General features: G+C 62.7%; 51 protein-coding genes (1 of these 51 running past the window's edge). 25 read left to right on the forward strand and 26 right to left on the reverse strand.

Going from position 1 to position 56,786, the window contains the following annotated elements; translation table 11 throughout:
- Positions 1 to 308: 308 nt before the first annotated feature.
- Positions 309 to 3,656 carry a type I-F CRISPR-associated helicase Cas3f gene (cas3f, locus tag R3F72_RS10760; protein WP_332779619.1) on the reverse strand — a complete coding sequence of 1,116 codons (3,348 nt, stop codon included), beginning with the start codon at positions 3,654 to 3,656 and terminating at the stop codon, positions 309 to 311.
- Positions 3,653 to 4,633 (reverse strand): type I-F CRISPR-associated endonuclease Cas1f, encoded by a 981-nt coding sequence (gene cas1f, locus R3F72_RS10765; protein WP_332779620.1) that lies wholly within the window; start codon positions 4,631 to 4,633, stop codon positions 3,653 to 3,655. Before cas1f ends, cas3f begins: the two co-directional genes overlap by 4 nt.
- A 171-nt stretch (positions 4,634 to 4,804) precedes the next feature.
- On the opposite strand from cas1f, the gene R3F72_RS10770 reads away from it, so the two are divergent.
- The 9 genes from R3F72_RS10770 to R3F72_RS10810 all read left to right on the forward strand — a co-directional run bounded on the left by R3F72_RS10770 (position 4,805) and on the right by R3F72_RS10810 (position 13,438).
- On the forward strand, positions 4,805 to 4,951 hold the full coding sequence (locus R3F72_RS10770) for a hypothetical protein (protein WP_332779621.1): 147 nt from the start codon (positions 4,805 to 4,807) through the stop codon (positions 4,949 to 4,951).
- A gap of 11 nt (positions 4,952 to 4,962) precedes the next feature.
- Positions 4,963 to 5,661 carry a metal ABC transporter ATP-binding protein gene (locus tag R3F72_RS10775; RefSeq protein WP_303856866.1) on the forward strand — a complete coding sequence of 233 codons (699 nt, stop codon included), beginning with the start codon at positions 4,963 to 4,965 and terminating at the stop codon, positions 5,659 to 5,661.
- Positions 5,658 to 6,542, forward strand: a complete 885-nt coding sequence (locus R3F72_RS10780) for a metal ABC transporter permease (protein ID WP_332779622.1) — start codon at positions 5,658 to 5,660, stop codon at positions 6,540 to 6,542. Before R3F72_RS10775 ends, R3F72_RS10780 begins: the two co-directional genes overlap by 4 nt.
- Before the next feature lie 34 nt (positions 6,543 to 6,576).
- Positions 6,577 to 7,566: a metal ABC transporter solute-binding protein, Zn/Mn family gene (locus R3F72_RS10785; protein ID WP_087718527.1), complete on the forward strand. Its 990-nt coding sequence runs from the start codon at positions 6,577 to 6,579 to the stop codon at positions 7,564 to 7,566.
- A gap of 206 nt (positions 7,567 to 7,772) precedes the next feature.
- Positions 7,773 to 9,029: a winged helix-turn-helix domain-containing protein gene (locus R3F72_RS10790; protein WP_087718528.1), complete on the forward strand. Its 1,257-nt coding sequence runs from the start codon at positions 7,773 to 7,775 to the stop codon at positions 9,027 to 9,029.
- 204 nt (positions 9,030 to 9,233) lie between these two features.
- The gene (locus R3F72_RS10795) at positions 9,234 to 9,866 is read left to right on the forward strand and encodes an OmpW/AlkL family protein (RefSeq protein WP_087718529.1); all 633 of its coding nucleotides are present in this window, start codon (positions 9,234 to 9,236) and stop codon (positions 9,864 to 9,866) included.
- A gap of 327 nt (positions 9,867 to 10,193) precedes the next feature.
- The gene (locus tag R3F72_RS10800) at positions 10,194 to 12,275 is read left to right on the forward strand and encodes an FUSC family protein (RefSeq protein WP_332779623.1); all 2,082 of its coding nucleotides are present in this window, start codon (positions 10,194 to 10,196) and stop codon (positions 12,273 to 12,275) included.
- On the forward strand, positions 12,265 to 12,480 hold the full coding sequence (locus R3F72_RS10805; RefSeq protein ID WP_179208858.1) for a DUF1656 domain-containing protein: 216 nt from the start codon (positions 12,265 to 12,267) through the stop codon (positions 12,478 to 12,480). The genes R3F72_RS10800 and R3F72_RS10805 overlap by 11 nt, the downstream gene beginning before the upstream one ends.
- 13 nt (positions 12,481 to 12,493) lie before the next feature.
- Positions 12,494 to 13,438, forward strand: coding sequence for an efflux RND transporter periplasmic adaptor subunit (locus R3F72_RS10810; protein ID WP_087718532.1), 945 nt, complete (start codon positions 12,494 to 12,496; stop codon positions 13,436 to 13,438).
- A gap of 133 nt (positions 13,439 to 13,571) precedes the next feature.
- Here the strand turns inward: R3F72_RS10810 and R3F72_RS10815 are convergent, their stop codons facing one another.
- Both R3F72_RS10815 and R3F72_RS10820 read right to left on the reverse strand, forming a co-directional pair.
- The gene (locus R3F72_RS10815; protein ID WP_332779624.1) at positions 13,572 to 14,708 is read right to left on the reverse strand and encodes a M42 family metallopeptidase; all 1,137 of its coding nucleotides are present in this window, start codon (positions 14,706 to 14,708) and stop codon (positions 13,572 to 13,574) included.
- A gap of 155 nt (positions 14,709 to 14,863) precedes the next feature.
- Complete coding sequence (locus R3F72_RS10820; RefSeq protein ID WP_332779625.1) at positions 14,864 to 16,222, reverse strand: Na+/H+ antiporter family protein; 1,359 nt, start codon at positions 16,220 to 16,222, stop codon at positions 14,864 to 14,866.
- 352 nt (positions 16,223 to 16,574) lie between these two features.
- Between R3F72_RS10820 and R3F72_RS10825 the strand changes: the two genes are divergently transcribed.
- The 3 genes from R3F72_RS10825 (at position 16,575) to R3F72_RS10835 (ending at position 19,122) form a co-directional block, all read left to right on the forward strand.
- Positions 16,575 to 16,967 (forward strand): hypothetical protein, encoded by a 393-nt coding sequence (locus R3F72_RS10825; RefSeq protein ID WP_208625364.1) that lies wholly within the window; start codon positions 16,575 to 16,577, stop codon positions 16,965 to 16,967.
- 221 nt (positions 16,968 to 17,188) lie between these two features.
- Positions 17,189 to 17,917 carry a hypothetical protein gene (locus R3F72_RS10830; RefSeq protein WP_332779626.1) on the forward strand — a complete coding sequence of 243 codons (729 nt, stop codon included), beginning with the start codon at positions 17,189 to 17,191 and terminating at the stop codon, positions 17,915 to 17,917.
- Positions 17,914 to 19,122 carry a sulfotransferase family protein gene (locus R3F72_RS10835; protein ID WP_332779627.1) on the forward strand — a complete coding sequence of 403 codons (1,209 nt, stop codon included), beginning with the start codon at positions 17,914 to 17,916 and terminating at the stop codon, positions 19,120 to 19,122. The genes R3F72_RS10830 and R3F72_RS10835 overlap by 4 nt, the downstream gene beginning before the upstream one ends.
- A gap of 310 nt (positions 19,123 to 19,432) precedes the next feature.
- On the opposite strand, the gene R3F72_RS10840 is transcribed toward R3F72_RS10835, so the two are convergent.
- The gene (locus tag R3F72_RS10840; protein ID WP_303856713.1) at positions 19,433 to 21,082 is read right to left on the reverse strand and encodes a glucan biosynthesis protein; all 1,650 of its coding nucleotides are present in this window, start codon (positions 21,080 to 21,082) and stop codon (positions 19,433 to 19,435) included.
- Positions 21,083 to 21,387: 305 nt separating this feature from the next.
- On the opposite strand from R3F72_RS10840, the gene R3F72_RS10845 reads away from it, so the two are divergent.
- Positions 21,388 to 22,581: an alpha-hydroxy acid oxidase gene (locus tag R3F72_RS10845; protein WP_332779628.1), complete on the forward strand. Its 1,194-nt coding sequence runs from the start codon at positions 21,388 to 21,390 to the stop codon at positions 22,579 to 22,581.
- 58 nt (positions 22,582 to 22,639) lie between these two features.
- Here the strand turns inward: R3F72_RS10845 and R3F72_RS10850 are convergent, their stop codons facing one another.
- Genes R3F72_RS10850 through R3F72_RS10865 form a run of 4 tightly spaced genes read right to left on the reverse strand, consistent with a single transcriptional unit; the run spans position 22,640 to position 26,724 of the window.
- Positions 22,640 to 24,022, reverse strand: a complete 1,383-nt coding sequence (locus R3F72_RS10850) for a tripartite tricarboxylate transporter permease (RefSeq protein WP_332779629.1) — start codon at positions 24,020 to 24,022, stop codon at positions 22,640 to 22,642.
- Complete coding sequence (locus tag R3F72_RS10855) at positions 24,019 to 24,492, reverse strand: hypothetical protein (RefSeq protein WP_332779630.1); 474 nt, start codon at positions 24,490 to 24,492, stop codon at positions 24,019 to 24,021. Before R3F72_RS10855 ends, R3F72_RS10850 begins: the two co-directional genes overlap by 4 nt.
- Before the next feature lie 19 nt (positions 24,493 to 24,511).
- Positions 24,512 to 25,438, reverse strand: coding sequence for a hydroxymethylglutaryl-CoA lyase (locus R3F72_RS10860; RefSeq protein ID WP_332779631.1), 927 nt, complete (start codon positions 25,436 to 25,438; stop codon positions 24,512 to 24,514).
- Positions 25,435 to 26,724 carry a hydroxymethylglutaryl-CoA reductase, degradative gene (locus R3F72_RS10865; RefSeq protein WP_332779632.1) on the reverse strand — a complete coding sequence of 430 codons (1,290 nt, stop codon included), beginning with the start codon at positions 26,722 to 26,724 and terminating at the stop codon, positions 25,435 to 25,437. Before R3F72_RS10865 ends, R3F72_RS10860 begins: the two co-directional genes overlap by 4 nt.
- 178 nt (positions 26,725 to 26,902) lie before the next feature.
- Here R3F72_RS10865 and R3F72_RS10870 point away from each other — a divergent pair, with 178 nt between their 5' ends.
- Complete coding sequence (locus tag R3F72_RS10870; protein WP_332779675.1) at positions 26,903 to 28,303, forward strand: aminotransferase-like domain-containing protein; 1,401 nt, start codon at positions 26,903 to 26,905, stop codon at positions 28,301 to 28,303.
- Between the two features lie 126 nt (positions 28,304 to 28,429).
- Here the strand turns inward: R3F72_RS10870 and gloA are convergent, their stop codons facing one another.
- Entirely contained in the window at positions 28,430 to 28,966 is a 537-nt protein-coding gene (gloA, locus tag R3F72_RS10875; protein WP_332779633.1) for a lactoylglutathione lyase, read from the reverse strand.
- A 200-nt stretch (positions 28,967 to 29,166) separates the two neighbouring features.
- On the opposite strand from gloA, the gene R3F72_RS10880 reads away from it, so the two are divergent.
- A complete protein-coding gene (locus R3F72_RS10880) occupies positions 29,167 to 29,730 on the forward strand; it encodes a C40 family peptidase (RefSeq protein ID WP_332779634.1) in 564 nt (187 codons plus the stop codon).
- Between the two features lie 147 nt (positions 29,731 to 29,877).
- The gene (locus tag R3F72_RS10885) at positions 29,878 to 30,573 is read left to right on the forward strand and encodes a peroxiredoxin (RefSeq protein ID WP_277354956.1); all 696 of its coding nucleotides are present in this window, start codon (positions 29,878 to 29,880) and stop codon (positions 30,571 to 30,573) included.
- A 144-nt stretch (positions 30,574 to 30,717) separates the two neighbouring features.
- Here the strand turns inward: R3F72_RS10885 and R3F72_RS10890 are convergent, their stop codons facing one another.
- Together R3F72_RS10890 and R3F72_RS10895 are read right to left on the reverse strand one after the other, a co-directional pair.
- Positions 30,718 to 31,578, reverse strand: coding sequence for a glycine betaine ABC transporter substrate-binding protein (locus tag R3F72_RS10890; RefSeq protein ID WP_332779635.1), 861 nt, complete (start codon positions 31,576 to 31,578; stop codon positions 30,718 to 30,720).
- 200 nt (positions 31,579 to 31,778) lie between these two features.
- Entirely contained in the window at positions 31,779 to 31,985 is a 207-nt protein-coding gene (locus R3F72_RS10895; protein ID WP_087718545.1) for a hypothetical protein, read from the reverse strand.
- 211 nt (positions 31,986 to 32,196) lie between these two features.
- On the opposite strand from R3F72_RS10895, the gene R3F72_RS10900 reads away from it, so the two are divergent.
- Positions 32,197 to 32,751, forward strand: coding sequence for a flavin reductase family protein (locus tag R3F72_RS10900; RefSeq protein ID WP_303853720.1), 555 nt, complete (start codon positions 32,197 to 32,199; stop codon positions 32,749 to 32,751).
- Here the strand turns inward: R3F72_RS10900 and R3F72_RS10905 are convergent.
- The 8 genes from R3F72_RS10905 to R3F72_RS10940 form a co-directional block, all read right to left on the reverse strand.
- On the reverse strand, positions 32,748 to 34,031 hold the full coding sequence (locus tag R3F72_RS10905) for an ArgE/DapE family deacylase (RefSeq protein ID WP_303853722.1): 1,284 nt from the start codon (positions 34,029 to 34,031) through the stop codon (positions 32,748 to 32,750). The genes R3F72_RS10900 and R3F72_RS10905 overlap by 4 nt on opposite strands.
- 83 nt (positions 34,032 to 34,114) lie before the next feature.
- Positions 34,115 to 35,134, reverse strand: a complete 1,020-nt coding sequence (locus R3F72_RS10910) for a histone deacetylase family protein (RefSeq protein ID WP_087718550.1) — start codon at positions 35,132 to 35,134, stop codon at positions 34,115 to 34,117.
- Positions 35,135 to 35,343: 209 nt separating this feature from the next.
- Positions 35,344 to 36,357, reverse strand: a complete 1,014-nt coding sequence (locus R3F72_RS10915) for a 2-hydroxyacid dehydrogenase (RefSeq protein ID WP_332779636.1) — start codon at positions 36,355 to 36,357, stop codon at positions 35,344 to 35,346.
- 67 nt (positions 36,358 to 36,424) lie between these two features.
- Positions 36,425 to 38,056, reverse strand: a complete 1,632-nt coding sequence (locus tag R3F72_RS10920) for an ABC transporter ATP-binding protein (protein ID WP_087718551.1) — start codon at positions 38,054 to 38,056, stop codon at positions 36,425 to 36,427.
- Between the two features lie 140 nt (positions 38,057 to 38,196).
- Entirely contained in the window at positions 38,197 to 39,030 is an 834-nt protein-coding gene (locus R3F72_RS10925) for an ABC transporter permease (RefSeq protein WP_087718552.1), read from the reverse strand.
- Positions 39,027 to 40,004, reverse strand: coding sequence for an ABC transporter permease (locus R3F72_RS10930; protein ID WP_087718553.1), 978 nt, complete (start codon positions 40,002 to 40,004; stop codon positions 39,027 to 39,029). Before R3F72_RS10930 ends, R3F72_RS10925 begins: the two co-directional genes overlap by 4 nt.
- A 211-nt stretch (positions 40,005 to 40,215) precedes the next feature.
- Positions 40,216 to 41,802 carry an ABC transporter substrate-binding protein gene (locus tag R3F72_RS10935; RefSeq protein WP_332779637.1) on the reverse strand — a complete coding sequence of 529 codons (1,587 nt, stop codon included), beginning with the start codon at positions 41,800 to 41,802 and terminating at the stop codon, positions 40,216 to 40,218.
- Between the two features lie 177 nt (positions 41,803 to 41,979).
- Positions 41,980 to 42,789 carry a class II aldolase/adducin family protein gene (locus R3F72_RS10940; protein ID WP_442978345.1) on the reverse strand — a complete coding sequence of 270 codons (810 nt, stop codon included), beginning with the start codon at positions 42,787 to 42,789 and terminating at the stop codon, positions 41,980 to 41,982.
- A gap of 250 nt (positions 42,790 to 43,039) precedes the next feature.
- Here R3F72_RS10940 and R3F72_RS10945 point away from each other — a divergent pair, with 250 nt between their 5' ends.
- The 6 genes from R3F72_RS10945 to R3F72_RS10970 all read left to right on the forward strand — a co-directional run bounded on the left by R3F72_RS10945 (position 43,040) and on the right by R3F72_RS10970 (position 48,420).
- Entirely contained in the window at positions 43,040 to 43,723 is a 684-nt protein-coding gene (locus R3F72_RS10945; RefSeq protein WP_332779638.1) for a GntR family transcriptional regulator, read from the forward strand.
- A 90-nt stretch (positions 43,724 to 43,813) separates the two neighbouring features.
- Positions 43,814 to 44,410 (forward strand): HAD family hydrolase, encoded by a 597-nt coding sequence (locus R3F72_RS10950; protein WP_332779639.1) that lies wholly within the window; start codon positions 43,814 to 43,816, stop codon positions 44,408 to 44,410.
- Positions 44,411 to 44,742: 332 nt separating this feature from the next.
- A complete protein-coding gene (locus R3F72_RS10955; protein WP_303853727.1) occupies positions 44,743 to 45,678 on the forward strand; it encodes a metal ABC transporter substrate-binding protein in 936 nt (311 codons plus the stop codon).
- Complete coding sequence (locus tag R3F72_RS10960) at positions 45,675 to 46,613, forward strand: manganese/iron ABC transporter ATP-binding protein (protein ID WP_332779640.1); 939 nt, start codon at positions 45,675 to 45,677, stop codon at positions 46,611 to 46,613. The genes R3F72_RS10955 and R3F72_RS10960 overlap by 4 nt, the downstream gene beginning before the upstream one ends.
- Entirely contained in the window at positions 46,613 to 47,572 is a 960-nt protein-coding gene (locus R3F72_RS10965; RefSeq protein WP_332779641.1) for a metal ABC transporter permease, read from the forward strand. Before R3F72_RS10960 ends, R3F72_RS10965 begins: the two co-directional genes overlap by 1 nt.
- The gene (locus tag R3F72_RS10970) at positions 47,569 to 48,420 is read left to right on the forward strand and encodes a metal ABC transporter permease (RefSeq protein ID WP_087718558.1); all 852 of its coding nucleotides are present in this window, start codon (positions 47,569 to 47,571) and stop codon (positions 48,418 to 48,420) included. Before R3F72_RS10965 ends, R3F72_RS10970 begins: the two co-directional genes overlap by 4 nt.
- A 140-nt stretch (positions 48,421 to 48,560) precedes the next feature.
- On the opposite strand, the gene R3F72_RS10975 is transcribed toward R3F72_RS10970, so the two are convergent.
- Positions 48,561 to 49,010, reverse strand: coding sequence for a tautomerase family protein (locus R3F72_RS10975; RefSeq protein WP_256961159.1), 450 nt, complete (start codon positions 49,008 to 49,010; stop codon positions 48,561 to 48,563).
- A 5-nt stretch (positions 49,011 to 49,015) separates the two neighbouring features.
- A complete protein-coding gene (locus R3F72_RS10980) occupies positions 49,016 to 49,936 on the reverse strand; it encodes a LysR family transcriptional regulator (RefSeq protein ID WP_332779642.1) in 921 nt (306 codons plus the stop codon).
- A gap of 79 nt (positions 49,937 to 50,015) precedes the next feature.
- Between R3F72_RS10980 and R3F72_RS10985 the strand changes: the two genes are divergently transcribed.
- Positions 50,016 to 50,942 carry an SDR family NAD(P)-dependent oxidoreductase gene (locus tag R3F72_RS10985; RefSeq protein ID WP_332779643.1) on the forward strand — a complete coding sequence of 309 codons (927 nt, stop codon included), beginning with the start codon at positions 50,016 to 50,018 and terminating at the stop codon, positions 50,940 to 50,942.
- Positions 50,943 to 51,095: 153 nt separating this feature from the next.
- On the opposite strand, the gene R3F72_RS10990 is transcribed toward R3F72_RS10985, so the two are convergent.
- The 4 genes from R3F72_RS10990 to R3F72_RS11005 form a co-directional block, all read right to left on the reverse strand.
- Entirely contained in the window at positions 51,096 to 52,196 is a 1,101-nt protein-coding gene (locus R3F72_RS10990; RefSeq protein ID WP_087718561.1) for an NADH:flavin oxidoreductase/NADH oxidase, read from the reverse strand.
- Positions 52,197 to 52,356: 160 nt separating this feature from the next.
- Positions 52,357 to 53,691 (reverse strand): methyl-accepting chemotaxis protein, encoded by a 1,335-nt coding sequence (locus tag R3F72_RS10995; RefSeq protein ID WP_332779644.1) that lies wholly within the window; start codon positions 53,689 to 53,691, stop codon positions 52,357 to 52,359.
- 394 nt (positions 53,692 to 54,085) lie between these two features.
- Complete coding sequence (locus tag R3F72_RS11000; protein ID WP_087718563.1) at positions 54,086 to 55,123, reverse strand: CNNM domain-containing protein; 1,038 nt, start codon at positions 55,121 to 55,123, stop codon at positions 54,086 to 54,088.
- A 114-nt stretch (positions 55,124 to 55,237) separates the two neighbouring features.
- Positions 55,238 to 55,726 (reverse strand): pyridoxamine 5'-phosphate oxidase family protein, encoded by a 489-nt coding sequence (locus R3F72_RS11005; RefSeq protein ID WP_087718564.1) that lies wholly within the window; start codon positions 55,724 to 55,726, stop codon positions 55,238 to 55,240.
- 270 nt (positions 55,727 to 55,996) lie between these two features.
- On the opposite strand from R3F72_RS11005, the gene stpA reads away from it, so the two are divergent.
- On the forward strand, positions 55,997 to 56,786 hold the 5' portion of the coding sequence (gene stpA / locus R3F72_RS11010) for a glucosylglycerol 3-phosphatase (protein WP_332779645.1). The gene runs 506 nt beyond the window's last position; 790 of the gene's 1,296 nt are visible here — the first part of the coding sequence; the start codon lies at positions 55,997 to 55,999; its stop codon lies off the right edge, out of view.

A 56,786-nucleotide genomic window follows, 5' to 3' on the forward strand; every position in this document is an offset into this window, starting at 1 on the left:
TGGTGGCCGACGCTGCTGAAGGGGCTGCCGAAGCTGACCGCACTGAGCTGACGCTTCTGCGAGACCACCACAGCATCAGAAAGCGAGCGACCGGAGCGGCGGGCGGCGATCACGGCTGCTTGGACGGCCGCCATTGATTCCAAAGAGCTATAAGTAAGTAGGAAAAGGGCTGCGTTCTGGCATTACTCAACAGCCACTCGCGCTGAAGAGGCGAATCCTGATAAGCAATGCCAACAGCCAGTACCTTCAGACCGCTCAATCAGCGCCCTCGTGAATAAGGCGGGGCTATAGCTTCTCGAAGCACTAAGTCACCTCCGCTTCACAAATCCCAACGCCGGATGAAAATGCCATCCGTTCAGCGCCCGATTCGGCTTGAGCCGAATACGCCCGAAACGCATCGCGCACTGCTCCAACCCCATCCCCATCGCTTCCGCCTGGTCGGCTAGCGCCACCATGTAGTCCGGGTCATTCCAGGGCGTTATCCGTGGATTGGACAGCGACTCGTCCGGCAGGCGATCCAGTTCGGCCTCGGCCGGTGTCAGCTTTTCTTCTCTTCCGTCTGCATCCACGCGCCAGAAGCGGTAGCTCTCTTCCGTTTCGTCCGGGAAGAGCACGAATTCGCTATCGGGTTCGTTGTCTTCCCGAAACGGTTGCTGCTGAATCGCCAGTGCACTGAGCGACAGGGAGGCAGGACGATAGAAGAGATAGGCGCCCAGCGAGGTTGGCTTTTTCAGCCGGGAGCGGCGGCGGGCTGGCGCAGGCGCCGCCCCTTCCACCATCAACGCCGCCAGGCGCGCATGCTCCAGATCCACCAGCTTTTCGCGCGGCTCGAGAGGCTCGGGTGCCAGCAGCCGAGGACGTGAGTCGATGACATCGATTTCCGACTCTCTCAGCAGTGCGGTGAGTCGGTGTTTCACTAAAGGCCAGTCCTGCTCGGTCTCGAAGCCGGGCCGACAGAATGCAGGCCGCTTGCGTCCGAGCGCTTTGACGTTGGCGTCCAGCAGCGCAACGTTGGGAGCATCGATCGCCGCCGGTCGATGGCGCCTCACGCGCCCGGCGAGCTGAATGACCGAGCGCATCGAGGAGGGCTCGACCACGGCCCAGTCATAGTCGTGGTCGCGCCCAACCTCAGTCACTGGCGAGCCCAACACGATGAAAAGTTGATCCGGCTCGTCGGTGCGATCCAGCCGGCGGCGGATGTCGGGCAACTCGAACACTGCCAGCTCATTGCTGCGATCGAGCGTGCGGTCCAACCGCTCCTCGATCCGTGAACGCAGCAGCAGCGGGAACTGCGAGTGATAGACGCATAGGTGGATGCGGTAGCCGTCGGGTATGTCGCTGCGATAGAGCGCCATCGCCACCTCGACCAGCGGCTCGATATTGGCCATGCGGATCAGCCCGAAGCTGACCCGTTTGGTGGTATGAGGATCAAGGGTGTGATGCGCCTCGTGCAGAGCCAGTGCCTGTTCGAGCATGACGTCCGCCATCGCCGCATGGACATTCTCGGGCCGCGTATCCGGCGCGGAGACCGGCACCACGCAAGCGCGCCGCCGTGGTGCCAACTGGGCCAGACGCGCGGCGCGCTTGCGGGCGAAGTCGGCGTGCGCCACGTCGAATTGTGCCCCATCGGTACAGCCAGCATGCGAGCAGCCATGTTCATCGAACCATGCACACACCGGCTCTACCGGGGCACCCGGCGAGCCGCGATGGCGTTGGTATTCGGCCCGGCCTTCCCTGTAGGCATCGAACAGGCCGCGCACGATGGCCGGCGGTAAGGTCGCGGAGGAGAGCAGCACGCGGGAGCCTAGCATCCCCGTCCAGTAGACGAGACGTGTCAGCGCCGGAAGATCGGCGATATCGAAGTCGTCCGGTTCGTCGAGCACGAGATCGCCACTCATCAGGCGGAGCATTGGCGCGATCTGACCGCCGCCGCGCAGGCTCTCGGTCGCCGGCACCAAGTGGTCGATGGTACAAACCAGCACCGGCGCGCCGATCAGCGCTTGGGCGTGAGGATCAGCGATGGCCTTGCGCAGCACCGGGTGGCTATCGAGCTCGCCCTCGAAGAAGACGTGTGTCTGCTCGTCGAGGAGTTCCGCACGGGATTCGGAACCGCCATCGTTGCGCGACTGTTGATGTTCGAAGAGCGCCCGGCTGGCACTTCCACCAACGCGAATGGCGAGTTCGTCACTCCCCAGCCCCAGGCGCTCGCGATAAGCCTGCCCTGTTTGCAGCGTCAGCGTGCGCAGGCCGAGCGCGATCGAGAAACGTGCGCCCGATTCCGGGTCCGCGAGTCCGTAGAGAATGCGGCCATTGGCGATGGTCTTGCCGCAGCCGGTCGAAGCCATGTTGATGCCGAAGAAGCCCTGCTCACGGCTTCTGTCTCGCAGTCCGACGGCGAGGTCGTAGGCTTTGTCCTGCCAGCGAAATCTTGCATTGCGGCTGCGCGCCTTGAAGCCTTTGTGACGCGCGATCCGCGGTAGCGCCGTAGCCAGGTCGGGAAGGTGGTGAGTGATCTCGCCCGTTGCGCGCACGACGCCAAGCAGATGCTCGATCAGTGGTTGGCAGAATTCGCGCTTGCCTCGGTTAACCGTCGTGTTGGCGTAGAGCAAGACGTTGTCATCGGCCATACACCAATTCCCGCTCAGTCGTCCTTCGTCAACGAGACTCGAGTAGTGATGATCGGCAAGCATCAGCGAGAGCCGTGCCATGTGCATGACATACGGTGACTCAAGTGGCCGCGTCTCCCAACGCAGCTCGCTCAGCTGTCGTGCCAGACGAGCCGCTCGCGCTCGCCAATCTTCATGGGTTACGGGCAGACCACGGGAGAATTCCCAGTACGGCGAGTCCTCCTTGCGACTAGCAGGCTCGACACGCTCGTTCCAAGCCGCAGTAATGTCCTTCGGCAATGAAGGCAGGATGCTGGCGTTGAGCGTGGCGCGCACACCCACCCATTTCTGGGTGCCGGCCTCGTCGAAAGCCGGGAACGCCGGTAGCCGATGATGGCTGACGATCAGCCAACCAATGGCCGCCGCCAACGGTGGCAGTTGATTGAACGGAGCGCTGTCGCTGGCCCTTTCATCCATTCCATCGCGAATCAGGCGATCCAGCCAGCAGGCATCGTCCTCTGGCGTCGGCCGTTCGAGACGTGCAAGCCAGCTGGCGTCATCGTCCTGACCCACGAAAGCTTGTAACAGCCGCAGCGACACCCATTCGTGGCGGTAGCGATTGCGGCCCTCCAGCCTGCCGACAAGGCGCAACTGAAAGGCGTCCGTCGCCTTGCCAAGGTCGTGGAAGAGCGCCGCCATCGAAGCGAGCAGGTGAATCAACCTGAGCGAGTGCCAGTCGTTTTCGTCTTCCGTACGCAGAATATTGCGCCGGGTGGTGTTGGTCGGCGTCGCGCCCCGAGTGTTGAACTGCGAGGCATCGCCGACCACCCACATCAGTTCGCTGTGGTCGTGACCACGAATCCAGTGACATGCCACGGCGGTGTTCTTGCGTGCCTTGCTGCGTAGCAGTTTTCGCAGCGTATCGAGCCCGGCCTGGGTGATCGAGGTCTGCCAGGTGCGTTCACCGCGCCGTTCGGCGAACTGGTCGAGAATACGGCGCGTTTCCTTGAGCGCGTTCTTGCTGCATTGCGACACCAGCAGCACGTTCATGGTGTGATCCCATGGCCGAGGCGTTCGGCCGTCGCCTTCAGGGTATCGATCATCACATCCAGGGCTTCCACCTGCGTGAGCCTATCGATACAGGCCTGGCGAAACTCCTGTTCTTCATCGCCACGGCTGGCGGAAATGAACGCCTGCGGCAGGATCACGGCGTCCTTGACCAGATCCGCGACATCGAAGACCAGTCCGCCGCGGCGTGTCTTGCCGTGCAGCACTGCCAGGCCATGCGGAATCCCCAGCACCCAGGTCGCGGTAGCGCCCAACCCGTAGGCCAGATAATTGCCGTGATCGAGGAAGCGGTTGGCCGGATCGGCACCCTGGCCGCGTTTGACCCGGGTGAATTCGCCATAGTCCGCGGCGTGGCTCGCCAACCGGAATAGTTGCTTGGTGAGCCGAGCTTCTTCGGTCAGCAGCGCGGTCGTATCGGGAGCCGAGTCGATCGCCTGCCGGCTACACGTGAGCAATGCGTCCAGCTCTGCCTTGCTGGGGGTAAAGCCGGTATCGCGCTGGAAACGCGGCGCCGTCCAGAGGCGTTCGACTTGGGTGAGCCGGGCACGCTGGAAACATCGGGCCGCTTCCAGCCGCTTGTCGTCGTCGAACCAGAATCGCACCCAGTATTGGAGATACTCCGTCGGCCGGTATTCGCTCTGCGGGGTCAGCCAGGCGACATCCACGTCTACTTCGTTGGCTGCGAACAGCGGCGTACCGCCACCGCCGCAAAAGCCGACCAGCACGCCGGCCTTGGCCAACTCGCGCATCGCCGCCTGGGTAATCGAGGTGCCGGTCCCCAGCAGCAGCGAAGTGGTGTTGGCGATGGGGATGTTCCAGTATTTCGAGCGCTTGCCTTCATCGGTGACGTATTCGACACGGCCGCCATTCACCAATACGCGGCAATGTTGCAGGTAGTACAGATTCGCACGCTTCGAGTGCAGGATCGTCTTGAGATCGCTTGAAGAAAGGTCTTCCATCGTAACGTCACCTGCCAGCTGTCTTGTAACTGTTGGTAACGCAGATTTCACGGCGCGACAAGCCCACCACGAGAACTGTCAGGGATCTCTTACAAATGGTGTCAGCCAATCTCCGCTTGGCACTACTTTTGTTATGATATAACCTTTCCGCCTCATTCAAGGGGTCTCTTCATGTCACATCGTCACCGTCACCGCCCCGATGGGCCGTGCCATTTTTCCTTGATGTCGCTTGGCGCCGGGCGGCGTGTGCTGCTCGCGCTCATTCCCCTGGCGCTGCTGTGGCTCGTCGCGGGCTGGGCTACCGGGGTGTTTGGTTGATGGCTCGTTCGATGACAAAAACCGACACGTTGCTGACGCTGGAATCCCTGTCGCTGGCGCAGGGCAATCGCATGGTGCTGGAGAATATCGACGGCCATTTCGAGGCCGGCACCATCACCGCGCTGGTGGGGGCCAACGGGGCCGGCAAGAGCACGCTGGTCCAGGGGATCATGGGCGAGCTGCGCCCGGTCAGCGGCCGCGTTCGCTGCGAGGTTCCCAATGCGCGGCGCGCGTGGCTGCCGCAGCAGCTGGCGCTGGATCTGACCTTCCCCATGAGTGTCGAAGAGCTGGTGATGAGCGGTTGCTGGCCGACCCACGGCAGCTTCAAGCGCTACGGGCCGGCGGAGTATCGTCGCGGCCAGGCGGTGATGCAGCGACTGGGCCTGCAGTCATTCGAGCACCGGCCGCTGGGTGAACTCTCCGGCGGCCAGCGCCAGCGCGCGCTGCTCGGCCGTACGCTGATGCAGGAGGCCCAGCTGCTACTGCTCGACGAGCCGTTCGCCAATGTCGATGCGGCGACCGTTGAAGTCCTGATCGATGTGCTTCGCGCCATGGCGGCTGAGGGCGCGGCGATCATCGTCGTGCTGCACGATCACGATCAGATGACACGGCTGGCCGATCGCATCCTGCGGCTGGAGCGCGGGCAAGGGATCTGGTCCACGCCCGCGACGATCAACGATTCCTCTTCACCGGCGGAGACGTTGGCATGATCGATTGGCTGTTCTCTCCGCTGGTGGATTTCGGTTTCATGCGCCGCGCGCTGGTAGCCGGGCTGGCGCTGTCGCTGGTGGCGCCGCCGCTGGGGGTCTTCCTCACGCTGCGCGGCATGAGCCTGGTGGGCGATGCCATGGCGCACGCCGTGCTGCCGGGCGTGGCGGTCGGCTTTCTGCTGGCGGGCTTCTCGCTGCCGGCGATGAGCTTCGGCGGCCTGCTCGCCGGGCTGCTGGTGGCGGGGCTGGCGGGCAGCGTGTCGCGCCTGACCGGCCACCGCGAAGACTCGGCGATCGCCAGCTTCTATCTGATTTCGCTGGCGGCCGGGGTGATGTTGATCTCGATGCGCGGCAGCAGCGTCGACCTGACCCACGTGCTGTTCGGCTCGATCCTGGCGGTGGACAGTACCGCGCTGTGGCTGATCGTCGGCGTGTCGAGCCTGACGCTGATCGTGCTGGCGGCGATCTTCCGCATTCTGGTGGTCGAGTGCCTGGACCCGCTATTCCTGCGCGGCCAGGGGATTCGTGGCGGCGCGGTGCACGGGCTGTTTCTGGGCCTGATGGTGCTGAATCTGACTGCCGGCTTCCAGACGCTCGGCACGTTGATGGCGGTCGGCCTGATGATGCTGCCGGCGACGGCGGCGCGCTTCTGGTCGAAACGGCTCGAAGGGTTGATGGGGCTGGCGATCGCCATCGGCATGGTCTCCAGCGTCGGCGGGCTACTGCTCTCCTATCATGCCGGTCTGCCTTCGGGGCCCTGCATCATTCTGCTCGCCGGCGTGATCTATCTGTTTTCCGCGCTGTTCGGGCGTTACCACAGTGTCTTCGCCCGCTGGCGCCGGCGCGTGCAGCCCATGCTGCCGCCCGATGCCCACGGCTGAACCTTTCTTCTCTCGCCACAAGGATCGTTACATCATGGCTCACATTTCCCTTCGCGCCGTGCTGCTGGGTGCTCTCGGCGCCTCGGCGCTCTCGGCCAACATCGCTCATGCCCAGGAACCGCTGCAGGTGGTCACGAGCTTCAGCATTCTCGATGACATGGTGTCGACGATCGGTGGCGATCACGTCAGCGTCACGTCGCTGGTCGGCCCCGATGGCGATGCCCACGCCTTTTCGCCCAAGCCCGCCGATGCCCAGTCGCTCGCGGATGCCGACCTGGTCGTGGTCAACGGCCTGCAGTTCGAAGGCTGGATCGACCGCCTGGTCGATGCCAGCGGTTACGAGGGCGAAGTCGTGGTTGCCAGCAACGGTATCGACACGCGTTCGTTCGAGGGGCACGAGGACGAGGGCGACCATGACGATCATGACGATCATGACGATCATGACCATCAAGATCATGCGACCGACGGCGAGGAGGAGCATCACCATCACGGCGATGTCGATCCGCACGCCTGGCAGGATCTGGAGAATGGCGAGCAGTACGCGCGCAACATCCGCGATGCGCTGGTGAAGGCCGATCCGGCTCATGCCGATGCCTACCGCGCCAATGCCGAGCGCTACATCGACGAGATGGAAGCGCTCGACAAGGAGGCGAAAGAACGCCTGTCGCAGATTCCGGCATCCGACCGGCTGATCATCACCAGTCACGATGCCTTCGGCTACTTCGCCGACGCCTACGATCTCGAGCTGCTTTCGCCGGTGGGCATCAACACGCTGGCGGAACCCAGCGCCAGCGATATGGGCAGCCTGATCCAGCAGATCGAGTCCAGCCACGCCAAGGCGCTGTTCCTGGAGAACATGACCAACCCGGCGCTGATCAACCAGCTGCACGAAGAGACCGACATCGCCATCGGCGGCACACTCTACGCCGACGCGCTGACGGCGGAGGGCGAAGGCAGCACCTATCTCGGCATGTTCCAGCACAACGTCGACACCCTGCTCGACGCGCTGGCAGCCGACGACTGACCCCGACCCGACAGGCCAGCCCGCGACGGCGGCGCTGGCCTACTCTCTGTTTCCTGCTCTCTATTACCTGCTTCCTACTCTCTTCTCTCTTCCCTCTTCCCTCTTCCCCCTCCCTATTACTTCCTCTCTCTTTCCTCTTCTTCAAGACTGAACGACACTTTTCGGGCAGCATCCGCTCAAGCCTCCACCGAGAAGTGTCGTCTCGTATGCCGTCAGCCGTTCCGTCGCCGCAACGCCGCCTCACGCTCTCCCAGGCGCGTCGTCTCGCCCTGAAAGCGCAGGGTTTCACCTCCCGCTCCCCCGAGTCCGCCAACCGAGGCCATCTCCGGCGTCTCGTGGATCGTCTCGGCGTGTTGCAGATCGATTCCGTCAACGCGTTGGCACGTTCCCACTATCTGCCGGCCTTTTCGCGTCTCGGCCCTTACCCGACCCCGCTGCTCGACGAGCTGGCCTGGAGCCGTAACCGGCACCGGTCGCTGTTCGAATACTGGGGCCACGAGGCCTCGCTGCTGCCGCTCTCGTTCTACCCGGCGATGCGCTGGCGCATGCGCCGCGCGCAGGATGGCATCGGCATCTACAAGCATCTGGCGCGGTTCGGCCGTGAACGGGGCGAGGTGATCGAACGCGTACTGGCCCAGGTACGCGACCACGGCCCGCTGGGTGCCGGCGCACTGAACACGCGGGAAGGCCCTGCCGGCCCGTGGTGGGACTGGAGCGATGAGAAGCACGCGCTGGAATGGCTGTTTGCCGCCGGCGAGGTCACCGTCGCCGGCCGCCGGGGTTTCGAACGGCTCTACGACCTGCCGGAACGGGTGCTCCCCGCGACAGTACTGAACCAGACCGAACCCGATCTGCTCGAGGCGCATCGGCAGCTGTTGCATCAATCCGCCCGGGCGCTTGGCGTGGCGACGGAGAAGGACCTGCGGGACTACTACCGGCTGGCGCCGCAGGATACCCGTGCCGCGCTACAGACGCTGATCGAGGACGGCACAGTGACGCCGGTATCGGTGGAAAGCTGGCAGCAGCCGGCCTATGTCGTCGGCGAGCCGCGCATTCCCCGCCGACTCGAGACCGCCGCGCTGCTCTCGCCGTTCGACTCCCTGATCTGGTATCGCGAGCGCACCGAGCGCCTGTTCGGCTTTCACTACCGCCTGGAGTTCTACGTCCCGCCGGCCAAACGAACCTACGGCTACTACGTCATGCCGTTCCTCCACGGCGACCGGCTCATCGCCCGGCTCGACCTGCGTGCCCGGCGCGCCGAGGGGGAACTGAGCGTTCTCGCCATTCACCCCGAGCCCGCCGTGACGTTCCGTGATGCCGAACTCGACGCACTGGCCGGCCAGCTCGAACGTCTGGCATGCTGGCTCGGGTTACCGCGTATTCACCTGGCCTGCGAGCGCCCCCTTGCCCAGCGTCTGAGCGCCCTGTGGCCGGTGGATTCTTATCGGCGCCTGTCGCTCTGAGAGGGCGGCAGCCCGGCACGCAAACGGGCATCGACATGCTCACGCTGTCCGACTCGACCACGCTTCCCGTGGCGAAGTGACGACCTTGCGGCAAATAACCACACTAACAATAAGGTTATTGAGGCGTATGCTGACATCGTCGCCTTCGAGGCTACCGATTCCGAGGCGAGTCAATGTCAGTCATAAGGACAAGGGAGCATCATCATGAACACGATTCTTCATCGCTTCTCCGTCGCCGGAATGGCGCTGGTCACCGCGCTGAGCGCCGGTAATGCCTTTGCCTATGGTGCCGGTGATGTGTTCACCCATTTCGGGGTCGCCAAGGTTTCGCCCAAGAGCGACAACGGCCACTTCGATGGTCTGAACATGGATGTCGATGTCAAAGACGACACCGGCTTCGCCTTCACGCTGGGTTACCGTTTTCTCGACAAGTGGGGCGTCGAACTGCTGGCCGCCGAACCGTTCGAGCACGACATAAACCTGAACGGCAACGAGCTGGCCTCGACCAAGCATCTGCCGCCGACCCTGACGCTGCAGTACTATCCGCTCGGTGGCACTCAGTCTCGTGTCCAGCCATACATCGGCGCAGGCGTGAACTACACCCATTTCTCCGATGAAGACCTGGACGTCGGCAGTCTCGATCTCGACGACTCCTGGGGTGCCGCCGGCCAGTTGGGGGTGGACCTGCTGATCGACGATCACTGGTCGATGAACGCCGCCGCCTGGTATCTCGACATCGACTCCGACGCGACCGCCGAGGTCGGTGGCCAATCCTATGACACCACCGTTCACATCGACCCCTGGGTGGTGATGGGCGGCATCGGTTACCGTTTTTGAAGCCGCCGGATTCGGACCCAAACCGGTCATCTCATGGCCACCGCTTGGTGGCCATTTTTCGTTTTCTCCCCTCCCTACCACCCAACCTGTCTGACGCTTCCGCCTACATCCGACTCTTCCGCCTACATCCGACGCTTCTGCATCAAGCTATCTGCACAAAGCTATAGACATAAGTTGAAGACAATGTGATCATTCGCAGCCTAACTTTTATGGCGCTTTGATACACCTTTATTGCGCTTCAATACACTGCCCCGTGGAATGAATGTTCCGTGGTTGTGCCCATGGAAATGCCCCGTGGATGCCCGCATTCACGGGTTTTGGTCATTTATGATTCGAATTTCTGCCGATCACTGGTTACTGGCGTTGCGAACGGTGCTGGCCGTCTGGCTGGCACTGTTCCTGTCCATGCGCCTCGATCTCTACCAGCCCGCCTGGGCCATCCTGGCGGTGATGATCGTGACCCTGCAGCCGGTCATGTTCACCGGCGGTACGCCGCCGATCGGCATCATCATCGGCCGCAGCCTGGCGCGCCTGTTCGGCACGCTGTTCGGCGCTATCGTCGCCCTGGTGCTGATCGCGCTGTTCGGCCAGCAGCCGATGCTCTATCTGCTGTTTGCCGGCGCGTGGCTGGCCTTCTGCATGTACTGGGTAATACTCGAGCCGGATGAATACATCGGCTACGTGATGATGCTCAGCGGCTATACCTCGACGCTGGTGTCGCTGACCGCGATCGGTACCGGCATCGAGGATATCTGGTCCGTGGCCCAAGGGCGCTTCAGCGAAACGGCGCTGGGCATCGGCTGCGGGCTGCTGATGCATGTGGTCATTGCCCCGCGTTATGGCAGTCATGCCCTGCCGAGCGCGCTTTCCCAGTTTCTCTCGCGGGCCGCCACCGAAACGCTGGCAACGCTCGCCGAACCTCGCGCTCGCGACGATCGCGATGCGCAGTTGAAGACGCTGTTCCAGCATTATCAGCAGTTCGAGACGCTGCGCGGGCTGACACGGCTGGAGACCCGCCGCCTGAGCCATTTCATTCCAGCGCTGGATCGATTTGCCAGCGATGGCCTGGCGCTGATCACCGCCGTCCGCGAACTGGAAACGGCACTGGACTACCTGCGCGATTGCGAGGATGGCGAGCGCTGGCTAGCCGAGCTGAGCCGGCAGGCGCAGCCGCTGCTGACGGCGATCGAGGCCGAGCCGGAGGGCAAGCCAACCGAACGCCTGCTGCTGGCCGATTTCGAGTGGGACGAAGCGACGGTGGAGCCACGTACCCGCACCCGTGCCGAGCTGGTGCGACAGCGCCTGGGCGAAGTGCTGGGGCTTTTGCAACACGGCCGCCGGCTGCGCAACGCGCTCAACGATCCGACCTCGTCGAAGGTCAAGACGTTGCCCCGCGAGCGCCGCTCCCGCGCCGCGCACAACGAACACTTCGTCGCCCGCTTCAACGCCTTTCGCGTATTCATCGCCTTCGAGCTGCTGGGTCAGGTCTGGGTTCATAGCGGCTGGCATTCGGGCTATCTCGCCATGATGCTGCTTGGCGTCTTCATCATGCTGTTCGCCAAGGCGCCCAACCCGGCCGCCATCGTCAATCAATTCCTGTGGGGGTCGATCGCCGCGGTCATCCTGGGCGGGGTTCTGCTGTTTCTGGTGTTACCGGTGATCAACGGGTTCCCGCTACTGGCGATCGCCATCGGCATCCCGGTCGCCATCGGCACACTGATGACGCCGCACCCCCGCTGGTCGCTGATGGGAATGGCCGGCGCCATCACCATGATGACGCTGCTCAACCTGCATTCGACCTATACGTTTTCGCCCTCGAGCTACATCAACGGCGGGCTGGCTTCGATCATCGGGACCATTGCCGCCATGATTACCTACTCGCTGTTTCGCCAGCGCTCCCCCGGCGAACGCATCGAGACGCTGATGGCCGCCTACTGGCGCGGCCTGAGCCGGCTGCTGCGGGAGAAATCGCTGCCCAATCGCGCCCGCCTGGAGAGCCGTCTCTACGACCGTCTGGGCCGGCTGGTCGCGCTGGGTGGCAGCGATCGCTCGGTCAGCGAGGCGATCGACCTGCATGCCTTGGCACTGTGCGTGTGGCGAATCCGGCGTCTGCGCGAGGCACTCGGCCCCCACCGCGCGGAGATCGAAGCCTGGCTCGGCGACATCGGCACTCGCGTGGTGTCGCGCCGCCATCACGATCCGGCCGTCTGGCACGAGCTGGCTGACGAGGCCATTGCCTGGGTCGAACGGCTCTATCATGAAACCCGCCTGCCGATCGCCAGCATCGGCGAGATCGCCATGCTGGGGCATCTGATGCGAGAAGCGCCGGGCGTGGTACTCGAGGCCCGCGCGGACGAAGAACACGATGCGTCCAGGGCAACCACCGGAGACACTCGACATGCTGGCTGAATGGTCGTTCCTGGGCTTCCTGATACCGCCGCTGACGGTGCCGGTATTGCTGGCCCTCGGGCTCTATCTGATCCTGCGGCGCGTGTTCGTGCGCCTGGGGCTCTATCACTGGTTCTCGCAACCGGTACTGCTGGATATCGCGATTTACGCTTTGCTGTTGTGGTCGGTACTCGCCCTGACGGGCTCGCTGCCGATCGCTGGATGAGGAAAAGACCTTCATGAATTGGCCTACCGGACTCCGCAAGACGCTGCGGCTAGTGTTGACCATCGCTGTGGTGATCGCGGCGGTCATTGGCGTTGCTCAGATCTGGGATCACTACATGCACGATCCGTGGACCCGCGACGGTCGCGTTCGTGCCGATGTGGTCAATCTCGGCACCGATGTCGCCGGCATCGTCGACAGCCTCGAGGTGCACGACAACCAACTGGTGAAAAAAGGCGATGTGCTGTTCACCATCGACCAGCAGCGTTACCAGCTGGCGCTGAACGAAGCCAGGGCCAATCTCAACCAGTTGACGCAGCAGCGCGACGAAGCACAGGCCGCCAACAGCCGTCGCCAGCGTCTGAAGAATTACGTCTCCCAGGAGGACAAGGACAACGCCCGCTTCGCGCTGGCCACGGCCCAGGCCGCCGTCGAACAGGCGAAAGTCGAGGTCAACCAGGCCGAGCTGGATCTGGAACGCGCCACCGTTCGCGCACCGGTCGACGGCTACGTCACCAACCTGCTGCTGCGACCCGGGCAGTACGTGACCGTAGGCACCGATGCCATGACCCTGGTGGATGCCGAAAGCTTCTACGTGCTGGGCTACTTCGAGGAGACCAAGCTCGACAGCATCGATGTCGGCGCGCCCGTTCGGGTCCAGCTGCTCTCCAGCGACGAGCCCATCTGGGGGCATGTCGACAGCTTCGCCCGCGGTATCAGCGACAGCAGCCTGAGCAGCCAGGAAAACGGCCTTGCCTCGGTCAACGCCTCGTTCGACTGGGTACGCCTTTCCCAGCGGATTCCCGTTCGCATCGCGCTGGACGAGATCCCCGAAGGCACCAAGCTCTCCGCCGGCCTCACCGCCACCGTCTACCTCGAGAGCGACCGCCAGGGCCGCGAAGAGGCGCCCGACTGGTGGAAGCCGATTCGCCAGTGGTGGGAAGGGTTGATCAGTATCTGAGCCCATACGAAAACGCCCCGACGATCGCTCGTCGGGGCGCGGGCAGCGGGATAAACGCTGTTCAATCGAGGGCCATTCACGCGAAGGCCGTTCAATCGAAGTCGTTCACTCGAAGTCGTTCACTCGAAGTCGTTCACTCGAAGTAGCTGAAGGTCTCGCCGGGCTTGATGTCGAGCAGGGTGTGGTAGATCAGCTCGATTACGTTCTCGACGTCCTGCTTGTGGACCATCTCGACGGTGGTATGCATGTAGCGCAGCGGCAGCGAGATCAGCGCCGAGGCGACGCCGGAATTGCTGTAGGCGAAGGCATCGGTATCGGTGCCGGTGGCCCGCGAACGCGGCAGGCGCTGGAACGGGATCTTCTGCTCCTGGGCGACCTTGATCAGCCGCTCGCGCAGCTTGTTCTGGATCGCCGGGGCGTAGCAGATCACCGGGCCGTCGCCGATCTTGTTGGCGCCTTCGCGCTTGGGCTCGATCATCGGCGTCGAGGTGTCGTGGCTGACATCGGTAACGATGGCGACGTTGGGGTTCAGGCGCTCGGCGATCATCTCCGCGCCGCGCAGGCCCACTTCTTCCTGCACCGCGTTGACGATGTAGAGGCCGAAATCGAGCTTCTGCTTGCGCGCCTTCAGCAACCGCGCCACTTCCGCGATCATGAAGCCGCCGATGCGGTTGTCGATGGCGCGGCAGACCAGCTTGTCGCCATTGAGCACGAAGAATTCATCCGGGTAGGTGATCACGCAGCCGACGTGAACGCCGAGCGCCTCGACCTCATCCCTGGTACTGCAACCGACGTCGATGAAGATATTGTCGAGCTCCGGCGGCTTCTCCTTCGGCCCCTGACGGCGGGTGTGGATCGCCGGCCAGCCGAACACGCCCGGCACGATGCCGTTGTCGGTATGAATGTTGACGCGCTTGGAAGGCGCGATCTGATGGTCACTGCCGCCGTTGCGGATGACGTAGATCAGGCCATTGTCGGTGATGTAGTTGACGTACCAGGAGATCTCGTCGGCGTGACCTTCGATCACCACCTTGTACTCGGCGTCCGGATTGATCACGCCGACGGCGGTGCCATAGGTGTCGGTGATGAACTCATCCACGTACGGACGCAGGTACTCCATCCACAGCTTCTGGCCTTCCCACTCGTAGCCGGTCGGCGAGGCGTTGTTGAGATAGCGCTCCAGAAACGTCATCGCATCCGCGTTCAGCGGCGCCGCGTTGCGCTTGGTCGTCTTGGTATTCTTGGGCGTTTTATCAGCGCTTTTGCTCATCTCGAGCTCCTTGTTTCAGGCAATGTATTTCCGCTAATAGTCGGCCAGCTTAACAGGCACCACCCGCCAACGCTGCTCTTCGCATTCCCGAGGCCGGCTCCCGTCGCCCGTCAACCGTCGCTCGAAGCCCGGAGCCCGGAGCCCGGAGCCCGAAATCAGAGCACCATCGCCGCGACCCAGCCGAAGATCAGCAGCGGCACGTTGTAGTGCAGGAAGGTCGGCACCACGCTGTCCCAGATATGGTCGTGCTGGCCGTCGGCATTGAGCCCGGCAGTCGGCCCCAGAGTGGAATCCGAGGCCGGCGAACCGGCATCGCCCAGCGCTGCCGCCGTGCCGACGAGCGCAACGGTCGCCAGCGGCGAAAAGCCGAAGCTCAGCGCCAGCGGCACGTAGAGCGAGGCGATGATCGGAATGGTCGAGAACGAGGAGCCGATCCCCATGGTGATGAACAGGCCTACGAGTAGCATGATCAGCGCGGCCAGCCCCTTGTGATCGCCGATCATCGCCGCGGAGCTGGTCACGAGGCTTTCCACCGAGCCGGTCGCCTGCATCACGCCGGCGAAACCGGCCGCCGCGATCATGATGAAGCCGACCTGCGCCATCATCCGCATGCCTTCGGTAAACACGTCGTCCTGCTCCCGCCAGCGGAACACGCCGCTGGCCGACAGCAGCGCGAAGCCGAACAGACCGCCCAGCACCATCGAATCCGTCAACAGCTGGACGACCAGGGTGCCGACCAACGACGCAGCCAGCACGATCTTCTGCCAGCCGCGAAGGGGGCGATCAGCGCCGGCCGACGCGGGCTCCTCGCTGTCCTGCTGGCCTACCAGCGCCCGGTCTTCGTAGGTGCGCTGGCGGCGATAGCTGAAAAAGACGGCAACGAGCAGGCCCAATGCCATGCCGCCGATCGGGATCGCCATCGCCAGCGGCACCTGGGCCGCCTCGACCTGCAGGCCGAATTCCGCACCGCTGGTGTTGAGATTGTTGAGCAGAATGTCGTTGAGAAAGATCGCGCCGAACCCGACCGGCAGCAGCATGTAGGGCGCCGTGATCCCGAAGGTAATGACACAGGCCACCGCGCGACGATCCAGCCGGAGCCGGTTCATCAGCGCCAGCAGCGGCGGCACCAGGATCGGAATGAAGGCGATGTGGACGGGAATCAGGTTCTGCGAGCTGATCGCCGCCAGCAGCAGGCAGCCCAGCAGGGCCAGCACCACGCGGCGCCGACGGGGGCCGGAGCCCTCGAGATGGAATCGCTCAATGGCGCGACGGGCCAGCGCCTGGGTGATGCCCGAGCGTGACAGCGCCACCGCGAACGCCCCCAGCACCGCGTAGGAGATCGCCACCGTCGCCCCATTGCCCAGCCCGCCATTGAAGGCATCGAGAATCCCGCCCAGCGGCATGCCGGCATACAACCCACCCACGAGCGCGGCGACGATCAGCGCAAACACGACCGAGACCCGCGCCAGACTCAACGTGACCATTATCAGAATGGCCAGCACCACAGCATTCATGCATCGCCCCATTTCAAACCGTGAATCGTGCCTGCCGAGCGCAGCCGGCAGACGAAGCCGCCGATGATATCGACCCAGTCGGCGAACGCCAGAAAAATTCCGGAAGCGAGGCCCGGCCGATAGCGGAACTCATGGTTACCCAGCTCACTCTTGATTACAAAACGACGCCAATGTCGGCGAACGTGCTAACAAAAAACCTCATTCAATTTCCGGCTGACCCCGCTTAAGCTGAACTGACTATAATGATCGACGCCACAAGCGTCGGCTGGAGTGGCCCCACGTGACGACATCGACGTCGGGGTGCCCTCGGGGTGATTGAAGGGGCTGATTCAGCCACTGAGAGGTAACCGTCATGACTCGACCGACCCAACGACACGCCACACGCCTGCCGACCGTCCTCATCGCCATCGGCGCTACCCTGCCGCTCGCTGCGGAAGCCTATGTGGGCCCGGGCGCGGGGCTGAGCCTGCTGACCGCGCTGTGGGGCATCATCGCCGCGATCGGCATGGCGCTGTTCTTCGTCATCATGTGGCCGATCCGGCGCATGCGGCGCCGACGCAAGGCCGAAGCCGCCGCCTCGGCGGAGAGCGGCGGGGCCGAGAATAGTACCTTCGAGACTGGCACCGCCGAGAGCGGTACGAGCACGGCCCAAGCCCGCACCGCCCAGGATCCGGAGTCGCCACCGACCACCGCCCGCGTCGAGGAGAGTCAGCGCGGAGCGTCTCACGTCGGGCATCGCTCCTAGCGGCGTCACGCCTTGGCAATATCATCTCTTGAATACCCATAAAACGGGCCGGCAAGGCGTCGTCGCCGTCGGCCCGCCTCTTCCAGAATGCCTGGGATTAGAAGCCTGAGTTGAGAAGCCTGGATTCAAATGCCCGCGTTACGCGCTCGTCATCCTGCCGGGGCATTCTGCTCCCCGGCAGCGATTGACGCGCGGACGATGGGCCAGTGTCAGGAGGACACATGGGATTACTGGATCTGCCGGATCCGATCTTCGCCGCCATCGATGGCGGGATGAAAAGCGTCCTGCCCGCCACGCTGCGGCTGGTGGTATGGGCGGCGATCGCCGGTGTCGGCACGCTGTTCCTGTATCGGCTGGTGTCACCGCAAGGCAGGATCGCCAATGCCAAACGGGAAGCGCGCACGGCGCGCAGGCGACTCAATGACTTCGATGGGGAATTCAGCGATGCCGGCCCGCTGATTCGCGACCAGTTCATCAGCGCCTTTCGGCATCTCGGGCTGGTGTTTCTGCCCACGCTCGTCTCGATCCTGCCGCTGTTGGCGCTACTGACCTGGCTGGAAAGCCACTACGCCCACGCACTGCCGGCCGAGGGTGAGACGCCCTCCGTGCAAGTGACTCCGCAAAACAGCGACGCCCCCTACGACGCGCAATGGGTTCGGGAAGACGGCGGCTTGCGAGTGATCGTCAGCGACGGCAGCAGCGAGCTGGCCAACGTTGCCATGACTGCCCCTATCCCGGTAATCGAAAAGCGCCAGTGGTGGAACTGGCTGGCTGCCAACCCGCTGGGCTATCTGCCGGCGGAGAGCCCCATCGAGCGGGTCGCCTTCGACCTGCCCCAACCCGAATATCTGCCGTTCGGGCCAGGCTGGATGCGCCACTGGCTCGCTATTTTCTTCCCGGTCATGACGATCGTGTCTCTTCTCACTTATCGTTGGGCGAAAATCGAATGAGCACCTCGGATTCCGACAATTCGACCTCCCGGCCGGTCGAATCCCGCAACGCAGGTACCGGCAACGCAGGCACCAGCCCGGCCGCCAGCGGCAAGGTCAGCGATCCCGGCTTCGTGGTGCCCGGCTGGATGCACTGGCTGGGGGGCTGGATTCACCGCAAGCCCGGCACCTGGATCAAGCTCGGCAACCTGGAAACGCGAGCGGTGCAGGATTCGATCGCCGACAGGCACGTCGACCGTCCCGTCTACGTCGCCGGGCTCGCCCGCTCCGGTACGACCATTCTGCTTGAGCATCTCGCCTCCCACCCCGCCGTGGCGACTCACCGCTACGTCGATTTTCCGCCGCTGCTGACGCCCTACTGGTGGAATCGCTGGCTCGCGCTGGTGCCCCTGACTCAAAAAAAAGAGCAGGAGCAGGCCCAGGAGCGCGCCCACAAGGACGGCATCGAGGTGACCTCGCAGAGCCCGGAGGCGTTCGAGGAGATGCTATGGATGGCGTTCTTTCCCGAGACCCACGATCCGACCCAGAGCTCGGTGAAAGGGCGCCATGCCGAGCATCCCGCCTTCGAGCGCTTCTACGACGAGCATATCCGCAAGCTGCTTGCGGTGCGCAAGCGCCAGCGCTACGTCGCCAAGGGCAACTACAACCTGGTGCGGCTGGGCTATCTGCACCGGCTCTATCCGCAGGCGAAGTTCGTGCTGGTGATTCGCGACCCGGTCTGGCACATCGCCTCGCTGATGAAGCAGCAGGCGCTGTTCGTGGCCGGAGAGACCAGCGAGCCACGCGCGCTGGAACACATGCGACGGGTGGGACACTACGAGTTCGGCCTCGATCGGCGGGCGATCAACGTGGGCGACGACGAGGAAACCCGGCGCATCACCGCGCTGTGGGAAGCCGGCAACGAAGTCGAGGGATGGGCGCGCTACTGGGCCGCCATCTACGCTCACCTCGCCGATACGCTGGACGAGGATCCCGAGCTGCGCAAGGCGTGTCTCATCGTGCGCTATGAAGATCTCTGCGGCACGCCTCGCGAGAGCCTGCAGGCGGTTTTCGACCATGCCGAGCTCGAACTCGAGCCGCAAGCGCTGGCGGAAGCCGCCAGCGGCCTGCACGCACCGACCTACTACAAGCCCAGGTTCAGCGATGCGGAAGTGGCGATGATCGCCGAGATCACCGGCCCGGTCGCGGCGCGGTTCGGGTACTAGTGACGGGCTTCGGCTTGCGCCGGCTTCGGCGCTTGAAAAGCGGCATCGGGCTGAAAGCCTACGACCGGCACAGGCTCGTGTTGCGGTGAAAGTAGCGCTAACGACACCTGAAAGAAACGCGGCGGCCAGATGGCCGCCCCGTGGGTTTTTGCAGATTTGCGTCTGGCCTAGGTTTTGTCTGAAAAGTCGTCGAGCGAAGGTCAGACAAGGCAAAAATCGGTGAAAAGACGGAGTTTACGCGGTGTAAATGAGTACTTTGAGCCGATTTTTAACGCCGTATGGCCGAGCGCAGGCAGTTTTCAGACAAAGCCTAGCTTGCCGGATGCGCCGGATACTCCCGCTCCTCCGGCGGCGTCGGGAAATACTGGAAAAGCCAGGTCTCGCTCACCGTCTTGCCGTCGGCGAGCAGGTTGAGCCGCATGTTGACCGGATCGGTGGAGTCGCTGGTCGGGTACCAGTCGAACTGGATACGGAAACCCTCGATCTCCTTGACCCACAGGATATCGAGCTGCTTGACGTCGCCTTCCGGCACGTCGAGCTGGGTCTTGATATCGATGTCGTTGTCGTAGAAGTGCTTGAGCTCGCCGCCGACGAAATCCACCGCGATGCGCCGGGCCCAGACTTTCGGGTAGTGCTCTCCCGGCGCCCAGCCCTCGGGGAAGCCGCCGATGCCGGTGAACGTCTTGCGGACTCGCGCCAGCTCGGGCTTCACCGGCGGCTGTGCGCTCCAGTAGAGCTTGTAGCCGTAATTGAGCTCCTGCCCCGGCTCGATCGCCTTTTCCGGCTTCCAGAACGCGACCACGTTATCCATGGTCTCCCCGGTGGTGGGAATCTCCAGCATCTGGATCTCGCCCTTGCCCCACTGCCCCTTCGGCTCGACCCACAGGCTGGGGCGCTTGTGGTAGTTGGCGACGATGTCCTCGTAGCTCTTGAAGTCGTGATCGGTCTGCAGCAGCCCGAACCCCTTGGGATTGTCGTCGCCGAAGGTGTTGAACTGGACCCGCGGCGGATTGTTGAGCGGCCGGCAGACCCACTCGCCGTTGCCGAGCCACATCGACAGCCGGTCGGAGTCGTGGATCTGCGGGTGGAAGGTCAGGCACATGTCGCGCTGCTGCGTGCCGCAGCTGAACATGCTGGTCATCGGCGTGATGCCGAGCTGGGCGATCGACTCGCGCGGATAGAGGTGCTTGTCGATGTCCATCACCACGCGCTCCTCCTCGCAGTGAATGACGAAGCGATAGGCACCGGCCAGGCTCGGCGAATCGAGCAGCGCATAGGCGGTGAAGGTCGTCGAACCCGGCTTGGGCGTCTCGAACCAGAAGCGGGTGAACGCCGGGAATTCCTCGGTCTTGCCGTCGGTATAGGTGTTGACCGCCACGCCGCGTGCCGACAGACCGTACTGATAGGTGTCGTCGACGGCCCGGAAGTAGCTGGCACCGAGGAAGGAGACGATGTCCCGCTCGGTCAGCGACGGCTCCTTGAACACGCGGAATCCGGCGAAGCCGAGATCGCTCTGCCCCTCGAGCTGGGAGACATCGACACCGGCCCTGGCGTATTCGAACAGGTCGGGACGGAAGTGGATCTCCTTGGCCTGCTGGGTCTGCGGGTCGATGGAGTACATCCGGACCGGCTGGTTGAACCCCATGCCGACATGGAAGAACTGGATGTCCAGCGGGCCATTCATGCTGTTCCACAACGAATGGTCGGGATCGTAGCCGATGGCGTTGTAGTTCTGCGGCGTGAGATTGGCCAGGGTCGGCGGCAGTTTCTCGACGTTGCTCTGATACGCCTTGGCGGCCAGATCGCGGGCGAAGCCCTGCAGCCAGTCGAAACTGAAAGCCGCCGCTTCGCCGTCGGCGATATCGCTGGTGGCGCGCGCCGCCGCAAATAGTGGCGCCGAGGGCAGGCCGTACCAGGCAGCCAGGGCAATCGCGCTTTTCAGCACACTTCTACGATCCATGAACACCCCATCCTTTGTGTGTCGGCAGTCGAATTGGCAGCATACCCGATCATCGCGAATCAGGCTGCACCGAAGAGAATCGTTCATCAGACGTCTTCGCGCCGGGCAGGTTCCCTGGCCGAATCGCGACTCACCTCGTGACGGCCAAGCCAACCTCCACCCCACCCTTGGTGGCATCGTCGACGAATGCATGGCGTGCTAACGTCTGCCGTATCGGGACGCCCTGATCCCCCTGCCGATATCGAGAGGTTTCGTGAAACGTCGCTACTCCTCCCACTATGCGTGGCGCCGCGCGCAGAGCATCGATGAACTCGCCTGGATGGCGCCCGGCCTTCGCCTGGGAGTACGTCCACGGTGGTTCCGAGGACGAAACCACGCTCGGCGACAACCGCCGCGCCTTCGCCGCCTGGGGCTGGCAACCGCGCACGCTGGTCGATGTCGAGGCCAGAGACAGCCGTACCCGACTGCTGGATGTCCCTGCCGAACTGCCGCTGGCCATCGCCCCCACCGGCTACAACGGCATGCTGTGGCGGGATGGCGATATCGCCCTGGCGCGAGCCGCAGCCAGTCGCGGCATTCCTTTCACGCTCAGCACGGTCTCCTGTGCCAGCCTGGAAACCCTCGCCGCCGCCGTGCCGGATGCGCGGCTGTGGTTCCAGCTCTACGTGCTGGATGACGAGGCGGTGCGTAACGATATGCTCGAACGCGCCAGGAACGTCGGCGTCGAGACGCTGATGGTCACGACGGACACCGTCGTGCTGGGGCGTCGCGAATGGGATTCACGCAGCTATCTCAACCCCCGGCGCCTGGCGTGGCCCTACCTGCTGGATGCCGGCCTGCATCCGCAATGGGTCTATCGCGCGCTCTGGCCTCAGGGGCTGCCGACGCTGGGCAACCTAATGAAGTATCTGCCCAAGGAGCAGCAGAGCGCGGGCAGCGCCGCCGGCTATATCAACCAGCGCATGACGCGCCGGCTGACCTGGGAAGTGCTGGCCGACATTCGCGAGCGCTGGCCCGGCAAGCTGTTGATCAAGGGGATTCTCAACGCCGAGGATGCGCTCGAGGCCAGGCGCATCGGTGCCGACGGCGTGGTCGTCACCAACCACGGCGGACGCCAGCTCGACGGCGCGCCGGCAACACTGGATGCACTGCCCGAGGTCGTCGACGCGGTGGGGGATTCGATGCACATACTGCTGGATAGCGGCATCCGTCGTGGCAGCGATATCGCCAAGGCCGTCGCGCTGGGAGCGGAAGGCGTGCTGTGCGGGCGCGCGACTCTCTACGGCCTCGCGTTGGGCGGAGAAGCGGGCGCGGCTCATGCCATCGATCTGCTCAAGGATCAGTTGCACAACCTGATGGCCCAGCTCGGCCGGCCCACACTCGCCCAGCTCGATGCTAGCTGTCTGCGACGCTCCCCTTATGCCTCGACCCGAGGCGACTCGCCCCGACGCCCGAGCGACGCCCTGCCGGGTGGGGAAACGCCGGGGGACATGCCTTGACGGCCATTCACACGTTCAATCTTGTCGTCTTGTAGACGTGGCATCTGATACTCGATGCTCACAACAGAGCAGACAGCGTTGGCACGGTTAATACGGCAATGTAGAATCCCATGAACTGTACGCCAATATTGAAGCCCAACAAACGTGACAGGAACCCACCTACCAGCCCCACCGTGACAACGACCAGCAAGCCCAGCAAGCCGCCTTCCCAAAGACCGATCACCAATATGAGCCCGACGAAGGTGCCGATGATCGCTTCGTGGCTGATATTGCGGGACACGAAGGAGGCAGCACGGCGGGCGTAGTTCATCGAGAAGGGATAGGCGATCAGCAACGCAAGCACTACTGCCAGTAGCCCGTAAACCAGAAATTCCCAAGTTCCCAGTAGATTGTGCAGGTTATTCACCTGGCCGCTGGCGCTATCCACGGTGAAGCGTGGCGGCGCGTTGAAAAGCGGTGCCGCCGGACCCGCAGCAACCGGACTCAATGGCAGGCCGAAGGCCATCAAAGGAATGAGGGCCTCGGCGATATAGGTCGACTCGGTCACGCCATTGCGAACCGCCAGCGTCGTCGTCAAGCGGTGATAGACATGTCGAATGCGGCTTGAGACCACCTCACCCATGATGACCGTCATGGCCACCGGGCTGAACACGAAGGTGAGACTGGAGGCCACGGCAGTGCCTATCGTCCAACTCGTCTGTCGGGAATCCAGGACCTTGAGGGGGTTGGGGAAGTAACCGCTCCAGCGTTTGACGTCGGGCGCCAGCGAAAACCGGGCAGGTCGGTCCCGTTTCCGCCGGGCTCGCTCGGCGGGCGACAATACCAGGAACAGATCGGAAATCAGCGGCCCGATGGCAATGCCCAGGAAATAGCTGACGCCCAACTTGACGCCGTGGGCAGCGGTGAGATTCTGCAGCGCGACAATCACTAGCACGAAAGGCCCCAACGCCAGCACTGCTGCCCAGCGACCGGGAGAAAAGTAGGCGATCGCCAGTGCGGCAACCAAAAATAGATAGGGCGCGGTGTTTTGCACGAAACCACCGAAAGGCGCCAACAAAAGCGCAAAGACGACAGTCACCGGCACCGCGATCAATGCAGCGATGACGCCACCGGAGATCATCTTGCGCAATGCGATATGCGGAACACCCAACTGACGCAGATAGTTCGCCTCGCGCATCATTGGCGCAGCCATGGTGTCGCCGGGAATCCCCAGCAGTGCGGTGGGTACGGCATGGGTCATGTGTTTGGATACCGCACCTGCCAGGAAGAAAGTGTACACACCGGCGGGCGGAACGCCGATTAACACGACCAGTAACGTCAAAGGCGCAATGGTAGTGGTCTCGTCGCTCCCCGAGACAAGACCTATGGCTGAAAACACGACAGCCCCGATGATACCCATGCCCAACGCCACAGGGAGCTGTGCCAACAAGGCATCCATCATGACTTCACTCCTTCTTGATCCGCGCGCTCAAGGTGATGCTCGGTCAGCGCAACGGCGTCGCCTTTGGCATGATCACGCTCATAAACCAGAAAGGCCTCTTCCAATTCGAGTTCTCTCAATTCCGATCGGACGGCCTCCGGTAAATCTTCCACCCCTCCCCTGCTGCCATAATCGGCGTAAAGGGCAGCCAGTACCCCTTGCAGGTTTTCAGTATCGACGATGTCTTCGACGACTTCCCGCTTGGGCCGAAAGAGGTATGCGCAGATTGCACCGCCCAGCACGCAACCGATGATGCCGAATAGCATGGCGTAGGTTCGCGCCATTCGAGGGTCACTGATGAACATGCCAAGCAGCCACTCGGCTGCCTGAAAAGCGCCCAAGCTGACCGCTCCACCGATGATCAACGAGCAGATCAGGTGGTGACTATCTACCGTGTCATTCCAGACCTCGAGCAATCGATCATTTCTCATTGTCATAATCCTCCTCTTGCTAGTTGCCGAGACGACCGCCTCGACCACGATTGGCGCGGATGGCCCTGGCCACGGGTGAAGGCGTACTCCGTGACAGCGTGCGGTCGGCCCACTCGGCAACATCGACCAACCGCTCCAGGTCGATGCCGGTGTCGAACCCTTGACTCTCGAGCAGGTGCACCAGGGATTCGGTCGCCACGTTACCTGTGGCACCCGGTGCGTAGGGACAACCACCTAAAGCTGAGACCGAACCATCGAAGGCACGCACCCCGGCCTCCAGCGCGGCCTGCACGTTGGCGACGGCCATGCCCCAAGTATCGTGGAAATGCCCCGCCAAAGCGCCAACGGGCATTTGTCGTGCACAAGCCTCGATCAATTCACTAGTGTGGCGTGGCGTGCCAATGCCAGTCGTGTCCCCGAGACTGACCTCGTAGCAGCCCATGTCGAGCAGGTGGCGGGCAAGCGTCGCCACTTCCCGCGGATCGACATCGCCGGTGTAGGGGCAGCCCAACACACAGGAGATGTAACCCCGGACACGGATGCCGGCCTGTGCGGCCAGCGGCATGATGGGTTCGAAACGTGCCAGGCTCTCGGCAATGGAACAGTTGATATTGCGATGGGCAAAGGCTTCGGAAGCCGCCGTGAATACCGCGACCTCGTCGACCCCCGCAGCCAGTGCAAATTCAAACCCTCTCGAGTTGGGTACCAGTACGGAGTAGGTAACATTCGGTCGCCGATTCAGCTCGCCCAGCACGTCCTGGGTCTGCTGCATTTGGGGTACCCAGCGTGGGGAGACGAAGGCACCGGCTTCCAAGTGAAGCAAGCCCGTATCGGCTAAGCGTTCGAGCAGTTCGACCCGCATGGCGACAGGCAACACCTCCGGCTCGTTCTGCAGACCATCTCGGGCGGCAACCTCAACGAGTCGCACCGGCTCCCTGGTTGTCATGAGTTCGTTCCGCGCTGCTGCCGTAGCAGTTCCGAGGCGTTATCTGCGCTGACGCGCCCGTCCTCGACCATTCGCCGCACGATAAGGTCGAGCTCGTCCGCTGTTGCGCCTGCCGTCAGCGCGATATTGCGTGCATGCAGTGCCATATGCCCTTTTTGAATGCCCTCCGTCGACAAAGCTCGGAGGGCGGCCAGATTCTGAGCCAGGCCCACTGCCGCCGCGATTTCTCCCAGCTCGCTGGCGGTTTCGACACCCATAAGCTTCAGTGACAACTGTGCGAGCGGATGCGTACGGGTCGCACCGCCGACCAACCCCACCGGCATGGGTATCTCGAGCGTCCCCACCAGATCACCTTGGGTATTCTTCTCCCAGGTCGATAGCGAACCGTAATGGCCATGGCGGCTGGCAAAGGCATGCGCCCCGGCTTCGACGGCGCGCCAGTCGTTACCGGTAGCGATGATCAGGGGATCGATGCCGTTCATGATGCCCTTGTTGTGGGTCGCCGCCCGGTAGGGATCGATCGCCGCAAGCCGGTATGCCTCGACGATTCCTTCGATCACGGACTCGCCGTCGAATCTCGAGGTGGTCAGCTGGTCAGCGGAGAGCCTGACTTGGGCTCTCGCCAACCGGAGATCGGCTAGGTTGGAGAGGATGCGCAGACAGACGCGCCCACCGCTGAGGCTTTCGACAAGTGGTGCGACGGCTTCTGCCATGGTATTGACCGCATTGGCTCCCATGGCATCCCGAACATCCACGATCAAATGCGCGACCACCATTGGCCCACTGGCCGTATGGGGAAAAACATGAACCTCGACATCCCTACACCCCCCGCCCAGTCGATTGAGCAGACCGTCGCAGGCGTTGGCTTTGTCGATAATCCACTGTTTGTTGGCGAGAATACTCAGTCGAGCGTTATGAGGGTCGGGAATGTCCAGCACTTGGATTTGTGCTCGCATCAACGGCTCGCTACAGGAAGTGGTGAAACCGCCGCTGTCTCGGGCCAGCCTTGCCATATAGGATGCCGCAGCAACGACCGAGGGTTCTTCCACAGCGAGGGGGATCAATACTTCTCGACCATTGACGATGAAATTGGTGGCAACTCCCACCGGCAACTCGAAAGTCCCGATGACATTCTCGATCATGCCATTGGCTGTCTCGAGCCCCAGGACTCCCGGACTCTTCAACTTTGCCGCATCATCATCTGACAAAGCTTTTATTTCCACGAGCTTTTGGAGGCGATCACGAGGTGAAAGATTACGAAAGTCAGCGATACGCGAGCAGGTCATGGCGACAACTCTGTGGTGAATGAATAGCGCCAGACTAACGGAACATCACCGACCCACATACTGTACCTATGTCTTGGTAACAGTATGATGGGTACACTCCTATCGACAGAATGAACACGGCTGAAGAAGCGGCGTTGAGGAAATCCCTTCTACTTTCGATGAGGACAATACTTTGTCAGTGCGTCAAAAACAGACTCTTACCGAACGCGCTATTGAAATCGTTCGCCGTCAGATCGCCAGCGGTTCGTTACACAAAGGAGACCGCTTACCCTCGATTCGAGAATTCATGGCGCTACATCGGATGGCGAAAAATACGGTGCTCAACGCTTATGGCCGGTTGGTGAAGGAGGGGCTGATCGAAAGTCGTCACGGCGCTGGCTTCTTCGTTACCGGCCTGGCGTCTCAACGTATTGATGACAGTGTCCCCCCCCACGAGCTCGACCGGGCCATGGACAATATCTGGCTAATGCGGGAGCAGCTGGTAAGAAATCCCGGTCCTTCACGACTGGGAGAAGGATTTCCGCCAGCGCATTGGCTCAAGGAAATTGCGCTGGAACGACATTACCGGAAAGCTATCAGTGGAGGGTCGCTTTCCGCCATACGCTATGGTTATCACGGCGGTTATCCACCACTGCGAGAACAGTTGGCACAGAAGCTGGCGGATCACGAAATCGATGCGTCTCCAGACAACATTTTGACTACGTCCGGTGTCAATTCAGCCTTGGACCTAATCATTCGCTTTTCGCTGGACCCTGGTGATAGCGTCATGATCGATGACCCGGGCTATTACTTGCTCTTCGGAAAACTCCGATTACGCAATATTAGAATGCTTCCCGTTCCACGTTTGGCCGATGGTCCCGACATGGATGCGGTTTCTCGCTGGGCGACACGGGAAAGGCCGAAGTTATTCTTTACCCAGTCAGTCTCTCATAATCCAACGGGATCCACGACATCTCCATCAACGTCGAAAACCTTGATAGCTCTGGCAAGAAAGCACAACTTCACCATCGTTGAGAACGACGCCCTGGCAGAATTCGGTCCGCCTGAGAGCCGGAGAATAGCGTCGTTGGGCGGATTCAGCCACTGCATCTACGTAGGAAGCTTTTCGAAATCGGTATCCGCAGGTTTACGCTCGGGCTTCATTGCCTGCGATCGCGCGTTGGCCGAAGGCTTGGCAGATCTAAACATGCTCATCAATGCCAGCACTTCGGAAATCTCCGAGCGAACCCTGACATTGATTCTGGAGGAAGGAAGTTTTCGCAGACACGCCCTGCACCTGGCCGAGCATGCCACCCGTGCAGTCAAGCATAGTCTCGCCAAGTTCGATGATATGGGTGCCGAGGTGTTCTGCAGACCAGAAACCAGCCTTTACCTCTGGGCCCGTTTTCCCGGCATCGACGATGCTGACGCCCTTGCCCGTTATATGCTGGAGCAGAACTTCGTCCTGGCTCCCGGTTCGATTTTCTCCGTCGCTCTCCGGAAGCCAGTCGCCTGGTCACGCTTCAATGTCGCTTATGTGGACAACCCTGATTTCCGACAAATGATCGAAAATTATCGTGACCATGGCGGTGAAGCATGACTGTCTTGCTCTTAACCTGGTTCGGTAAATCCTTGGATGGGAAGCAGGACCAGGATCGAGTTCGTCGTTTCCACGTTCAAGAAGTCCCGATCTCCAAGGCTCAAGCGCTTCGCGATACCGCCGCCCTTACGCTCGTCCCAGCCCTTTCGACAGCGAGGGCTGCACGACCTCGATCCAGTAGCCGTCGGGATCCTTGACGAAGATCACGTTCTTCATCTTGCCCTGGTCCGAGCGCTTCTTGAATTCGACCTCGTTGGCATCGAACCACTGCTCCGCCGCCGCGAGATCCGGCACCGAGAAGCAGATATGCCCGAAGCCCTGCGGCTCGGCGTTGCCGTCGTGATACGAAAGCTCGGGATCCTCTTCGCTGCCCCAGTTGTGGGTCAGCTCCAGCACGCCCTTCTGGGAGACGGTATAGGCGGTGCGCTCGCCGTCATCCTCGGGGATCGCGTCGGCGTCATCGACTCGCGCCAGGAAATAGAGCGTGAACTGCATCTCGGGGAAATCGAGCTTGCGCAGCAGGCGCATGCCGAACACCCGCGTGTAGAACGCGAGCGAGGCCCTGGGATCCTTGGCGCGCAACATGGTGTGATTGAACACGAAACCCTGGCTCTCCGCCGTGGCGGGCTGGACACCGGGAACCTGATCTTCGCTGATGGCCATCGGGCCTCCTTCGCTAGCTGATTGGAAACATCGAGTCTTCGTCGGGAACTAGAATCGTCGGAGACTAAATAGGGGCAACGACCACGCGTCACAAGTGAACGAAGGGAGTCCGCGCAGCGTGGCGAGACAGCCCGCGCGTCTTTGCAGGCCGACGGCGCTGTCCTAGACTGGAACCAAACCGGTAGCGAGGACTCAGCGTCATGCAGCGCGGCATCATATCGTCATCCCTTTCCCTGCCTGCGGTGCCGGCTGGCAATCCCGTCACGCTTCCCCGCTCCCTCGTATACCATCTTCTACTAGCTCTGCTTCTACTGGCTCTGCTGTTATTGGCGGGCTGCAGCTCGCAGAAGACCATCGCCACCCGTGACGACGGGCCTGCCATCGATGGCAACAACCTCTCCATCGATCGCATTCTGGTGATGTCGGCGGCCAAGGAGGCGCTCGGCACGCCTTATCGCTGGGGCGGCACCACACACAGTGGCTACGACTGCTCGGGCCTGGTCCAGATGGCCTACGGCAAGATCGGCATTTCGCTGCCACGCACCTCCAACGAGCAGTTCCACGCCCTCGACGAGATCGATGTCGCCCGGCCCGGCGACCTGCTGTTCTTCGGCTCCGGCAATCGCGCGACCCATGTCGGCATCTACATGGGCGATCGCCAGATGATCCATGCTCCCGGTAGCGGCCGCACGGTCAGCGTTTCGTCGCTGGATATTCGCTACTGGCGCCAGCACTACCTGGGGGCGGCCGCGCCAGCGAATTGACCCGAAAGCGACGGCGAAGGGAAAAACGGTCTCGCCCTTGAGATATCGGGCCTTGGCTACCACGTTATAGGTAGGTCATTCACACATCACGAGCGTTGGCATGTCGTTAGTGCTATCGATTGTTTCACGACACTGCTCTCGCCCGTCATGATAAGCACTCGACTCGAGGCTTCGTACAGAAGCCGTCAACGGCAACAGGAGAAAGTCATGGCTTTGCAACTTGGCGATACCGCTCCCGATTTCACCCAGGAAAGCACCGACGGCCCGATCAATTTCCACGAGTGGGCCGGCGACAGTTGGGTCATTCTGTTTTCTCACCCGGCCGATTTCACGCCGGTCTGCACCACCGAGCTGGGGGAAGTCTCGCGCCTCAAGCCGGAATTCGAGCGTCGCAACACCAAGGCGATCGGCCTTTCCGTCGACCCGCTCGACGATCACACCCGCTGGGTCGGCGACATCGAGGAAACCCAGGGCTGCGGGCTCAACTTCCCGCTGCTGGCCGACGCCGACCGCTCGGTGAGCGAGGCCTACGGCATGATTCACCCCAACGCCAGCGGTACCAATACCGTGCGCTCGGTGTTCATCATCGACCCGGCCAGGAAGGTGCGCCTGACGATCACCTATCCGCCCAGCACCGGCCGCAACTTCGCAGAGATCCTGCGCGTGCTGGACAGCCTGCAACTGACCGACAGCCACAAGGTCGCCACGCCGGTCAACTGGCAGGACGGTGACGACGTAATCATCGTGCCTTCGATCGACAACGAAAAGGCCAAGGAACTCTTCCCCAACGGCTGGGACGAGAAGAAGCCTTACCTGCGCGTCACCAAGCAGCCGAATAAGTGACCGCGACGGCATCGCATCAGTGATGCAATCGATGCCGTGCAGCAACGACGACGCCCGCATTCCTTGAGAGGAATGCGGGCGTTTTTGATAGCTACGTGGTGTTTGGTGGCACGAAGGCGAGGTGGCACGAAGGTGAGCCGGCGCTCAACCGTTGTCGTCCGCCGCCAGCCAGCCCTCGACCAGTTCCCGATTGTCATCGATCCACTGCGCAGCGCCTTCGTCGGCGTCGCCGGCGTTCTCGATTGCCAGCATCAGCGTGGAGAGCTGTTCCGGCGTCATGTGCCAGGCATCCAGCATCTTCGCGACCTGCGGCTCGTCGTCGGCGAAACCGCTGCGCGAGACCCATTTGATCTGCTGGTTGGATGCAAAGATCCCGGCCGGATCATCGAGGATCTTCAAGTCCCACTCGGCGAAAGCCCAGTGCGGTTGCCATAGCGTAACGGCGATCGGCGCCTGCTCATCGATTGCCGAGCGCAGTTGCGTCAGCATTGCCGACTCGCTGCTGCCGAGCTGACGATAGCTTGGCATGTAGTGCTCGATCGCTGCATCGGTTTCATCCGAGATGGTCGCGCCGGGGCCGATGCCAAAGATGGTCGGCTGGCCCTGGTAGGTGAAATCCTCCTCGCGCTCGGCCAGATCGGCGACGCTTTCGATTCCCTCGACGTAGCTCGGCACGACAAGCGTATCGCGCGCATTGTCGTACCAAGTTTCGTGGAGCTCGACGTCTTGCGAGTAGCGATCGACATAGGTCTGATCGCTGGGAATCCATACCTCAAGGAACAGATCGATATCCCCACTGGCCAGACCGCCGAAGAGAAGCGGCTTGGAGATTTCGCTGAGCTCGACGTCGATGTTTTTCTCTGCCAGCAATTGCTGCCACATGTTGGACACGGCCACATTCTCGGCCCAGTTGTTGGTACCGATGGTGACGCTATCCGCCGCAGCGACCTGGGCGGCCGCACTACAGAAGACAGCGCCGATCAGGGCGATTTTGATGGGTTGCATGGAAATCCTGTCATTGGCGTCGGGGGCGTCGTCACCGTAGGCAGAACGCGATTGCCACGGCTGCTTTCATAATAGCCGACGTGGGTGGTCGCGCGATGTCGAACCTCATCACTAACGGCATAAAAACAACAACGACATAAAAAACGAACCCGGCCTGAGCGGCCGGGTTCGTGGATATCGATGTGTCGAGATCGCGTGCGTCAGCAGCGCGTGCACTGCTTCAGCGTTTTGGCATCATCGCACTCGCGGTGTGGCGTTTGTCGCGACACTCTCGGCGAGGGACGCAAAGGGTGAAGCAACGCATTCGAGCGGATCAGCGTCATCAGCATGGCGCGCACCACGTGCGCGAGCACGTAGACAACCACTGCCATAACGATCAACGCCTTGATGCGCCCTGAAATCTTCACGCTGCTTCTCCTTGAGTCGGGTGTGCCTGTCGTCCGGGGGGATGGCAGCTAGGATAGAACCACACAACTGTGACGAAAAATTGAAGGCGTCGATAACCGGTATACGAGCCATCGATGCCAGTAGTCTCAGATGTCAGTAATCACAGATGCCAGTGATCATCGATGCCGTGATCTATGCTGGAATCATCGTATCGGCAGAAGGGCACCACTCTTGAGACCAAACAGGACCGATTTTCCGCTGGATCAATGCCGCTGCCATCTGGAGACCGGCCCGATCGTGCTGGTCGGCTCCCACTGGCGTGGCGAACGCAACCTGATGGTGATGGGCTGGCACATGATGCTCGGCTTCTCGCCGGCCCACTTCGGTTGTCTGATCACCGCGGGAAACTACAGCCACCGCCTGGTGCGGGAAAGCCGCGAATGCACCATCAACGTGCCGACGCTGGAGCTCGCCGATGCCGTGGTAGGCGTGGGCAACAGCGATGGCGATGAACTCGACAAGTTCGACGCCTTCGGGCTGACGCCGGCTTCAGGCGAGATCGTCTCCGCACCGCTGGTCGACGAGTGCTATGCCAGCTTCGAGTGCCGGCTGGTCGACGACAGCCAGATCGACCGTCACGAGCTGTTCATCTGGGAGATCGTCAAGGCACACGTCGACACCTCGATCGAGCTGCCCCGGACGCTTCACTACCGTGGCCACGGCCGGTTCATGGTCGCCGGCGACGAGATCGATCGATCACAGGATTTCCGGGTGCAGAATCTCTAGGCGGTCTCCTCGATCCCGCACCAGTCGGCCACGAACAGCGCGATGGTCTTGGTCACCAGCCGCAGCGATTCGATGTGCACGCGCTCGTCGAAACCGTGAATATCCCGGGATTTCGGGCCATACACCAGCGTCGGCATGTCACCGTAGATGGTGAACACGCGGGCATCCAGATAGCCCGGCGTGGTGAACGTTTTCAGCTCCTCGCGGAACGCGATCTCGTGACAGGCGCGTAGCGTCTGCTCGGCATCGGAGCCCTCTTCCAGCACGTAGCCTTCGGCGTAGAAACCAGTGTAGGTGACCTTGGGGGCCTCGCCGCCCAGACGTGCGTCGTTGCGAGCCGCGCGTTCCAGCGTCTCCTCGACCGCGCGCCGGGCTTCGTCCGCGCTGGTGCCGGGATAGATGGCGATACGCATGTCGAACTCGCACCACGGCGGCACCGTGGAGGGCCAGTCGCCGCCCTGGATCTGGCCGACGTTGAAGTTGATGGGGTGCTCGAGATCCTCGAAATGCGGATGTTCGGCCTTCTCCGCGTTCCACTGCGCTTCCAGCGTTCGCAACGCTTCGATCGCGGCGTAGGCGGCGTCGATGGCGTTGAAACCACTGGTCATTTCCCGCGTATGGGAGGGCCGCCCGGCGACTCTCACCTTGAACCAGAGCACGCCCACATTGGCGCGCACCAGCATGTTCTCCTCGGGCTCGGGAATGATCACCGCATCCGCCCGATAGCCGCGCAGCAGTGCCGCCAGCGCGCCGTTGCCGGTGCACTCCTCTTCCACGACGGACTGGAAGTAGATCGGCGCCTGGGGCACGAATCCCGCCGCGCGCACGGCGTCGAAGGCGAACAGATTGGCAACCAGCCCGGCTTTCATGTCGGCCGAGCCGCGCCCGTACATCCAGCCGTCGAGGATCGCCGGCTCCCAGGGCGAACGGCTCCACATCTCGCGCGGGCCGGTCGGCACCACGTCGATATGGCCGTTGAGAATCAGGGAGCGCCCCGTCTGGCGTTCGGGGCGATAGGTGCCCACCACGTTGAAGGCGTTCTCGTAGGAAATCGTGACCGGACCGAACCCTTCGTGATGGTGGATGTCTTCGACATCGATCTTCCAGCGATCCATGGCAAAATCGCGCTCGGCCATGGCGTCGTGGAGAAAGTCCTGCGCGGTATGCTCCTGCCCGCGCAATGACGGAAATTCGACCAGCCGTTGGGTGAACTGCAACTGCGCGTCGAACAGGGCATCCACCGAATCGACGATGCGGCTTACCTGACTTTCGCTCAACATGGATTGGCTCTCTCGAATGGTGGGAGACGGCGATCGAACCTGTCGCGCCGTCAGCCGGATCGCTGGAAAAACGTCGCCGAGCTTCAGCGACCCGATAGCCCCTCGAAGAAGCTCACCGCATTGGCTTCGAGCCCTTCCAGGTAGTAACCGCCCTCCTGCACGATCAGCGTCGGCAGGTCGAGACCGGCGATGGCGCGACCGAGCTTGCCGAAGCCCGGCGTGGTAACGGCCACCTTGGCCTGCGGGTCCTTCTCGTGGATATCGAAGCCCAGCGCCAGCACCAGCGCATCCGGCTCGAACAGGCGGATGACCTGACAGGCCTCTTCCAGACGCTCGAAGAACACCGACTCCGGCGAACCGTGCGGCATCGGCAGGTTGAGGTTGTAGCCGAGCCCGGCGCCACGCCCGCGCTCGTCCTCGAAGCCGGTGACCGCCGGGTAGAAGTTGGTAGTATCGCCATGAATCGAGATGTACATCACGTCATCGCGCTCGTAGAAGATCTCCTGCACGCCCTGGCCGTGGTGCATGTCGGTGTCGAGCACAACGACGCGCGGATAGCGTGACGTGAGATGCTGCGCCGCGATGGCGGCATTGTTGAGAAAGCAGAAGCCGCCGGCGGAGTCGATGCCCGAGTGATGACCCGGCGGGCGCGACAGCGTGTAGGCGAAGCGCTCGCCCGCCAGCAGCGTTTCGGCGCCGGCCACCGCGCTCTGCGCCGCCCAGTAGGCGGCCTGCCAGGTGTGCTTGCCCACCGGCGCGCTGCCATCCGCCAGATAGCGCGCGGCCTCGGCGAGAATCCCGCGTAGCGCATTGGGCGAGCGCACGAAGATGTTGGAGATCACCTCCTCGCCCCAGTCTTCGTCCAGCGCATGCCAGCGCCGATAGGCGCTCTCGAGAAAGCGCAGATAGAGCAGCGAATGCACCGCCCGCAGCGGCGCGACCCCGTGGTCCGCCGGCGCCTGGATCTCGAAGCCGAGCCGCCTGGCCGCCGCCAGCAGATGTTCGGCCCGGTCGGGGACTTCCTGAGGCTTGCGCATCTTGCCGCGCGAGAAATAGGTCTGCGGCTGATGACGCAGCTGATCGTCGTGAAAGAATGTCTTCATCGATGTTGTCCTTGTTTTTCCGCCATCCGTTTCCAGGTGCTGTCTGAAAAGTCGACGAGCGAAGGCCAGGCAAGGCAAAAATCGGCGAAAGCGGACCGGGCTGGCGCTCCAGTTTACAGGGTGTAAATGAGCATTTTGACCGGGCTGGCGCTCCAGCCGATTTTTAACGCCGCATGGGCGAGCGCAGTACTTTTCAGACAGTGCCTAGTTCAATAACCCGCGTGGCGATCCACGACGCTTATCGGCAGCTGGCCGCCATCCAGCCGCGCCATCGCCTCGGCAACTTCCTGAGCCACCTGGGTCGGTGTCGAATCGCAGGCATCGTGCGGGGTCACGACGATCCTGTCGTGGTGCCAGAAGACGTGGTCGGTGGGCAACGGCTCGATGGCGAAGACATCCAGCGACGCCGCCGAAAGCTGACCGCTATCGAGCGCGGCGAGCAGGTCGGCCTCGATCAGATGTTCGCCACGGCCGACATGGATCAATACCGCGCCCGAAGGCAGTCGCGAGAACAGCTCGGCATTCAGAATGCCACGGGTCTCAGCGGTCAACGGCAGCAGGTTGATCAGGATATCGCTGCGCGCGACGAGTCGTTCGAGACCGTCGGTGCCGCTGAATCCCTCGACGCCGGCCGGCAGGTTACGACCGCTACGGGAATGGATCGCGACATCGTAATCCAGCGCCATGAGCGCCCGCGCCACCGCGCCGCCCATCTTGCCCGCCCCCAGCAGACCGATGCGGACATCGCTGGCATCGCGCTTGGGCAACCGCTGCCAATGTCGCTGACGCTGATTGGCCAGATAGTCGCCGAAGCGGCGGTGGTGCCACAGCACGTGCCAGGTCACGAAACCCGCCATCATCTGAGCCTGGGAGTCGCCCGCGATGCGCATGAGGGGGACATCGCTGGGCAGACTCGCGCTGGCCAGAATGCCGTTGACGCCCGCCGCGATCGACGAGACCAGACGCAGGTTGGGATAGGGTCGGAAATCCTCGGCGCCCGGATCCCAGGCCAATGCGAAGGTGATCGCCTCGGGATCGGCGACATCCTGGGGCAATGCCAGACGAAACTGCGGCGTCACCTGCTCGAACGCCGCGATGTATTCGGTCATGATCTCCGGAGAGCCCAGCAATACGCCCAGCACTATGCCCTGACTCTGCGTAACTTCGTGCGTTTCGAGCGCGCCGGTAGAAGCGCTAGAGCGCTCGGTATCCATCGTCTTCATTCTCGATCCTTTATCCTGATCTCTTGCCCTCGATCTCTTTTCCTTGATCCAGGAGTCGTTCGGCGACTTAAACGGCAGCGGCCCTGGCCGGCTCGGCGTGATGCGCGCGTCCGGGAATCGCTGCCAGCAGCTCGCGGGTGTAGGCGTGCTGCGGTGACAGGAAGATTTCCGTGGCACTGCCATGCTCGACGATCCTGCCCTTCTGCATCACGATCAACCGGTCGCAGATCTGGGCAGCGACGCGCAGATCGTGAGTAATGAACAGCAGCGACAGCTCGAACTCCTTCTTCAACGTGTCGAGCAGCTTCAGCACCTGGGCCTGGATCGAAACGTCCAGCGCCGAGACGGCTTCGTCGGCCACGATCAATTCGGGGTTGAGAGCGAGCGCCCGGGCGATGCCGATACGCTGGCGCTGGCCGCCAGAAAATTCATGCGGATACCGCTCGGCGGCGCTGGCGTCGAGCCCCACCGTTGCCAGCAGCTCGCGTGCCTGCTTCATCGCCTCGGCCTTGGCCACGCCGTTGGCGATGGGGCCCTGGGCGATCGCCATGCCGACGCGAATGCGCGGGTTGAGCGAGGCGTAAGGGTCCTGAAACACCATCTGGATACGACGGCGGTGCTCACGCAGCTCGCGCCCTTCCAGCGCGCGCAGGTCGACATCGTTGAGCCGGATCTCGCCGCTGTCGGGCGTATTCAGACCCACGATGCAGCGTCCCAGGGTCGACTTGCCCGAGCCCGATTCACCGACGACACCCAGCGTCTCGCCCTTGTCCACGGTGAAATCGATGCCCTCGAGCGCCACCACCTCGCGCTTGGGCTGGAACCAACCGCCGCTGGACCGGTAGACCTTGTCGAGCCCCTTCACCGACAGCAGCGGCTTGGCCTGGGCCTCGTCCCGGCTCGGCGGCACGGCGTCGCCGGGTATCGCCTCGATCAAGGCGCGGGTGTATTCGTGCTGCGGGTTGTCGAGTACCTCGCTAGCGCTGCCCATCTCGACGATCCTGCCTTCGCGCATGACGCAGACACGATCGGCGATCTCGGCCACCACGCCGAAGTCGTGGGTAATGAACATGACCGCCATGCCATGACGCTGCTGGAGATCCTTCACCAGATGCAGAATCTGCGCCTGGGTGGTGACGTCCAGTGCCGTGGTGGGCTCGTCGGCGATCAGCAGCTCCGGCTCGAGCGCCAGCGCCATGGCGATCATCACCCGCTGACGCTGGCCGCCGGAAAGCTCGAACGGATAGGCGCGCAGCGCGGCTTCAGGGTCGGGCAGACGCACCTCCTCGAGCAGCGCCAGCGCTTTCTCCTTGCGCGTTCTGGGCGTCAGCAGCCCGTGCGCCTCGAACACCTCGGCGATCTGCTCGCCGACCCGCATCAGCGGGTTGAGCGCGGTCATCGGCTCCTGGAAGATCATGCCGATGCGCCGGCCACGCAGGGCGCGATGGCTGATCTCGTCCATCGCCAGCAGGTCCTGGCCGTCGAACAGCGCCCGCCCCCGGGAAGCATGCACGCCGGTCGGGAGCAGCCCCATGACGGCATTCGCGGTCATCGACTTGCCGGAACCAGACTCGCCGACGACGCAGAGGATCTCGCCGGCGCTCAGATCGTAGCTGACGTTATCGACGGCGTAGAGCCGATCGGCGCCATCCGGCAGCGTCAGCGCCAGACGGTCGATACGTAGTAATGGCTCACTCATGATCGACTCCAGGGGACAGGGCATTCATCCGCGAACGGCTTCGAAAACGCGGTGCGCGCGCCGCAGGAGAAGCGGCATGACGGGCTGTCGGCGTCAGCGCGACGCCGTGAAAAAGTCGTGCAGTCATGGGTTGCCGTTCCTTAACGTTGCCGCGCCAGTTGAGGGTTCAACGCATCGTCCAGCCCTTCGCCGACCAGATTGAGCGCGAGCACGGTCAGCAGGATCGCCACGCCCGGAATCACCGACAGCCACCATGCCTGACGCATCACCGTGCGCGCGGCGCCAATCATGTAACCCCAGGACATGGTGTCCGGATCGCCCAGGCCGAGAAACGACAGCGACGACTCGAGCAGAATCGCCGTCGCCACCATCAGCGACGCCAACACGATCACCGGTGACAGCGTGTTGGGCAGGATCTGCTTGATGATGATGTCGCGATGGGTCTGGCCGACCAGTCTGGCCGCTTCGACGTATTCGCGATGCTTGATCGACAGGAACTCGCCGCGCACCAGACGCGCCACCGGCGGCCAGCTGACGATGGCGATCGCCAGCACGATCGAGACGGTACTCGGCTCCATGATCGCCACCAGCACGATCGCCAGGGCGAAATTGGGAATGGTCTGGAAGAACTCGGTGAAGCGCATCAGCGCATCGTCGATCTTGCCGCCAAAGTAGCCCGCCAGCGCCCCCAGCGGCACGCCGATGGCAAGCGCCACCACGGTGGAAATCAGCCCGATCAGCAGCGACACCCAGGCGCCGTGGGCGAGCCCGGCGGCGACGTCGCGCCCCATGACATCGGTGCCGAGCCAGAACCCGGAGACTTCACCGGGCGCCAGGAACGGCCGCTGCACCATGCGCCATGGCGAGTCGGGATAGAGGAACGGCGCCAGCAGGGCCAGCAGTACCACCAGCCCCAGAATTACCAGCCCCCCCAAGGCACCACGATTCTGGGCGAAGCGTTTGAAGAAACTCATGCGGCCTCCTTGATGCGTGGATCGGCGAGTCGATAGATCACGTCGGTCAGCATGTTGAACAGGATCACCAGCAGCGCGCAGAAGAAGAAAATCCCGAGCAGCAGGTTGTAGTCACGCTGCATCAGCGCTTCGTACATCAGCCGGCCGATGCCGGGCCAGGCGAAGACGGTCTCGGTGAGTACCGCACCGCCCACCATCTGCCCGGCCTGCAGACCGGCCAGAGTGATGATCGGCAGCAGCGCGTTGCGCAGAATATGGCGACGCTGGATGATGCCGGGCGCCAGCCCCTTGGCACGGGCCGTCTTGACGAAATCCTGCTGCGAGACGCTGAGCATCGAGGTGCGCGTCATGCGGGTGTAGACCGCCATGAAGAACAGCCCCAGCGTCAGCGCCGGCAGGATCAGGTGCACCGCGACGTCACCGGCATGGACCAGCCCGGTATAGCCGGCGCCCACCGTCGAGTAGCCATAGGCCGGCAGCCAGTCGAGCGCTACCGAGAACACCAGTACCGCCATCATCGCCACCCAGTAGAGCGGCGTGGCGTAGAACAGCAGCGACAGTCCCATGATGATCGACCCCGAGGGCCGTTTGGCACGCATCGCCGCCAGCGTGCCGGCCAGGATGCCCAGCGACAGCGAGATCACGAAGGCCGCACCGGTCAGCAGCAGCGTCGCCGGCAACCGGTCCAGAATCAGATCGAGCACCGGCATCTGCTGGCGGTAGGAGTAGCCGAAGTCGAGCTGCAGCACGCCGCTCATGTAGCGCCACAGCTGCACCGGCAGCGGCTGGTCGAGACCGAAGCGCTCGCGCAGATCGTCCAGGAACTGCTGATCGGTGGCGCCGGCCTCGCCGGCCATGACCGCGGCCGGGTCGCCGGGTGCAGCGTGAATCAGGAAGAAATTGAACACCAGGATCGCCAGCAGCACGATGACCGCCTTGATGATGCGACCCAGGATCAGAGAGACATAAGGCATGAATACCACTCCGCAGCGGGACACCGGCAGCCCACGAACCACCGGTGCCGTTCTTACCTATCGCTTAAGGAAGCGCTGAATAAATCGCCGAGCATGATGGAGCGCAAGGCGCCCGGAACGGAGAAGGCGAGACATAACTTGGAGTTAGGCGAGCCTTGACCGGGCTGGCGCACCAGTACCGCGTAACGATGCGATCCGCATGCGCAGGCATTTAGTCATTGCTTCCCGACTGCTCGATCCAGGCGTTCTTGAAGCCGTCGTTGAGGCCGATCCCCGTGGTGATCAGATCATGCACGTTGCAGCGATAGATGGTCGGCTGGGCCAGCTCCATGATCCACGCCAGCGGCACGTCGTCGTGCAGGATCTGCTGCACTTCGTCGTACATCGCCTGACGTTTTTCCGGATCGTTCTCCACCGCCGCGTTGGCGAATAGTTCGTCGACCTTCGGGTTCGCGTAGCCCTCGACGTTGTTCCAGGGCGACCCCTTGGCGATGTTGCTGGAAATGTAGGTGCGCGCGATGCCCAGTGACGGATCGCCATACTGGAAGAGATAGGTAAAGGCGATGTCGTAGTCCCAGTCGCTGATCTTCTGGTTCCAGCCTGCCACGTCGGAAGATTCGGTCTCGACGTTGATGCCCACGTCCTCGAGATTCTGACGCACGGCCTCGCCCCAGCGGGTCCAGGTTTCGCCGTAGGGCAATGGCAGCAGGCGCACCGGCTCGCCGTCGTAGCCCATCTCGTCGAGCAGTTCCTCGGCCTTGTCCGGATCGTAGGGATAGGGTTCGAGATCATCGTCGTGCGAGGCCAGCGTCGAGTTGAACGGGCCGCTCGGCACCTTGCCCAGGCCGTTCCACAACACGTTCCTGGCGAATTCCCGATCGAGGGCGTACATCACCGCCTGGCGGAAGCGCTTGTCGGCGGTCGGCCCCTCGCGGTTGTTGAGCCACAGCATGGCGAACGGGTTGAAATATTCGTTCCCCGATTCCGTCATGCAGCTGCCTTCCATCTCGGCAAGGCGCGGGATGTCGAAGTTCTCCACCGAACCCGCCGGCATGATATTGAGCGTGCCGTTCTCATAGGCTGCCGCGCGGGACGCCGCATCCGGAATCACGTGCCAGTAGATCTTGTCGAGATAGGGCTTGCCGGCTTCGTAGTAGTCCGGGTTCTTGTCCAGCTCGATCACCGAGCCGCGATCCCACTTGGCGAATTCGAACGGGCCGGTGCCGATCGGATGGTTGTTGGCCGGGTTGTTGTAGAAATCGGTGCCTTCGTAGATGTGCTTGGGCACCATCGGCAGCGTGCCGACCTCGAAGGCCTGGATGAAGGCCGGGAACGGCTGCTTGAGGGTAAAGACGACGGTGTTGTCATCCGGGGCCTCGATGCTCTTCACATGGTCGAGGATCGCTCGGGTGCGGGGGTTGGTCTCGCGCAGGAAGACATCGGCGGAGAACACGACGTCGGCGGACGTGAAGGCCTCGCCGTCGTGCCACTTCACGTCCGGATGGAGGTGGAAAGTGTAGGTCAGGCCGTCATCGCTGATCTCCCACGACTCCGCCAGTTGCGGCATCGGCTCGAGATCGGTGTCGTAGCGCAGAAGGCCTTCGAAGATGTTGCCGGCGACACGCTGGGTGGGCGCGTTCTGTACCAGCGGCAGCATCAAGCCCGGCGGCTCCGGCTGGATGGCGACATTGGCGACGCCGCCGGCTTGCGGGGTTTCCTGCGCCGAGGCTGGCGCAGCCAGAGTCACCAACAAGGCGGCCGCCGTCAGACGGCCGGTCACGGACGATAGCAGGGTCATGGCAGGTCTCTTGTGTTATTGGATTTGTAGAATCTTCAACCGCTGGCAGAGCGACGATCGGCGTCACCGCTGTGCTCGATAACCATAGTGACTGACGGCAGCGCGCGAAGGTCAGGCCGGGGCGCGTAGCCAAGCGAAAGTCGGCGAAACGGACCGGGCTGGTGTTCCACTCGATTTTTAACGCTGCATGCCCGAGCGCTTTCTTGTCTCCAATTCGGGGCAGCCCTCGAAATCGGGCTGAATGCGCTTCAACAGGCGCAGGTACGCCTCCCACTCCGGATCGTGATCGACCACGCCGTGATCCGCATCCCACTGCTCGTACTGCCGGGCGGTATGCTCGGCCAGGGCGGGGTCGACCCGGCGGATCTCCATGCCGCTGCCCATCAGGGCGAGCTGCGCCTGGCAACTGCGCTCCAGGTTGTACATGCGCCGGAATGCTTCCCCCACCGTGCGCCCGCACACCAGCATGCCGTGGTTGCGCAGCACCATGATCGGCTTGTCGCCGAGATCGGCCACCAGGCGTTCTCGCTCGGCCAGATCCAGCGCAATGCCCTCGTAGTCGTGATAGGCGGTGCGGCCGTGAAACTCCATCGACCACTGGTTCAATGGCAGCAGGCCCTCTTCCAGACAGGAGACCGCGACGCCGGCCACCGAATGCGTGTGCAACACACAGTGCACGTCCGGTCGCGCCTCGTGGATCGCGCTGTGGATGGTGAAGCCGGCCTTGTTGATGCCTGCGCTTTCCGGATCGTCGATCACGTTGCCCTCGAGATCGATGGTGACCAGATTGGCCGCGGTGACTTCCTCGAAGCGATAGCCGTACGGGTTGATCAGGAAGTGCTCCTTGCCAGCCTCGGCCCGCGCGGAAATATGCGTGTAGATGCTGTCATCCAGGCCGAAGTGGGCAATCAGCCGGTAGGCAGCCGCCAGGTCACGGCGCGCATCGGATTGCGCTGCGCGCGTCGGGGCATCGGTGGTCATGTCCATCGTCGGTCTTCTCCGGGAGCTCGGTGTTCTTGTTGCCGTGGCGATATGTCCGTGGCGGTGTGAATGCCGGGCGCCTTGAGAGCATTCGACGGCACCTGTCATGGCGACAAGAACCAGCGTTGCGCTCATCACCACCAGCTTGACCCTAACCTATCAGGCAATCTCCAAACTGTCGACACTCGACAGTCGACCCGAAGAGCGATTTAGGCGATAGTGCAACGGTCGGTAACCGCCAGCCAATCGAGATGACATGACGACGACCACGCGGGGATTTGCCACCATCCAGCAGCGCGATCTGGTCAATCAGATCGCCGACATGCTGACGGAGGCCTTGTTGAAGGGAGACTTCTCGCCGGGCGCGCATCTGGCCGAAGCGCAGCTGGCGCGAGACTTCGGCGTCAGCCGGGCGCCGGTTCGCGAGGCGGCCCGCCTGCTCGAGAGCCGCGGCATGCTGGTGTCGCAGCCGCGACGCGGCTTCTTCGTGCGCACCTTCAACGCCGTGGAGCTCGATGACGTCTACGACCTGCGCCTGTGCCTCGAGCGTCACGCCATTCGCCTGCTTGCCGGCAAGCTGACCACGGAGATGGAAACGGCGCTCAACGCCCAGCTCGAGACCATGCGCCGGGTCGCCCGGGAAGGCACCGCCGTGCAGCAGATCGAGGAAGACGTCGCCTTTCATCGCATGCTGTGCGAGTTCAGTGGCAACCAACGGCTGGTGCGGGTGTTCGACGAGCTGTGCCACGAGATGCGCTTCTGCATCCTGCTGATCGGCCAGCTCTACGATGACGCCCTGCGCGTCGCCGATACCCACGAGCCGATCATCGAAGCGCTGCGCACGCGGGATCCCGACGCCTGTGAAGCCGCGCTCGACTATCACATCGGCATTGCCCAGCAGCGGGTCGGAGAGATGTTTCGGCAGCGGGAGGGGCTCTGATCAAGCGATCGTCAATCTGGCATCCGGGTCTGGCATTGGCTGCTTGGGCAGGTAGGATGAAGCCTTCTCTCGATCTGGGTTCCCCATCCCATGCCTTCCGCCAAACTCAAGACACTGACCCACTGGGTCTTCGACATGGATGGCACGCTGACCGTCGGCGTGCATGACTTTCCGGCGATCCGGCGCACGCTGGAGATTCCGGATGGCGCCGATATTCTGCATCATCTGGAGACGCTGCCCGCCGCCGAGCACGACGCCAAGCACGCCTGGCTGCTCGAGCACGAACGGGAACTCGCCATGCGTTCCACCGCCGCGACCGGCGCGGTCGAACTGGTTCAGGCGCTCTGCGAGCGCGGCTGCCGCCTCGGCATTCTGACCCGCAACGCCAAGGAGCTGGCGCACATCACGCTGAAAGCGATCGGCCTGGGCGACTGTTTTGCCGCCGACGAGGTGCTCGGTCGCGACGAGGCGCCGCCCAAGCCGCACGCCGGCGGGCTCGATCATTTCATCCGCCGCTGGCAAGTGGCGCCCTCGCAGGTCGTGATGGTGGGCGACAGCCGGCTGGATCTCGAATGTGGTCGGGCCGCCGGTACCCGCACGATTCTGGTCAACGTGGCGGAGAACCGCTGGCCGGCACTCGCCGATTGGCATCATCAGGATTGCCGGCAGCTGCTGGCGCAGCTCTGAACTTCGATTCTTGCGGGGCGTGCGTTACCCAGCGCGCGCTTCTATGTTTTACCGGCTCTTCCTTTACCGGCTCCGTGCCGGCTTGATGACTTTCCCGCCCCGCTCCTTGTCTCGCCTCGTTCTTCTTTTTGCGTCTGTCCTTTGCGTTTGTCGCCGTTGCTCGACTTCACAGCCGAATCAACCGGTGCTATAAATCGAAACCAAAGGAATACTGTTTAACCAGGGTATAAAAAGCAATCGCGCTAACGGTTCGCTATCGAAGCAACGGGAATAGCGGACGATTCCGAATCCGCGGCTCTGCCGCCGTTTCCCTGTCGATCGAGGAAAGTCATATGCCGAGGCTGATGCACCGCCGCTGGATGCTCCTGGCGACCGCCGCGCTGGTTTTGCTGTCGATGTCCGCCAGCGCGCAGGACACCGGGAAAGACGTGAGCCAGGACAAGTTCAAGGCCGTGACCACCTTCACGGTGATCGCGGACATGGCGCAGAACGTGGCCGGGGACGCGGCCATCGTCGAGTCGATCACGCGGCCGGGCGCCGAGATCCACAATTACGCGCCGACGCCGCGCGACATCCTCCGCGCCCAGGATGCGGACATGATCCTGTGGAACGGGCTCGATCTGGAGCGCTGGTTCGAACGCTTCTTCCGCAATCTCAGCGATGTCCCGAGCGTCGTCGTGTCTGATGGCATCGAGCCGATCGGCATCGCCGAGGGCCCCTACGATGGCAAGCCCAACCCGCATGCGTGGATGTCGCCGACGAGCGCGTTGATCTACGTCGACAACATCCGCGATGCGTTCGTCGAGCACGACCCCGCCAATGCCGAGATCTACCGCAACAACGCCGAGCGTTACAAGCACGAGATCGAAGCCGCCTTCGCGCCCATCCGCGAGTCGCTGGCGCGGATCCCGGAGCAGGATCGCTGGCTGGTGACGAGCGAAGGCGCGTTCTCCTACCTGGCGCGGGATTTCGGCCTGAAAGAGCGCTATCTGTGGCCGATCAACGCCGATCAGCAAGGCACGCCACAGCAGGTTCGCGAAGTCATCGATGTGATCCGCGCCAACGACATTCCGGCGATCTTCAGCGAGAGCACGGTTTCCGACAAACCGGCGCAGCAGGTCGCCCGCGAGACCGGCATCCGTTATGGCGGCGTGCTCTACGTCGACTCGCTCAGCGAACCCGACGGCCCGGTGCCGACCTATATCGACCTGCTGCGCGTCACTTCGGAGGCGATCGTGAAAGGCCTGACCCGAGGGGCTTCATCATGACGATTCATGCAGACACGACCACGGCCGAGGCCAAACCCACCGGCCCCGAGCAGACGTCCATCGATCGTGAAGAGGCCGGCGCCGGCATCCGCGTCGTCGATGCCGCCGTGACCTACCGCAACGGTCATACCGCGCTGCGCGATACCAGCTTCGAGATCCCCACTGGCACGATCACCGCGCTGGTGGGCGTGAACGGTTCCGGCAAGTCGACGCTGTTCAAGGCGATCATGGGCTTCGTGCGCCTGGCTCGGGGCGAGATACGCGTGCTGGGCCTGTCAGCGCGTGAAGCGCTCAAGCGCAACCTGATCGCCTACGTGCCGCAGTCGGAAGAGGTCGACTGGAACTTCCCGGTGCTGGTCGAAGACGTGGTGATGATGGGCCGCTACGGCCACATGGGGATGCTGCGGATTCCCGGGCGGGCCGACCACGAGGCGGTCGCCACCGCGCTGGAACGCGTCAACATGAGCGAGTTCCGCCAGCGCCAGATCGGCGAGCTCTCCGGCGGCCAGAAGAAGCGCGTCTTCCTGGCCCGCGCGCTGGCCCAGGATAGCCGGGTGATCCTGCTCGACGAGCCGTTCACCGGCGTCGATGTCCAGACCGAGGATCAGATCATTCAGCTGCTGCGCGAGCTGCGCGCCGAGGGCCGCGTGATGCTGGTCTCGACCCACAATCTCGGCTCGGTGCCGGAGTTCTGCGACCGGACGGTGATGATCAAGGGCACGGTACTCGCCTACGGCCCCACCGACGAGATCTTCACCCAGCGCAACCTGGAACGCGCCTTCGGCGGCGTGCTACGCCATTTCGTGCTCGATCAATCCCAGCCGGCCGGCGCGTCACCCCACGCCGTGGGCGTGTTCACCGACGACGAGCGACCGCTGGTGCTGCAGAACGGCATCGCCGCGCGGCGCCAAGGCGGCGAGGGAGTCCCCCGCTGATGGAAGCCCTGCTCATGCCTTCCGGCCTGCTGCTGGAGCCCTTCGGCCAGCTAGTCGAGCCCTTCGGCTACGGCTACATGCGCAACGCGATGTGGGTGTCGGCGCTGGTCGGCGGCGTCTGCGCGTTTCTCTCCTGCTACCTGATGCTCAAGGGCTGGTCGCTGATCGGCGATGCGCTGTCGCATTCGATCGTGCCCGGCGTTGCCGGCGCCTACATGCTGGGCCTGCCGTTTTCGCTCGGCGCCTTCCTTGCCGGCGGGCTCGCCTCGGCGGCGATGCTGTTTCTCAATCAGCGCAGCAAGCTGAAAGAGGACGTCATCATCGGGCTGATCTTCTCCTCGTTCTTCGGCCTGGGGCTGTTCATGGTCTCGCTGTCGCCGACCTCGGTGAACATCCAGACCATCGTGCTCGGCAACATCCTGGCGATCACGCCCGCCGACACGCTGCAACTGGTGGCGATCGGCGTGGCGTCGCTGGTCATCCTGCTGGCCAAGTGGAAGGATCTGATGGTGACGTTCTTCGACGAGAGCCACGCCCGCTCGATCGGGCTCAACCCCACCGCGCTCAAGATCCTGTTCTTCACCCTGCTGGCGGCATCGACCGTCGCGGCCCTGCAGACGGTAGGCGCCTTTCTGGTGATCTGCATGGTCATCACCCCGGGAGCCACGGCCTACCTGCTGAGCGACCGCTTCCCGCGACTGCTGGTCATCGCGGTGGCGATCGGCACGCTGACCAGCTTCGTTGGCGCCTACGCCAGCTATTTTCTCGACGGCGCCACCGGCGGCATCATCGTCGTACTGCAGACGTTTATCTTCCTGATCGCGTTCGCCTTCGCGCCCAAGCACGGCATGCTGGCGGCAAGACGCCGTGCCGCAGCGTCGCTGGCACGTGAGCCAGCGCGCCAACCGCCATCGCCTCTATCAGAATCGCAAGAGCCCGACAGGGAGCCGCGCCCATGAGCTGGCTCGATACGCTGCTGATGCCGTTCCAGTTCGGCTTCATGGTCAACGCCATGATCATCGCCGTGCTGGTCACCGTGCCGATGGCCCTGCTCTCCTGCTTTTTGGTGCTCAAGGGCTGGTCGCTGATGGGGGATGCCATCTCCCATGCCGTCTTCCCGGGCGTGGTGATTGCCTATCTCGTCGGCATTCCCTACGCCATCGGCGCCTTCATCGCCGGCATGTTCTGCGCCGTCACGACCGGCTTCCTCGAGGAGAACAGCCGGATCAAGCAGGACACGGTGATGGGCATCGTCTACGCCGGCATGTTCGGTGTCGGCCTGGTGCTCTACGTCAAGATCCAGACGACGGTGCATCTCGACCACATCCTGTTCGGCGACATCCTCGGGGTCGCCTGGCGCGATATTGGGGAATCGGCGCTGATCGCCCTGATCACCGTCGGTATCATCGGCCTGAAGTGGAAAGACTTCCTGCTCCACGCCTTCGACCCGACCCAGGCCCGGGCGGTGGGCCTGCGAACCCGGGCACTGCACTACGGCCTGCTCTGCCTGATCTCGCTGACCATCGTCGGCGCCTTGAAAGCGGCGGGCATCATCCTGGCCATTGCACTGCTGATCGCGCCCGGCGCCATCGCCTTCCTGCTGGCCTGTCGCTTCGCCACCATGCTGCTGCTCTCGGTGACACTGTCCGCCATCATCGCCTTTCTCGGTGTCTACCTCTCGTTCTTCATCGACAGCGCGCCGGCGCCGACCATCGTGCTGCTGTTCTCGATCGTCTTCGGCATCGCCTTCGTCGTTTCCAGCCGGCGTACGGCGAGAAGGGAGGCGAACGCGGCCGGAGGCTCATGATCGCTTGCTGGCAAATAGCGTCCATTCACGACGACAGCCATGTACCAGACAAGTTACCCCGACATGGCTGCAACCTGAAAAGCCGCTGTGAAAAACAGCGGCACAATGGATCTTTTTGATATTTAAAGCAGAGAGAATGGCTAACTGTGCTTTTTAAGCGTTTCGGAAAAGAGCTCCCCGGAGATAGCCCAGTCATCCATTTTTACATCATTGAAAATGACGTAGACATACTGCGGGTCGACGTTGCCATGCTGAACGATTGCATCGGTCACGGCTTTGGCAATCGCGGCCTTTCCTTCATCACGCCCTTCGAACATCTGGATATTTACGACAGGCATAGCATTCTCTCCAATGGCAAAATCAATGGTCAAACTCAGGGTGAGTAGGACCTTAGACGTGAAGAGGTTTTTGATAAAGGCATTGCTGGGCGACTCAGAGTAGAACGAAACACTACAATCGATTGGCGGGCCTGAACGAGTGCCTTTGCGATCAACATTACCGCTTGTGAAACAAACCGAGCAGACTTCTCTTGGTATTATCAAAACTGGACTTACCGATACATAACCACGCCATGCCGAGCCCAGGATCACGAAGCTCAATCAAACGCATTGGATTGCGCCATCGAGAACAGCTCGTCTATCACGAAGCGAACACCCGGCAATAGATATCGTGAGCGCGGCCATATAATGTTCAATTCGATGGGGGCAGGTTCCAGTTCTGGAAGAATTTTGATCAGCTGCCCCCGGTCGATCTTGGGGCGCAATAGTGGTTCAGGAAACTGAATGATACCTGCGCCCGCAACGCAGGCGTCGACCATGGCATCGCCGTCGCTTATCTGATGAAAAGGGGTAGGCTTGAACCTGATGTCACGTCCGTTGATATCTTTTACCAGCCAGCTTAGCGGCGCCCCTTTCCGCCACGCCATGATCAACCTGTGTGAGTCCAACGCTTCCAGGGTTTCTGGGATGCCATGCTTCTCCAGGTATTCCGGAGCGGCACAGATCGCCAGCCTCTGATGGTTGAGTCTTTTGGCAACCAGGTCGGTACTATCTTTCACGATGCCGTAACGGATAGCCAGGTCGAAGCCGGCATCAACAGGATCGATGATCTGGTCGTTGAATGTGATCGTCAGCTTCAGTTGAGGGTGGTGTTCAGCCATCTGCAGCAGAACGGGCATCAGGATCGAACGTCCGAAAAATGCCGGCACATCGATTCGAACGATACCGGCGGGTTCAATCGCCTTCGAATGCAACGCCCTTTCCGCGTCTCGAAGGGTTTCCAGGGCAGTCAAACAACTCGCCAGATAGGCCTCCCCCTCCGTCGTTAAACTGTTTTTCCGCGTGGTTCGGTGAAAAAGCTGCGCCCCCAACCTCTGCTCCAGCTGGGTAATACTCTTTCCGATAGCCGACTTCGTGATGCCCAGCCGCTCTGCAGCTTCTGTAAAGCTTTGGCTATCTGCCGCGGTGACGAAATGCACGATACCGCGGAAAGAGTCGGGAGAAGGTAGGTCTTGCATCTATGAGCTCTCTGCAGGATGGCGAGCGCCGCCTGTCCGCGGCACTCGACGACACCATCATGGCAGGAGGCTCGCACGCATGACAGCCCCTCACGACGACACCCTGCTCGAACGCCGCCGACGCCTGCTCGGCGCCTCCTATCGGCTGTTCTACGACGAGCCGTTCCATCCGGTACGCGGGCTCTTCGATCGCCATGGCGCGCGCTGGCGGCTTCGCTCGCGGGATGGGCAACGCCCCGCTAGGCTGACTGGGAAGTCGGCGGCCTGCTACTCGGCCCGCCACCTTCCGTCTCAACTCGAGGAACCAGAGATGCCCAACGACGCCCCCGTGGTCATGGTCAGCGGTGCCAATCGTGGCATCGGTGCCGCCATCGCCGAGACCCTTCACGCCGCCGGCTGGCGCGTCAGCCTCGGTTGTCGGACCGAGCCCGCAGAACGTCCGGAGCGCAATGACTGGCTGGTCTGCCACTACGATGCGCTGGATTCGCAGAGCGCCCGGTCCTGGGTCGAGGAGACGGTACGCGTGTTCGGCGGCATCGATGCGCTGGTCAACAACGCCGGCATTCTCAGCCGCGCCTCGGTGCTGGAAGCGGACAGCGACGAATTCGACCGGGTCATGGCGGTCAACGCCAAGGCGCCGATGCTGCTGACGCAGCAGGCCTGGCCCCACCTCGTCGCCGCCGAACGCGGCAAGGTGGTGTCGATCGTGTCACTCTCGGGCAAGCGGGTGCGCTCGGCGGGGTCGGGGCTCTACGCCATGAGCAAGTTCGCGGCACAGGCGTTCGTCCACGGCCTGCGTCACTGCAGTGCGGAGACGCGTGTGCGCGCCACCGCGATCTGCCCCGGTTTCGTCGCCACCGACATGGCCGCTGGCGCCGATATCGATGCCGAGGAGGTCACCCAGCCCGAGGATGTCGCACGCATCGTTCGCCTGCTGCTGGAACTGCCACCATCGGCCAGCATCGCCGAAGTGCCGGTCAACTGGCGGATCGAGGACACGGTCTAGCGTTCGAGAGCGGAAAGCATTGAACGGTGAGGCGGACCGAGAGAAAGGGCGCCAAACAACATCGCATCCGAATACATCACGCCCCGTATCGCAGCAGCGATACGGGGCGTGGTCGATGCGATCAGCGCGGCGCTCGAAGGCGTTGTTACCGGCTCATTCGAACAGCTGCTTGAGCGTATGCGGCTGGCTGCGCAGATACTGCTTCGGCGCGTGGACGCTGGCGCCGAGCCTGGCGGCGGCGTGCCACGGCCAGCGCGGATCGTAGAGCATGCCGCGTGCCAGGGCGACGGCGTCCGCCTCGCCGCTGAACACGATACCTTCGGCCTGCTCCGGCTCGGTAATCAATCCCACCGCGATCACCGGCATGGCGACTTCCTGCTTCATGCGGCGCGCGAACGGTACCTGATAGCTGGGGCCGACATCGAGCGCCTGGCGCGGATCGAGACCACCGCCGGAGCAATCGATGAAGCTGCAGCCACGGGCATCGAGCGCACGAGCCAGTACGACACTCTCCTCCAGATCCCAGCCGCCTTCGACCCAGTCGCTGCCGGAGATGCGAATGCCCACCGGCTTCTCGCTCGGGAAGACCTCGCGAACGGCATCGAAGATCTCGAGAATCAACCGCATGCGGTTTTCGAGGCTGCCGCCGTACTGGTCGTCTCGCTGGTTGGAGATCGGCGACAGGAACTCGTGCAGCAGATAGCCGTGGGCGGCGTGCAGCTCGATCAGTTCGAAGCCGAGACGGTCGGCGCGCCTGGCCGCGGCAACGAAGTCTGCCTTGAGCCGTTCGATGTCGTCGAGGCTCATCGCCTGCGGCGGACGCTGATCGTCCTGATACGCAACCCCGGACGGTGCCACGGTCTGCCAGCCGCCCTCCTCGAGCCCCAGTTGCGCACCGCCTTCCCACGGTGCCTGGCAGGAGGCCTTGCGGCCGGCGTGGCCGAGCTGGATGCCGATCGGCATCGGCGAGTGGGCACGCACGGACTCGAGCATGCGCGCCATCGCCTGTTCATTGTCGTCCGAATAGAGCCCCACGTCGCCCGGCGTGATCCGCCCTTCCGCCGCGACCGCCGACGCCTCAATCACCAGCAGCCCGGCGCCGGAGAGCGCCAGGTTTCCGAGGTGAATGGTATGCCAGCCGGTCATGTTGCCATGCGTATCGGCGGAGTACTGACACATTGGCGAAATGATGATGCGATTGGAAAGTTCCAGCTCGCCGAGCGTAAGCGGCGTGAAAAGCTTGGGGGATGCCATGAACGCGTTCCTGAGATGAATGATGGCAAAAATGTAGCTGGCTAATAATTGTTTGGCAATGCCTCCCCCAGCCGGCAGCCGCGAGAAGATGTCCCGCAGATTCGAGCGGGACCGGCCATTGCCGCCGCCAGGCGGGCCGGAGCAGCAAGGAGCGGGTATCTCAGCCGCGGCCGGCGATGGTGGCGGCCGGCGCGGCTCCCGGATCCTTTTGGGCTTCGAGGTCGTGCAGGGTGGAGGCAACGTGGGCGATGGCACTGACGACGTCGTTGGCCCCGGCGCGAATTCTGTCGATGGCATTGCCCGCTTCCCCCGCCATGCGGACGCCGTTTTCCACGCTGCCCAGACAGGCCTGCATGCCGCCGCTCACCTCCTGGGTGAGGTTGCGCAGGCTGGCGATAGTGGCGGCAATGTCGCGGGTGGCTTGCGAGGTGCGTATCGACAGCTGGCGTACTTCGTGGGACACCACCGCGAAACCCCGACCGTGTTCACCGGCGCGGGCCGCCTCGATGGCAGCGTTGAGCGCCAGCAGGTTGGTCTGCTCGGCGATGTCGCGAATGCTTTCGATCACCGCATTGATGTCGATCGAGCGCTGCGCCAGGGTGTCGAGCTGCTGCGACGTGGTCGCGACCTGACTGGCGATACGACGAATTTCAGTGATGGTCTCGTTGATGATGCGCGAGCCGTCGTTGGCGGAAGTTTCCGTATTCGACGAGATGCGATAGGCCATCCGGGTGCTTTCGTTTTCACGTGTCACGCGGTCGGTGATGTCGGTGGCGAACTTGACCACCTTGTAGAGCCGCCCCTCGACGTCGAAGACCGGGTTGTAGCTCGCTTCGAGCCACAGCGTCCGGCCTTGCTTGTCGAGCCGCTTGAATTGCCCCGTCATGAATTCGCCAGCGTTCAGATGAGCCCAGAAATCGTGGTACTCCTGGCCTGCGGCATAGTCGCGCTCGCAGAAGATCCGATGATGCCTCCCCTGGATTTCGTCGAGTGCATAGCCCACCGTGCCCAGGAAATTGGCGTTGGCGGTGAGGATGTACCCGTCGGGGGTGAACTCGATGATTGCCATGGACCGGTCGATGGCACTGAGCCGACTGTGCATGTCCTGCTCGTCACGTACCCGCGCGGTAATGTCGATCGCCGTCTTGACCACCCGGATGACCTTGCCATGGCGATCGATGACCGGATTGTAGGAGGCCTCCAGCCACAGCGCGCGGCCGTCGCAGGTTCTGCGCTTGAAGCGCCCGGTGATGAACTCGCCCTGGCGCAGCCGCTCCCAGAAGGCCGCGTACTCCCGGCTCGCGATCAGCTCGGGATCGCAGAGCCGGCGATGGTGCTGGCCGATCAAGTCATCGGCACGGTATCCGGTGATGTCGAGAAAATTGGTATTGGCGGAGAGAATGGTGCCGTCGAGGGAGAATTCGATGACCGCCATGGCGCGATGAATCGCGTCGAGCACAGCTTCATGGTGGTGCGGCGAACGAAATAGGGGCATGTCCTGCGTTCCTTTTACTGTTCGTCGAGCGCTTTGCGAGCCATTGGCGGTTCGGTGAGTACGCGCATGAAGTGCCTAAATTCTGACTACATTGCCACTACTATCGACCGCATCGACCGAGATTTTAGGCATCGACCGGTGAGGCGCATGGATCACGCAAATCAGAGCCGAGTGACCTGGCGAGAAAGTCGGCGAGCCCGGGCAGTTTTGGTTCGGGAACGGCGCCCGGACCACGCCGGCATGGCGAGACATCATGGCTAGGCATCATGGGAGGCGTGGTGCGTTATCGAAGGAAGGCAGGAAACAAGGCTGGGACGGAAGATGGCCGGGAGAAGCCTCCAGAACCGGGGTGAGCGGTATTGCAAACGCCACCCCGGACAACGCACCGCCGGCATCAGTCCGGCGGCGGCTGGGCGGATTCGCCTCGTTTGATTCGCTTCAACCAGCGCTGCTTGGCGTACTTGCGCAGGTTATGCACGTTGTCGGTCTCGTCGACGATATCCTGCCCCAGGATCGTCTCGATCACGTCTTCCATGGTGATCAGTCCCACCCAGTTGCCGTGGTCGTCGTAGACCACCCGCAGATGGTTGTGGTCCTTGAGCATCGCGGTGAAGACGTGTTCGACGCTATCGGCTTCATCGACGATAGCCACTGGATGCATCAGCGATTTCAGCGTCTCTCCGTCCTCGGCGTGGTAGGTATCGGCCTTGTGCACGTAACCCAGCGCATCCTCGGCACCATCCATGACCGGAAAGCGCGTGAACTGGGTCTTGCCGTAACGCTGATCGAACTCGGCCACGGTCATGTCGGGCGTTACCGTCTCGCACACCGTCCGCGGCGTCATCACGCTCTTCACCGGGATCTCGTGCAGGTTGAGAATGTTGGTGATGGTGCGGGTCTCGTCCGGATCCAGCGCTTTCTCGTCGAGCCCGATACGCGCCAGCGCCTTGATCTCGCCGCGCATGTCGACATCGTTCTCGTTCTTGGCGATACGGTTGGTGATCATCTCGGAGAGCCAGATGAACGGCAGCAGCGTGCGCACCATGATGTTCAGGATACGCGGCAGCAGCGGCGCCAGCGCTCGCCAGTAAGTTGCGCCAATGGTCTTGGGAATGATCTCCGAGAACACCAGAATGCCGAACGTCATCAGCGCCGAGGCGATCGCCACATGGGCGTCGCCGAACACGATCGACACCTGCGCGCCGACGCCGGTGGCACCAACGGTATGCGCGATGGTGTTGAGCGTCAGAATCGCCGCCAGCGGGCGGTCGATGTTGGACTTGAGCTTGTTGAGCTTGTCGTGGAGCTTGGGGCGGGAGTCCTTGAGCTGCGCGATATAGCTTGGCGTCAGCGAAAGCAGCGCGGCCTCCAGCACCGAACAGACAAAGGAGAAACCGATCGAGAGAACGACGAATGCCGTCAGCAGAAACATGGGGGGTCGCTATGTGACTAATGAGGACTCTTTATCCTGACTTGGCGCGCTACTGTCAATGATCCGGAATACATAAAGCCGCCAGCGCCGGTTGGACGCTGGCGGCGGCCAGCCTCAGTGACCGAACTTCTCGTTCTCGCCGACATTCGGCTGGTGGTCTTTCTTCACGTTCGCCTTGGCGAATTCATAGAGCTGGAACGTCTTGCTCTCCCGCGACTGCCAGTGTTCGCCGAAATGGACGTCGATCTCCATCATGGTGAGATCCGGATCCTCCTTGCCGCCGGTAAACCAGGCTGCCACGAACGGGTTCCAGTATTTTTCGATCAGCTCGGGATCATGGTTGAGGCGTGCCGTACCCGACAGGGAGACGTAGATGCCGTCATCCTGATCCGAAAAGGAGAGGCAGACATCCTGATCGGCCTTCGCCTCGAACGTCTTCTCCGCGCTGCGTCGCGTATAGAACCAGAGCTTGCCATCGTAGGCATCCTGCACCAGATGCATGGGGCGGGAGCGCGGCACGCCGTCGTCGAGGGTCACCAACATACCGACCTTGATCTTCTCGATCAGCTTCCAGATCTTCTGCTTGTGTTCGGGACTGGACATCGTTGCCTCCTTGTCAATGTTGCCCTGACCGGGCTCTCATCACGCCATCCGGGCGTGAGCGTCTTGCCGTTTCTGCACTACCTTCCAGCTTTCCAGCACCGTCGTCGCACCCTGCCGATGACGACAAACGGCAATGGCGACTTCCTGCAGCCTAGTCGCGGCTTCCCGGCGGGGCAAACCGCCGCTATTCGTCTCGAAGCCTGACGTTATACTAGTGGCGAACCGCGGTTTCCGCGCCATCACTATTCGCCTCCGAACAAGACGTTGACCATGCCCCCGACTCGCCCCTTCTCTCTCGATCACGCCAGCCTGCTGGACGAACTGGCGGCTACCGACAACCTGTTGATCATCCAGGATCTCGACGGGGTCTGCATGGGGCTGGTCGGCGACCCGCTGACCCGACGCCTGGAACGCCGTTACCTCGATGCCGCGCGCCAGCTCGACGGCCACTTCTTCGTGTTGACCAACGGCGAGCACATCGGCTCGCGCGGGGTGAACGGCATCGTCGAGGCGTTGTTCGAGACGCCCGACCGCGCCGGCGAACAGGGTCGCTATCTACCGGGCCTGGCGGCCGGCGGGGTACAGTGGCAGGACCGCTTCGGCAGCGTCAGCCATCCCGGCGTCACCGACGCCGAACTGGCGTTCCTCGAGGCGTTTCCCGCCCAGGCCGAGGATTTTCTCGACGCGCTGCTGTCCCGGCCGCCTTACGACCTGCCGGCCGACGTGCGGCGCGACCTGATCGCCGCCGCGGTGCTCGACAACCTGGCGTCGCCGACACTCAACCTCAACGTCTTCTACCGTCATTGGCGGGAGACTCCCGCGCGCTATCGAGCGCTGCAGATCGCCGTTGCCGACTTCATGCGCGAACGCCTGGAAGCCGCCAGTCTGGCCGGCCTCGACGACGCCTTTTTCATCCACTATGCCCCCAATGCCGGCCGGGACGCGCAAGGCAACGAGCGCCTGCGGGAGAGCGTCGACGATGACAACGATGGCGGCAACGCCGGCACCACCGACTTCCAGCTGATGTTGCGTGGCGCCGTCAAGGAAGTCGGCGTGCTGG

Origin of the sequence: Salinicola sp. 4072, assembly GCF_036663415.1 — a bacterium.
In the GTDB taxonomy this organism is placed as follows: Bacteria; Pseudomonadota; Gammaproteobacteria; order Pseudomonadales; family Halomonadaceae; genus Salinicola; species Salinicola salarius_A.

Bases quoted from the DNA above. Each gene is read 5' to 3' on its own strand.
- cas3f (WP_332779619.1), bottom strand. From the start codon at position 3,656: ATGAACGTGCTGCTGGTGTCGCAATGCAGCAAGAACGCGCTCAAGGAA.
- cas1f (WP_332779620.1), bottom strand. From the start codon at position 4,633: ATGGAAGACCTTTCTTCAAGCGATCTCAAGACGATCCTGCACTCGAAG.
- R3F72_RS10770 (WP_332779621.1), top strand. From the start codon at position 4,805: ATGTCACATCGTCACCGTCACCGCCCCGATGGGCCGTGCCATTTTTCC.
- R3F72_RS10775 (WP_303856866.1), top strand. From the start codon at position 4,963: ATGACAAAAACCGACACGTTGCTGACGCTGGAATCCCTGTCGCTGGCG.
- R3F72_RS10780 (WP_332779622.1), top strand. From the start codon at position 5,658: ATGATCGATTGGCTGTTCTCTCCGCTGGTGGATTTCGGTTTCATGCGC.
- R3F72_RS10785 (WP_087718527.1), top strand. From the start codon at position 6,577: ATGGCTCACATTTCCCTTCGCGCCGTGCTGCTGGGTGCTCTCGGCGCC.
- R3F72_RS10790 (WP_087718528.1), top strand. From the start codon at position 7,773: ATGCCGTCAGCCGTTCCGTCGCCGCAACGCCGCCTCACGCTCTCCCAG.
- R3F72_RS10795 (WP_087718529.1), top strand. From the start codon at position 9,234: ATGAACACGATTCTTCATCGCTTCTCCGTCGCCGGAATGGCGCTGGTC.
- R3F72_RS10800 (WP_332779623.1), top strand. From the start codon at position 10,194: ATGATTCGAATTTCTGCCGATCACTGGTTACTGGCGTTGCGAACGGTG.
- R3F72_RS10805 (WP_179208858.1), top strand. From the start codon at position 12,265: ATGCTGGCTGAATGGTCGTTCCTGGGCTTCCTGATACCGCCGCTGACG.
- R3F72_RS10810 (WP_087718532.1), top strand. From the start codon at position 12,494: ATGAATTGGCCTACCGGACTCCGCAAGACGCTGCGGCTAGTGTTGACC.
- R3F72_RS10815 (WP_332779624.1), bottom strand. From the start codon at position 14,708: ATGAGCAAAAGCGCTGATAAAACGCCCAAGAATACCAAGACGACCAAG.
- R3F72_RS10820 (WP_332779625.1), bottom strand. From the start codon at position 16,222: ATGAATGCTGTGGTGCTGGCCATTCTGATAATGGTCACGTTGAGTCTG.
- R3F72_RS10825 (WP_208625364.1), top strand. From the start codon at position 16,575: ATGACTCGACCGACCCAACGACACGCCACACGCCTGCCGACCGTCCTC.
- R3F72_RS10830 (WP_332779626.1), top strand. From the start codon at position 17,189: ATGGGATTACTGGATCTGCCGGATCCGATCTTCGCCGCCATCGATGGC.
- R3F72_RS10835 (WP_332779627.1), top strand. From the start codon at position 17,914: ATGAGCACCTCGGATTCCGACAATTCGACCTCCCGGCCGGTCGAATCC.
- R3F72_RS10840 (WP_303856713.1), bottom strand. From the start codon at position 21,082: ATGGATCGTAGAAGTGTGCTGAAAAGCGCGATTGCCCTGGCTGCCTGG.
- R3F72_RS10845 (WP_332779628.1), top strand. From the start codon at position 21,388: ATGAACTCGCCTGGATGGCGCCCGGCCTTCGCCTGGGAGTACGTCCAC.
- R3F72_RS10850 (WP_332779629.1), bottom strand. From the start codon at position 24,022: ATGATGGATGCCTTGTTGGCACAGCTCCCTGTGGCGTTGGGCATGGGT.
- R3F72_RS10855 (WP_332779630.1), bottom strand. From the start codon at position 24,492: ATGAGAAATGATCGATTGCTCGAGGTCTGGAATGACACGGTAGATAGT.
- R3F72_RS10860 (WP_332779631.1), bottom strand. From the start codon at position 25,438: ATGACAACCAGGGAGCCGGTGCGACTCGTTGAGGTTGCCGCCCGAGAT.
- R3F72_RS10865 (WP_332779632.1), bottom strand. From the start codon at position 26,724: ATGACCTGCTCGCGTATCGCTGACTTTCGTAATCTTTCACCTCGTGAT.
- gloA (WP_332779633.1), bottom strand. From the start codon at position 28,966: ATGGCCATCAGCGAAGATCAGGTTCCCGGTGTCCAGCCCGCCACGGCG.
- R3F72_RS10880 (WP_332779634.1), top strand. From the start codon at position 29,167: ATGCAGCGCGGCATCATATCGTCATCCCTTTCCCTGCCTGCGGTGCCG.
- R3F72_RS10885 (WP_277354956.1), top strand. From the start codon at position 29,878: ATGATAAGCACTCGACTCGAGGCTTCGTACAGAAGCCGTCAACGGCAA.
- R3F72_RS10890 (WP_332779635.1), bottom strand. From the start codon at position 31,578: ATGCAACCCATCAAAATCGCCCTGATCGGCGCTGTCTTCTGTAGTGCG.
- R3F72_RS10905 (WP_303853722.1), bottom strand. From the start codon at position 34,031: ATGTTGAGCGAAAGTCAGGTAAGCCGCATCGTCGATTCGGTGGATGCC.
- R3F72_RS10910 (WP_087718550.1), bottom strand. From the start codon at position 35,134: ATGAAGACATTCTTTCACGACGATCAGCTGCGTCATCAGCCGCAGACC.
- R3F72_RS10915 (WP_332779636.1), bottom strand. From the start codon at position 36,357: ATGAAGACGATGGATACCGAGCGCTCTAGCGCTTCTACCGGCGCGCTC.
- R3F72_RS10920 (WP_087718551.1), bottom strand. From the start codon at position 38,056: ATGAGTGAGCCATTACTACGTATCGACCGTCTGGCGCTGACGCTGCCG.
- R3F72_RS10925 (WP_087718552.1), bottom strand. From the start codon at position 39,030: ATGAGTTTCTTCAAACGCTTCGCCCAGAATCGTGGTGCCTTGGGGGGG.
- R3F72_RS10930 (WP_087718553.1), bottom strand. From the start codon at position 40,004: ATGCCTTATGTCTCTCTGATCCTGGGTCGCATCATCAAGGCGGTCATC.
- R3F72_RS10935 (WP_332779637.1), bottom strand. From the start codon at position 41,802: ATGACCCTGCTATCGTCCGTGACCGGCCGTCTGACGGCGGCCGCCTTG.
- R3F72_RS10940 (WP_442978345.1), bottom strand. From the start codon at position 42,789: ATGGACATGACCACCGATGCCCCGACGCGCGCAGCGCAATCCGATGCG.
- R3F72_RS10945 (WP_332779638.1), top strand. From the start codon at position 43,040: ATGACGACGACCACGCGGGGATTTGCCACCATCCAGCAGCGCGATCTG.
- R3F72_RS10950 (WP_332779639.1), top strand. From the start codon at position 43,814: ATGCCTTCCGCCAAACTCAAGACACTGACCCACTGGGTCTTCGACATG.
- R3F72_RS10955 (WP_303853727.1), top strand. From the start codon at position 44,743: ATGCCGAGGCTGATGCACCGCCGCTGGATGCTCCTGGCGACCGCCGCG.
- R3F72_RS10960 (WP_332779640.1), top strand. From the start codon at position 45,675: ATGACGATTCATGCAGACACGACCACGGCCGAGGCCAAACCCACCGGC.
- R3F72_RS10965 (WP_332779641.1), top strand. From the start codon at position 46,613: ATGGAAGCCCTGCTCATGCCTTCCGGCCTGCTGCTGGAGCCCTTCGGC.
- R3F72_RS10970 (WP_087718558.1), top strand. From the start codon at position 47,569: ATGAGCTGGCTCGATACGCTGCTGATGCCGTTCCAGTTCGGCTTCATG.
- R3F72_RS10980 (WP_332779642.1), bottom strand. From the start codon at position 49,936: ATGCAAGACCTACCTTCTCCCGACTCTTTCCGCGGTATCGTGCATTTC.
- R3F72_RS10985 (WP_332779643.1), top strand. From the start codon at position 50,016: ATGACAGCCCCTCACGACGACACCCTGCTCGAACGCCGCCGACGCCTG.
- R3F72_RS10990 (WP_087718561.1), bottom strand. From the start codon at position 52,196: ATGGCATCCCCCAAGCTTTTCACGCCGCTTACGCTCGGCGAGCTGGAA.
- R3F72_RS10995 (WP_332779644.1), bottom strand. From the start codon at position 53,691: ATGCCCCTATTTCGTTCGCCGCACCACCATGAAGCTGTGCTCGACGCG.
- R3F72_RS11000 (WP_087718563.1), bottom strand. From the start codon at position 55,123: ATGTTTCTGCTGACGGCATTCGTCGTTCTCTCGATCGGTTTCTCCTTT.
- R3F72_RS11005 (WP_087718564.1), bottom strand. From the start codon at position 55,726: ATGTCCAGTCCCGAACACAAGCAGAAGATCTGGAAGCTGATCGAGAAG.